This window comes from Chloroflexota bacterium, from assembly GCA_018648225.1.
GTDB lineage: Bacteria > Chloroflexota > Anaerolineae > Anaerolineales > UBA11858 > NIOZ-UU35.
The window spans coordinates 4,443-62,113 of the sequence record JABGRQ010000081.1 but is presented as its reverse complement, the minus strand read 5'-3'; the positions used below and the strand labels follow the sequence as shown (position 1 = coordinate 62,113).

Genomic DNA, 57,671 nt, shown 5'->3' with positions numbered 1-57,671 from the left:
GCCGCCGAAAATTTGGAAGATGGCTGAAGCGACCATCAGAATTGTGAAGCTGGAAGCGGCTTGTTGCTCGGTGAGGCCCTTGGCTGTGAAGATGGGCAACAAATTGAAGGTGATCGCCGTGGCAATGGCCGCCCAGGCGAACCATGCCAGAGTCAGAATCCAATAGGCGCGTGTGCGCATGGCTTCGTTGAGCGTAAGTTCGTTTTCAGGGAGCACAGCCGTGATGGTGCGCTTCGAAGTTGCCGGCTTGTCAATTTCTGTATCTCCATCGATCTGCTGGCCGATCTCTTCAGGGCGATTAATATAAAAAAAGTAGACCGTCGGCATCAGAATGGCGAATACAGTTACTCCGGCCAAGATATAAGTTGTGCGCCAGCCTACTTGACCGATGAGCGCCAACACCCCCACGGGTACAAGCGCGCTCATCAGGTTAACCGCCACACTCTTGATGCCAGAAACCGTACCCAATGTTTTGCGGAACCACATCGGCAGCATATTCACAGAGAGCAGTTCTAACGATCCTTGCCCCAGCAACCTCAGGAAGAAAAAGCTTACAAACAGCATCGGCAGGCTGCTTGCCTGGGAAATAAAAACACACGCCAGGCTGAAAAGGGTGACGATCACGAACAGCACTTTGCGAATGCCAATTCGATCAGCCCACTGACCAATATACGATTGCGGCAGTGAAGCCAATACCGTACCGAGCATATACGCGCCGGTAAGCTGGCTCAGGCTAAGATTGAACGTTTCACGCAGGGATGGATTGAAGACCGATACCATATAAGTCTGGCCGGGGCTGGTAAAGAATGCCCCCAGAATAGAAATCGGCAGGATGATCCAACCGTAGTAGAAGTTGGTGCGTTTGGCGAGCCAGTGTGTGTGGGGTAAATTCATGAACTATGAAACTCTCCGGTGATGATGGATACAAAAAACTTCCGGGATTTGACCAAAATTTTGCTGATATTGGCACATACTTAAAAATCTCGGAAGTCTGGTTTTGTTAGTGCGTACATTATCTTCGCCGCACGCGTAAGACGACAATTTTCGTAGCGTGGTTGAAGGGTGCCGGATCGACGGGCGGCGCGCCAACGATGGTTTCTGGAAAGCCGGTAATATCGCTCGGAACGGGAAGGATGGTTTCGATGCTGAGGTACCCATCAATGCACAGGGCTTTAAGCGAGTGCATATAGTCTGCTCCGGGAAGAAAGAGGGCGTTGTTGATCGTGACCAGACAGCCGCCATCCTTGATTAAGGGGCGCACTTTATTAATCAGGCGGGTACTCTCGTTGACGAGATCAATCGTGCCTTTTGCGGTACTGGAGAAGAAAGGTGGGTCAATGATGACGCAGTCGAAACGCGCCTTACGCTGCTTCAATCTGGCGATCACGCTGAAAAAATCACCAGCTTGTAATTTTTGTTTCCCCAAATCGAGTCGATTGAGTCGGGCGGAATGATGTGCCAGATCTAAAAATTTACGATTGCGGTCAGTTTGGATAACCCGCGCTGCGCCCCCGGCCAGCGCCGCCACCCCCAGACTGCCGGTGTAGGCGAAGGTGTTGAGCATATCCCACCCGGCGGCGTTCTCCCGGAGCCACAGGCGCAGCGCCCGCGTATCGAGGTAGAAACTGGCATCTTGTTGTAGTTGTAAATCGAGGGCGTACGTCACGCCGTACTCGCGGATGTTCTCGGCAGGCGCATCCCCAAAGGCGAGTATCCCCCTCCGTTGAGCTGCATCACGCGCCGAGCGCGTCTTGTGGATCACGCAATTAATCCAGGGAAGTCTCTCTCGCAGAAATTCCCCCGCGTTTTTCAGCGCATCCCCGGATTCGCCATAATCGAATAACACCAGCGTGCGGGCGTAAATATCGGCCACCAGATTGGGGTAGCCCTCATAGAAACCGCTGAACAGACGCAGCCCCGCGGCGTGATCGGCATCAATCAGGCCTGACCGGGCTGCCAGGGCGCGTGCCAGTAAATTGTTTAGTGCGAATTGCGTTTTGTTGGACATGTCGGTGATTATAGCATCCAATCGGCGCGGTATAATCGCGGCCATGCTCGCAAAAACGGAGTTAACCCGCGCCATAAAGGCTGAAGCACAGCGGCAGGGATTCCATCTGGTGGGTGTGACCACGCCAGAACCACCGGCGCATCTGGATGTGTACGCGCGTTGGCTGGATGCCGGGTATCATGCCGGGATGGACTGGATGGCAAGCGAGCGCGCCCGCCAGCGCCGCGCCGACCCGCGGTTGATTCTGCCCGAATGCGAATCGATTTTGATGTTGGGGTTTGTCTACGAAGCGCCTTCACCCCCAACCCCTCTCCCAGTGGGAGAGGGGCGAAGGGGTGAGGGCAAGATTGCCGCCTATGCTCAGGAGCAAGATTATCACGATGTGTTGCCGCCGCGTTTGCGCGCAATTGTGGAATTCATCGAAGCCCAAGTGGGGTATTCGGTTCCCAATCGCTGGTATACCGATACCGGCCCGGTGTTAGAGCGAGAATTGGCACAGCGCGCCGGGTTGGGCTGGGTCGGCAAGAACAGCAATTTGATTCATCCCAAAGCAGGGTCGTATTTTTTGCTGGCCGAAATATTGCTCGGTGTGGAGTTAACGCCCGACGCGCCTTTTTTGCAGGATCACTGCGGAACGTGCACGCGTTGCCTGGATGCCTGTCCCACCGCGTGTATTTTGCCTGATCGCACAATCGATGCTAATCGCTGCATTTCATACCTGACGATTGAACATAAAGGCGCGTTTCCCCAAGATTTGCGCCCCAAAGTGGGGAACTGGATTTTTGGCTGTGATATTTGCCAGCAAGTCTGCCCGTGGAATAAGGCCCTCACCCCACCCCCCAGCCCCCTCCCTTCTCCCAATGCTGGGAGAAGGGAGGGGGAGAAAAATTTCCCCACTGATCTTGGGGAGGACGGAAGATGGGGCTTATTGACGGAAGAACTCGCTCTCACTCCGCAGGCATTCAATCGCAAATTCAAGGGCACACCGATCAAGCGTACGAAACGGCGCGGCTATTTGCGCAATATTGCGGTTGCATTGGGCAATATTGGGGGCGCGGATGCAGCGCCTGCACTGGCGCAGGCCCTGCGTGATACTGAACCGTTGGTGCGCGGGCATGCGGCCTGGGCTTTGGGGAAGATTGGTGGTGAAGCGGCGCACGCTGCGCTAAAATCTGCCGCCGAGAGCGAAAGCGACCCCGATGTGCTGGCCGAGATTCAAGCGGCCCTGGCTTTAATGAAACAGACCCGTTGTTGAGAACCAACGGGTCTGTTTATAGATCGTCTTGCGTATTCAATTTTCACCTGCACTTACGGAGAGTCCACCAGCACCAGCCTGTAAATTAGCTTACTGAGCTTTCCTGCGATAGCATCAACCCTATCTGCGGGCGGGGTTTATCGGTAAAGGTGCCAGTGGTTGGAAAGGATGAGTATTTTCTATGGGAAACCTCCTTTCGTTTTATGCATCCATTATCGCGGATATTTGATCGTAAATCAAGTGCCAATAATTTATCAGAAAAAAACAGGAGATTATAAACGTCGCGTCGCGCGCCGCATTACGGCTGCCCGTATCCCCCACACCAGCCCAAAGATTGCCGTGCAGGTCAGCACAATCGCTGAACCGGAGGCAATACTCAGATAATACGAAATATACAGCCCGATTACCCCGGAAATGGACGCAATCGCCGCGGCCAATGCCATCATTACCGGCAGGCGGCGGGTGAGCAAATAAGCGGTCGCCGCGGGGGTCACAAGCATGGCAACCATAAGCGCGACCCCCACGGTTTGCAGCGAGACCACAATGGTGATGGCAATCAATACCAGCAGCAGAAAATCGAGCAGGCGCACCGGCAGGCGCAGCGTAGCCGCCAGAATGGGGTCAAACGAGAGTACCATAAATTCTTTGTAGAACGCCAGAATCGCCAGCAAAACAAAACCACCGAAAGCCGCGATCAGCCATAGATCGGTATTTCGCACCCCCAGTACATCCCCAAAGAGAAAGTGCGCCAGATCGACGGTGTAGCTGCGCACCGTAGAGATGAGCGCTACTCCTAGCGCAAACATCCCGGCAAAAACGATCCCGATGGCGGTGTCTTCTTTAATCTGTGTGTTGCGGCTGATCGCCCCAATACCCAGCGAACTGAGGATTGCTGTTACCAACGCCCACCAGAAAAGCGGCTCGCGCGCGCCGCCCCCAACGAGGTAGCCAACCGCGATCCCCGGCAGGATGGCGTGCGCCAGAGCATCGCCGAAAAAGGCCATGCCGCGTAAAACTACATAGGTCCCTACCACCGCGCTGACCATCCCGACCAGCACGGCGGCGATCAGGCCACGCACCATGAAAGCGTATTGCAGGGGCTCAAGAATGAACTCAAGCATGGTCGTGTTCCCCTTCGCAGCAGGTATCGTCGAGGGCCAGCAGGCCATCTTCGGTGGGCACCAGGTGCAGGCGGCCTCCATAGGCCGCCAGGAGATTCTTCGGGGCCAGTACCAACGCCGGGTCGCCGATTGCGAGCATCTGCTTGTTGAGCAGTAAAACTTCATCGAAACGCTGCGCTGCCATTTTCAGGTCATGCAGCGAAATTAACACGGTCACATTTTGCCTTTTGAGTTGATCGAGAATATTGAATATTTGCTCTTGTGAGTTGACATCCAGCCCGGTGAGCGGCTCGTCCATCAACATTAATTCGGCTTCTTGCGCCAGGGCGCGGGCGATAAACATGCGCTGTTGCTGCCCGCCCGAAAGCTGGCTGATCTGGCGTTTGGCGAGGTGTGTCAGACTCACGACTTCCAGCGCCTGATTGACCAGGCGCCAATCGTGTTTGGTGGGATTGCGAAATAGCCCCAACTGACCGACGCGCCCCATCATAATCACGTCGCTCACCGTGACCGGGAAACTCCAATCGACCTGGCTGCGCTGCGGCACGTAGGCAATGCAAATATGCCCGCCTGGCGCGTTGCCAAAAATATGTACCTGTCCGCTGGTGGGGGCCAATACCCCGGCAATAACCTGAAGCAAAGTGCTTTTTCCGGCACCGTTGGGGCCAACAATTGCCAGCCTCTGCCCGGCGTTTAATGAAAATGTGACTTCGTCCAGCGCCGCGCCGCTTTCGTAACGCACGCTTAAATCATCCGCCTGTAAAATCTGTTTGTCATCCAGATGAGGGTGGCGGTGCTTGGAAAGATGTTGGCTGGTTTTGAGCAGTTCGTCGAGAAAGGACATGGGTTTTGGGTGTCAGGTTGAAGGTTGAAGGTTACAGATCTCTCTACCTTCAACCTTCAACTTTCAACCTTTAACTTGGAACATTATTTTAACGCTTCAACAATTGCATTCGTATTGTATCGCATATAGTCCAGATAGGTTTCGGCTTCACCCCCCGCTTCGCTCAGCGAACCGGTGTAGAAAAAGACCAGTTGTACGCCGGTATCGCTGGCGACGCGTTCAGCCAGCGCGGGGTTGACGGAATTGCCCACAAAAATGGCCGGTACGCCCAGCGCAACAATCGCATCTTCAATTTGCGCCAACTCTTGCGCCGAAGGCTCTGCCATACTGCTGTAGCCCGGTATAATCGCACCGACTTGGTCGAAACCGTATTCATCGACAAAGTAGCCCAACAGGGTGTGATCGGTAATAATCTGGCGGTTTTCGGCAGGAATTTGCGCTACCTGTTCGCGAATCCAGGCATCCAGTTGCATTAGCTCCGCGGCGTAGGCGTCGGCGTTGGATGAATAGGTGAGCGCATTGGCGGGATCAAACTCATTGAGTTTGCGCGTGATCGTATGCACCCACACCAGCACATTATTCGGGTCTGTCCACAGGTGCGGATCGCCGCCGCCGTGCCCAACTTCGTCTTCGTGATCGCCGCCGTCGTGCCCAACTTCGTCTTCGTCGGCTTGGGCGAGCAATTCAATGCCCTCGTCGAGATACACTACCCGCTCGGCGGCTCCGGCGCTCTCGATAAGGTTGTCAAGGAAGGCTTCCAATCCGGCACCGTTGGCGAAAATAATATCTGCATCGGCGACTTTGGCGACATCTTGCGGGGTGGGATCAAAACTGTGCGGATCGGCGCCGGCGGGCAGCAAAATCGCCAAATGGATATGTTCCCCGCCGACCTGCGAGACCACATCCCCGACGATGGTTGTCGTGGCAACTACGGTGAGGCCTGCTGTTCCCGCTGCCGATTCTGCCTCCGGGGCGGGTGCGGCGCAGCCTGCCAGCAGGATAACGGTCAATAATGTCAGCCAATATTTCATGCTATGTTTACTCCTAATTGAAAAACATTTTCATTTGCGGGCGAATTTTACTGCCCTCAGTAGCCCCCGTCAAGAAGAATGCAGACCTCCGAGATTTTCATAAATCTCGGAGTTTTTTTACGGCATTTCTAACCCATGCGCTTCGAGCAAATTGGCATCGGCCAGTAACTTTTCCGTGGAGCCATCGGCGACAACGCGGCCCTCGTCCATGATGACCATGCGCGGGAAGAGTTCCTGCACCATGTGTAGATCGTGCGTTGAGACCAGCATGGTCTGCGGCAGCTCGCGCAGCAAGTTGATTAGCGCGCGGCGGGAGCGCGGATCTAGGCCCGCGGAGGGTTCATCGAGGACGAGAATTTGTGGCTGCATGGAGAGCACGGTGGCAATCGCGATGCGTTTTTTCTGCCCCATGCTGAGATGATGTGAAAGCCGCTCACCAAAATCTTCCATTTGAACCGCGGCCAGGGCTGCTTCTACGCGGGCGTAGATTTCATCTTCGGGCAGGCCCATGTGCAGCGGGCCAAAGGCTACATCGTCAAACACTGTGGGGGAGAAAAGCTGGTCGTCGGGGTTCTGGAAAACCACCCCCACCAGGGCGCGAATCATCGGGAGATGCTCATCGCTGATGGGCAAACCCCCAACCGTCAGACCACCTTCCCCACGTAGAATCCCGTTGAGGTGCAGCATCAGAGTTGATTTGCCAGCCCCGTTTGGCCCTACCAGGGCCACTTTATCCCCCGAACATAGATTCAGATGGACATCTCGCAGGGCAATATGTCCATCCGGGTAGGCAAAATTAAGCTTCTCGATTTGGAGAATATCGCCCTCGCAATCGGGCAGAATAAATTGTTGTGTGCTTGGGTGTTTTACAGGCATTAGCGGTACCAGCCGATGAGTTGAATTAGAAGCAGCATGGGGATCGAAGAAAACAGCGTCAGCCAGTCGCGGTGCTGCATGGTGTGCGGGTTGAGTGTGCGGATGTGCCCGGTATAGCCGCGGGCGAGCATGGCGTTGTAGATGCGGTCAGAGCGTTCGTAGCTGCGCAGAAATAACTGACCGGCCATCTCGCCGGTAATTTTGGCGCGCCAGAACAGGCTGCCGCCGCGCTTGTATCCTGGCAACCCGGCGCTGCGGGCTTCGCGGGCGCGCAGCAACCGGTAGGCTTCGTCGGTGAGCACGAAAAGGTAGCGATACAAAAAGGCGATGATCGTGGTGAGGGTGCGCGGGGCTTTGAGATGCTCGAAGGCGTGAATCAGGTCGGGGAATTGGGTGGTGGTGACGAGTAGAATCGCCATCTGCACTGAGAGCCAGGAGCGCGCCAGAATGCTGAAGAAACGCAAGACGCCGAAATCGGTGGGGATGAGGGTAACGAAGCCGAGATTCCACTCGGCGAGGGGAGTGCCCGACGGGGAAAAAATTGCGCTGACCGCGGCGACTGCGAAGGGCAAGGCCACAAACGAACGCTTGAAGGTGTAGCCCAGCCCCAAATGGGCGCGTTCATTACCCCATAGCAGTAGCAGCCAGGCCGCGGCAAAAGCCAGCCAACTGCCATCGGGCAGCAGCGCATTCGAGAGGATATATCCTACGGTGAGCAGCACTTTAACGCGCGGGTCAAGGCGGTGAAGGGCGCTCTCGTGGGCGCGAAATTGATCAAAGGCGTGGATGTGCATGGCGGGTGATGTAGAGCAGCAGGGAGTAGGGAGTAAAAATACTGCCTACTCCCTGCTGCCTGCTCTCCGCAAACTGCGCCCCAGCAAAACCAGTAGCCCCATCAAAATCAGCGCGCCGATGACTCCGGCGAAAATGGTGGAGAGGGCGGTTTCGCCGAGGAAGGGGATCGTGTAATCGGGCAAAATTTGATAGGATGCGGCTTTTCCATCGGCGAGAAAACCAAGATTTTCGGCTACACGCTCCAGCCCGTCCGGAGAGCCGGATGCCAGGGGAGAAATCATTACTGCCAAAAAAGTGACAAGTATTCCGGCCATAATCCAGCCGCGCCCGCCGCTGGCCGCGGTTTTCTCCGCGTTGAGCAAGTCGGGGCGCGTGCGCTCAATGAAGGCCAATGCGGCAACCGTAATCAGGGCTTCGCCAACGCCGATCAGAATATGCACGCCCAGCATGGCCGGTAGAACAATCTCCAGGCGCGAAGTGCCGCTCAGCCAGAGTTGCAGCGCGGTCAGCAGGGCGGCGGCCATGGTTGCCAGCCAGGCGGCGGCTCCGGCTATAGTCAGGCGCAGCCCTTTTTTCGCACCGCCGACCATGCGATAAAGTCCAAAGCCGATTACCGCGGTGAGAATGCCCATATTGAAAATATTTGCACCCATGACCAACAGGCCGCCATCCTGAAAGAGCAAACCCTGAACAGCAATTACAGCGGTCATAACTAAAATGCCCGCCCAGGGGCCGAGCACAATCGCCGCCAGCGCGCCGCCCAAAAAGTGACCGGATGTGCCCCCTGCTACGGGGAAGTTGAGCATTTGCGCGGCGAAGATGAAGGCCGCCATCACGCCCATCAGCGGAATTTGTTTCTCGCCGAGGGTTTTATTGGTCTTTGAGATTGCCAGACCAACCATGATGATAGTGGCCGCCCAGAAAATCAGTGAGATGACCAGGTTAAGAAATCCATCGGGGATGTGTAGGGGTGTGGGAGAGAGTAACATTTTGAGTCTCCAAAAGCTTAACGCAAAGCCGCAAAGGAATTAATATAAAAATCTTTGTTTCTTTGCGTCCTTGTGTTAATTTATTCTACGGGCAATTTTCACAGACGCCAAAAATCGACAGATGCTGCAGGTCGGCGGTGAAGTTGTATTGGTTTAGCAAATTGGTTTCGAGGGGATTGAGTAAAGCATAATCGGCCTCAATCACGTGGTTGCAGTGGCGGCATACCAAATGAATATGCGGGCCATGCTTGCGAACCGAGAAGACTATTTTGCCTTCGCCGAGATCGTTGCGGCAGGCCATACCTTCTTCCCAGAGCGTTTCTAGTGTTCGATAGACAGTTGCCAGATTGATGGCCTGAGTGTGCTGGCGCAGCTTGGTGAGTACATCTTCGGCAGTCATGTGTTGCTCACTGTGGGCGATGACCTGAATAATCATCTCCCGCTGTGGGGTGATGCGGTAGTTGCGCTGGCGCAGGGTATCGATCAGGGTGTTGCAATGCGACATAATAATCTTCTCTGTTGCGAATATTTGCAATAAATAATATTATATAATATTATTGTGAATTGTCAACGGGGAAGCTTTCCCCTGAACGCGAAACCTGAATTTTAGTGTAGTACTAAAGGGCTAATGGTTATCTGCCAGTTAAATCGGGTTGGTTTGATATAATCTGCACAATCTTTTGGAGGTTTTGGTATGTTTCAATCGTTTGATTCTCGCCGTGAAGATGAAGCGCGTATAAGCAGCGAAGGACGTTTACCGCCGGGCCAAGCGTTGACGCAAAAATTCCCTGTGCTGCATTACGGGCCGGTGCCTGCTTTTGAGCCTGCGGCTTGGGATTTTCGCGTTTGGGGCGAAGTCGAGAATACGGTTGTTTGGAGTTGGGATCAATTTTTGAAACTGCCGCGCACCACGCTCAAAATGGACATCCATTGTGTGACGCGTTGGAGCAAGTTCGATACCATGTGGGAAGGGGTCTCATTGCGCACGCTGATTGATGAGGGTTTCATTCAACCCACAGCGGAGGCCGCGTATATAATTCAACACGCCGAACATGGATATACCACCAATCTGCCGCTGGAAATTATGCTGCAAGATAATTTCTTGTTAGCCACCCACTTCGATGGCGAAGCTCTCACCCCCGAGCATGGCTATCCACTGCGGGGCGTGGTTGGGCATATCCCCCAGCGGGAAGACATCCAAACTCCCTATCTTTGGAAAGGCGCAAAATGGCTGCGCGGTCTTGAATTTGCCAAAAATGATCGCCCCGGATTTTGGGAGCGCGCCGGGTATCACAATGATGCCGATGTTTGGGATGAAGAGCGTTTTGCGTAAATAAGAATAAACTCGATGAATGGTAAACGCGTTCTGATTATTGAAGACGATCTTGATAATACTACCCTGTTGCGCATCGTGCTTGAGCGTGAGCAATATGAAGTGATTTGCGCGCAAGATGGGCAGGATGGCGTACTGGCTGCGCGTGCGTCTCGCCCTGATTTAATTGTTCTGGACCTGGATATGCCCCGACTGAATGGTTGGGATGTTTTGAAGCAAATCAAAAATGATCAGAAAATGAAGCCAATTCCGATTGTGGTGGTCACGGCGCACCTAATGAAAGATGAGCGCAATAAAGTGTATGCTGCCGGGGGCGCAGGTTATGTGCAAAAACCCTTCGGCATTCAAGAATTGGTAGAGGAAATTCAACGCCTGCTCTAACGCAGACCAGGTTCTTATTTTTGCACTATTCTGGGGGGATTATGGTGAAAACTTCGTAATTAATATCTAAGTGATCGCGTTGTAGAGTCGGGCAATTTTTGGCGGCATGGTCATAAGGCAACACAACGTGTGTAACTCCCTCTTCATACAGTTCTTCGAGAGTTGCACAGCCGTAGGTCGCGATTGTTGCTTGATACAGGCGACCCGCCATGCGCACGCGACGGTACCATTCCAGCACTTCCTCATCTTTATAGGGGATGGATTTGAACTCCACAAAGACAGCGGCTCCTGTTTCCAGACGAAAATTCTGCAAATTGAGTGGAATCACGTAAACTTGCCCGGGGGCGAATGTTTCGACAACGTGGGCGATCATTTTTTTATCGGGGCTGGTTGCACGATCCTGGGCGTTGACTATAAAAATGCCTGCTCCGGCCAGCGCCAGCAAAATCGCCGCGGTAAGGCTGATATTCAACAGCGCGCGCTCATGGCGTTGGATGAATGCAGCAAAACGGTGGCAAAACCATTGCAGTGCGGCGCCCACCAGCACCGCCAGTGATAACGGCATCAGCACCGTGGAGATGCGCCAGGGGAATAACAACGCCAGAACATGATTTCCAGTGAAAATTTGAGCTGCGGTTAACAGAGAGGCAACCAGGAAAGGAACCAGCAAAATATAGAATAAACGCGTCTTATGCGTTACATAGATGGCGATCAGCATCAGGCCGATTTTCACGGCTGCGGTTAGGTCCCACCATTCGGCGGGCAGCGCATGATGCGGGATGCGAAATTCAACCAACAAGCGCTGCGCTTCGGCAATCAGCGTTGGCCCGGTAGGAGAGAAGACGATCAGTGCATGATACAAGATCGGCAACACGCCCAACAACGCCAGCAGCCCCAACCAAAGCGGTTGGCGTATGTTGCGCTGTTCCCACAACAGAATGCCCATGAAGACCGCGGTCAGTACGCCTGCGCTGAGTAGATAGGTCGGGTGGAAGGTGGCGGCCAGCACCAGCGGCAGCACGCTCCACAGGGTTTTGCCGCGCAAGAAGAGATTAATCGCCAGCAGCAAAAGCACGCCAAACGTACTCGGCTGTAAGACCTCGCCCAGCAGACGCTGACCCGCCAGGCCGCCGTCAAAAAGATAGGCCCAGTTTGCGCCCAGGCTGCGCACCAGCACAAAGCGCAGGGCCGCGGCATTAAAACCGATGAACAGGGTTAAAAACAGCCCGCGTGAGAGCCGCGTTTGCCCGGTGTTGAAAATCTGTTGAATAATGCCCAATAAGCTGAAGAGATAAATTCCCGCCAGAACCCCAAAATACAGGTAAAAAACCGGCGGCCAGGCCAGCAAGCGATAGGTGATAAAAACTAATCCGCTGAAAACTGGTGTGGGGTCGAGTGTATTTGCTAACCAATCGACGCTGAGATCGCCCCAGCCTGCTTTTGCGAGGCCGTGTAGAAAGTACTGATTCTGGTTGGATGTGAACAGTGGGGCCTGAGAGTAGGCCAGTGTGAAGAGAATGCTCCACAAGAGGAGAAAAGGAATCTGTTTTTTGGTGAGTATATTCACGAGATGAGGGGGGCGTGTCAAGGCGTCAGTTTTCTTCGCGGTGATGAAAATTTTTCGATACCGGTTCAATGCGCTTACACTCTCCCCGGCGAATTTCGTAACTATCGAAGTCGCGCGCCACGCGCACGTTATTAAAATTGGCACGGGCTTCTGATAATACATCGCGTTCGCGATAACGCCGCGAGAGATGTGTCAGAATCAGGTGTTTAGTTTCGGCATCGGTGGCAAAATTGGCTGCTTGCTGTGCGGTAAGATGTCCAAATTGGCGTGCCATATCCACCTCTGATTCGAGATACGTTGATTCGATAATCAGCGCATCCAAACCACGCAGATGTTCGAGCAAGTTGTCGGTGCGGCCGGTATCGCCGACAAGCGCCATGCGCACGCCCTCGCGCACCGGGCCGAGTACCTCATCGGGGTGAATCTCGCGCCCATCGGGCAGAGTCACCACCTCGCCTCGCACGAGTTGTCCACGCCACGGGCCGGGGGGAATATTCAGCGCATCGGCCTTGTCTGTTAAAAAGGGGCGACGCGAGGTCTCCTCAAACAAATATCCCAATGAGGCTGCCCCGCGGTGAGTAACATCAAACGCCGATACGCTGAAATCTTTATTCGTGAAAATAACCCCCGGCGAAATGGCTTCCAGACGCACATCAATGGGCGGACGCACGCCCCGAAAAACAACTTGGAAGAGCAAATCGTCAATGCGCTCAAGCGTGCGCGCCGAGCCCATAATCACCATCTCATCCATCGTTTCCCAGCGCGCCAGGGTTGATACCAGCCCCCCCAGCCCCAGAATATGGTCGAGATGGCTATGGGTGATCAGGATGCGGTTTAGCCCCTTAAAGCCCAACCCTGAACGTAAAATTTGCCGTTGGGTGCCTTCGCCGCAGTCGATCAAAAAGCGGTGTTCATTATGTTGAATCACCTGCGATGACAGCCCGCGATGAAACGAGGGTGCCGAAGCAGAAGTGCCGAGAAAAGTAATCTGAAACAAAATTTGTTTTCCTTTCGAGAAGTAGCCTATTCTACCGCAAGGCGATTGATCGCCCAAGCCTTTTCCTTGAGCCGAGAGTATCAGCCCATTTGTGCTATAATCCTCAGCATGGCCCGCAAAAAAACGTCCTCATCGCGTAAAAAAACCAGCCCCAAAAAACGCAAAACAGTTGCCCCCAAACGCCCGGGGTTATCCCTGGATCGCAAACTCGATATCGCCGGGGTGGTCATGGCTGCGATTGGCTTGCTGACTCTCTTTGGGATGCTCGCGCCCAACAACAGCGCTATCATGGGCGGCTGGCTGGGGATCGTGTTGCAACTTTTTGGCTGGGGTGGCTATATTTTGCCGTTGGGCCTGATTGTGGTTGGTTTGTGGCTGATTTTTCGCAATTTCGAGCGCTTGCCGCAGCTCTCGTTGGAACGCGCTGTCGGTATTTTTCTGCTATATGTGTTTTTGCTGGCGCTCTTTTCTTTTTTCGCACATCTCATTGAACTCAGCGCCCTGATTACACTAAACCCTGAAACCAGTGGCGGGGGTGTTCTGGGCGGGTGGTTTTTCAATTTACTGAACTCATTACTAGGCATTGGCGGAGCGCTGGTGATTTTGTTCGCCTGGCTGGTGCTGGCGCTGGTTATCACCCTGGATATGACCGTTTGGGAGATGTTCCGTTGGCTGGCTCCTTTGGGGATGAGTTTTCGCTCGGCGCGGCAACGTGTTTTCGATGGGATGAGGACGATCCTGAAGAAGATTTTCCCCCCACCCCAACAGGCTATGCCGACGCGGCCCGCGGCGGGGGTGGCCGTTCCTCAGGGGGCAGCACCCTCACAGGGCTTGTCCACCGAACAGCCCAATGCCGAACCCGTGCCCCCCCCCCACGAGTGGGTGCTTCCTGGGGTGGATGAAATCCTGGAAGCCGGTGACGAAGTCCCGATTGATGATGAATTTGATCGCCAACGCGCCAGAACCATCGAAGAGACGTTGGCATCCTTTGGCGCGCCGGGGCGTGTCGTCGAGATCAACCGCGGCCCCACGATAACACAATTTGGCATCGAGCCCGATTTTATTGAATCGCGCGGTACGCGGCGGCGCGTGCGCGTGAATAAAATTGCTAACCTGGCCGACGATATGGCCCTGGCGTTGGCCGCCACGCGTGTGCGCGTTGAGGCGCCCGTTCCGGGCAAGGGCTACGTGGGGATTGAAGTGCCCAATGAAAATTCTGCACTGGTATCGTTGCACGATGGCATTACCAATGCAGCTTTCAGCCGACTCGATAGCCGTCCGTTGAGTTTTGCCCTGGGGCAAGATGTGGCCGGTAACGCCGTGGCGGCTGATCTGGCAGCCATGCCGCACCTGCTCATCGCCGGGACAACCGGTTCTGGTAAGTCGGTGTGTGTCAACGCGATTATTGCCTGTCTGTTGGTACATAATACCCCCGATGAACTGCGCCTGATTATGGTGGACCCCAAACGTGTGGAGCTAACCGGTTATGACGGCATTCCGCATTTGCTGGCTCCGGTGGTTGTCGAGCTAGACCGTGTGGTGGGCGCGCTGCAATGGGTGACGCGCGAGATGGATCAGCGTTACGAGAAATTTGCCGATATTGGGGCGCGTAATCTGATCGATTACAACGCCCAGGCCGATTCGCACGGGCTGCGCAAGCTGCCCTATTTGGTAGTCATCATAGACGAATTGGCCGACCTGATGATGCTGGCCCCCGATGAGACCGAACGCTCGATTACGCGCATGGCGCAATTGGCGCGCGCCACCGGCATTCATATGGTGATTGCCACGCAGCGCCCCTCGGTAGATGTGGTCACCGGGCTGATTAAGGCCAACTTCCCCGCCCGGATTGCTTTCGCCACAGCATCGGGGACGGACAGCCGCGTGATCCTTGACCAGCCCGGCGCCGAGCGGTTGCTGGGCCGCGGCGATATGCTCTTTATGGCGCCCGATGCCCCCGCAGCGGTGCGCTTGCAGGGTGTCTTTGTCTCTGATCTGGAAATCTTGCGGCTGGTGCAATACTGGCGCAGGCAGCATGGCTATGTTGCCCCCACTTCGGTGGCTACTGCCGCCGGAGGCTACCCCGATGGCGTGCCGCGCCATATCCCCCTCAAGCAATTGGAATTCTGGGACGAAGAGAAGATGAAGCCAGACAAGGACCGCGATGTACTCTACGATGAAGCCGTAGACCTGATCCGGCGTAAGGGGCGCGCCTCGGTTTCGATGTTGCAGCGTGCCCTGCGGATTGGTTATACCCGCGCTGCGCGTCTGATTGACACCCTGGAGCAAGATGGCATCATCGGCGGTTCTACGGGCAGCGCGGCGCCGCGCGATGTGCTCGATTATGGGCCAGCCGCGCCGCCCGCGGATCAAGATTAGTTATGGAAGACCTCACAAAACTCCCCAATATCGGGCCAGTATTGGCCGAAAAACTGAAAGAAATTGGTGTCAATACCTATGACGATCTGGCCGAGATGGGCAGCGTCGAAGCATTGATCCGCATTGGGCAGACAGATATAACCGCGTTTGCCAATATGCTCTATGCTCTGGAGGGGGCCATTCTGGGTGTACGCTGGCATGACATTCCCAAGGATTATCGGGAAAAAGTTAAAAACGAGTTTTATCGGGCGATTGACGTGCAGCCCAAACGATAACGCTTTCTTCCTAATTTCGTTACTGCATATGTCGTCGTCGGAAGAGCCACACCCCAATAGCAAAATACGCCAGCGATAGCAGCGTCAGGGCGAAAAATTCATAGGCCAATTCGCTAAAATTTACCCCTAATGTGAAAATCTTATTCAGCGCTGAAACAGCGTGCGTGGGCGGCAAAAAATCGCCCAAGCCGATCTCAATTTCGCCTACGCGAAACAGTACTGGCATCGGGACGGGGAAGGCTGCACCGCTCAGGAACATGAAAAACCCCAGGGGGAAATTAGCAATCACAAAGGCTTGCGAGACTGTGCGTGAGAAGGCGGCCACAATCATCCCTGTGCCGATAATTGAAAAACCGGTCATAATGCCAATTATGATTGCCATCCAAATGGCGCCCTGACTGCGAAAACCCAGCGCCACAGCTACGCCAAAGGTTAACAGCACTTCGGCAATTGCAATCACTAATAACCAGGCGGTGGTCCCCCCAATTAATTCAAACGCTGTCAGGCGAGTCATTTGCAAGCGACGGAGAGTGCCGCTCTCGACTTCGCGCGTCAGCAGCATGGCTGCCTGGAAAATCATCAAGATGACTGCCAGTACCAGCAGTCCGGGGACATAAATCTCGAATTCGGTGCGCGCCGCCGAAGCCCCCAAAGCTGTCTCCACAAGTTCAACGGGGCGCGGCACCCCTGTCGTGTCAGCTATATACTGATCTATGGCGCTCATCGCCATGACCGCTGCAATGGTGTAATAGGGATTGGAAAGATCGCCGACAAACTCAAGCGCCGTGGATTGTCCATCTTCGCCCAAAAGCACTGTTGGAAAATCAGAAGGAATAATAATGAGCAACGCCGCGCCGCGGTTGCGCAGTTTCTTTTCTGCCTGAGAACGATCTTCAGTTTCATGCACTCGCAGCATATTACTGCCATCTTTATAGGTGAGATTTTGCATCTCCAGGATGGCCTGCTCTCCGGCGTTGGGGCTGCTTGTATCCTGATTGATGACTAATACTGCATACGAGGTGGAGGCATTGCCCCCGGTGAACATCCAGTACAACAGCACAAAGAGCGGCGCGAAGGCCAAACTCAGACCCAGCACCCATAGATCGCGCTTTTGCTCCTGGGCGCATTTGCGGAACACGCTCCAAAATCTCATTGGCGCAACCCCCGCCCGGTGAGAGCGATAAAGACATCTTCAAGGGTGTTGGCGCGCAAATGTACTTCGCCGATCTTGGTTCCGGCCTGGCGCAATTTTCCGATAATCGCAGGAATTTTCTCAACCATGTTATGCCCGCGCAAGACGATCTTCCCGTTGGTCAGTGTGGCTTCGGCAGCCAGTGACTGCATTACGGCCAGCACTTTCTCCTCCGATGAGATATTCTGCACAGCGATCTCCAGAACGTCGCCAGCCCCAATGGAATGCTTGAGGGCCTCGGGCGAGTCGAGTTTCAGCAGCCTGCCGTGGTCTATAATGGCTACGCGGTCGGCCATGCGCTCGGCTTCATCCATATTGTGCGTGGTCAGGATGATGGTTTTTTCGCGCGCCAGCGAACAGATGTATTCGCGCACCAGCACGCGGCTTTGCGGGTCGAGGCCAGCTTCGGGTTCATCGAGGATGAGAATCTCCGGGTTGTGGATCAACGCCAGGGCCAGGTTGAGTCTGCGCTTCATCCCCCCGGAGAGTGTGGCAGCCAACTCGTTGCGCTTGTCACTCAACCCCAGGGTGTCGAGTAGTTCATCCCCGCGCTGGCGGGCTGCCCGGCGCGGCATGGCGTACATCTCGCCGATAAATTCCAACTGTTCAATGCAGGTTAATTTTTCCCACAAAATGGTCTCTTGCGGGCACACCCCCACGCGTGTACGCGCATAAAGACTGCCGCCATGCACCGACTCGCCATGAATAAAAACCTGCCCGGCATCGGGTGGCAACAATCCACAAAGCATGTTGATTGCAGTGGTTTTGCCCGCTCCGTTTGGCCCCAGCAAACCCAATATCTCCCCCTGGAAAATCTCCAGGCTGAGGTTGTCTACGGCGGTAAGCTTGCCATAGCGTTTGACGAGCTTGTCGGCACGCAAAATAATCGCTGGCATGGGCTTTCGGTTTTACTCCGCTAACAAATAGGCCATAATCCATTGCGTGGTGGCTACCAGCGCATCGGTATGCGTGCGCTCGTAGTTGTGCGAAGCATCCACGCCGGGGCCGATGAGCGAGACGGTTACATCGCCCCCGGCTCGCCAGTAGGCCTCGCCATCGGAGCCATAATAAGGATAAATATCTACTTTGTAGGGAATTTCGTATTCATCGGCCAGGGCGCGCAGTTTTTCGTTCATGCCATAGTGATACGGGCCGCCCGAATCTTTGACGCATAATGTGGCGTGAAACTCATCCGAAGTTTGGCCGTCGCCGATGGCTGCCATATCTACGGTGAGCAGTTCAGCCATGTCGGGGGGGAAGCCCACTGCCGCGCCGTGCCCGACTTCTTCGTAGTTGCTGATATGCAGAATGGTGGTTTGGGCCGGTTTCAGCCCGGTGTCGCTAAATGCTTTAACTGCCGCCACAATATTGGCAACGCAGGCTTTGTCGTCGAGATGGCGCGAACGCACAAAGCCGTTGGTGATTTCGACGCGCGGGTCAAAGGCCACAAAATCGCCAACTTCAATGCCCAGGGCACGCGTCTCTTCGGCGGATGTGGCGCGCACATCCAGGCGGATTTCGACGCTATCGTCGTCGCGTTTGGTTTCGCCGACATCGCTCCCGTACACATGCACGCTGGATTTGGTCAGTAGCAGCGAACCGCGGATTTGATCGCCCGCGCGGGTGAAAACTGTGCAGCCCTCGCCTTCTACCGTATTCCAGGGGAAGCCGCCGATGCGGGTCAGTTTCAGGCGGCCATTGGACTTGATTTCCTTGACCATCGCCCCGAGGGTATCCACATGGGCGGTGACGCCGCGCGGGGCCGTTGAATCCTCGCCGGGCCAGATGGCGACCAGCGCCCCCTTGCGGGTGTGGGACAGACTCAAAAACGGGAACCCGCGCAGGGCTTGTTCCGTGTAGTCAATCGCCTTTTCGGTGAATCCCGTTGGGCTGGGGATATTCAACAATTCGGTCAGAAAATCCAGCATATAGGTCTGATCAATTTTGGGGAGTGATTTCATGGGTCTTTTTTCCTCGGTCTGCGGTCAAAGTTGCTCAAAGTCCCGAATAATTTTGCGCCACGCATCGGGCACAGGGATGGTTTCACCCGCATGGTAATCATACGCTACCAGCACCGAAGCGCCTTCAGCAAATATCTGCTGGCTTTGGGCGTTTTCAATGCTGTAAATACTTTCCATGCTTTTATTGCCCAGGCGAGTAATGCACATGCCCACACGCAGCGATTGTCCCCACAGAATGGGCGCTTTGAAAGTAAGGTGAGCGTCGGCCATAATCATGCCAAAATCGAAAAACGAACCGCCATCCCAAAGCCCAAGCTGGCGGGCATAGCCCACGCGGGCCTGTTCCAGGTAGGTTAGGTAGCGAGCATTATTGACATGCCCCTGAGGGTCAAGATCGCCATAACGCACGGTGATGGGTTGATAAAAACGGTATTTGGACATGCTTAGATTATACCAATATGCGACTTTAAAAAATCCGGGCGTTATTATTACTGCGCTTTACGGATTGTCTGTTCCGAATTAGAATTGGACGCATGAGCGAAGAAAATTTGCACGAAACCCAACCTACGAATATCACGCCTCCCTCTGTGGAGGATACTTCCCCAACTCGGGTAACGCCTGTCCCTGAAGAAACGCCACCGAAGAAAAAGAAACGCCGTGCCTGGATGAAAACTGCCGGGATGGTTTTGCTGGGCCTGATGTTGATTCTGCTTGTCAGCGGATTTTTTGGCTATCGCAATGGCATCAACCGACGCATGAATCTTGAATTAGAACAAAGAGCATTGCTAACCGCCGAACAGTTCACCCTGGGGGTGCTGGATATGGAAGCCGGGAATTTCGCCAGAGCCAGACAGCGCTTTGAATATGTGATTGGTCTGGACCCATCCTACCCGGAAGTGACGACCAAGCTGGCTGAGGTGCTCATGGTTCTCAATGTGACGGCTACGCCCACGGCCGCGCCAACCCCTACTGAGGCTCCCATTACCCCCACGCCCGATACGCGTGCCATCGAAGAGTTATTTGCAAAAACCAACGGCCATGTTGCCAATCAAGAATGGACAGAAGCCATCGAAACCGCGGAAGAAGTTCGCAAACGCGACGCCGAGTTTTATCCCCTGAAAATTGATGGTATTTTGTACTTATCCCTGCGGATGCGCGGCATTCAGAAGATCGGCCGCGGCAGCCTGGAAGGCGGCATTTACGATCTGACATTAGCCGAGAGTTTCGGCGTACTGGATACCGAAGCCGATGGCTGGCGCAACTGGGCGCGGCTCTACCTCACCGGAGCCAGTTTCTGGGATGTAGACTGGCCGCAAGCGATCAATTATTTTCAGGAACTCGCCTCAATCACTCCCAACCTGCACGATGGCTCCGGCTGGTCGGCTTCACAGCGTTATGTAGATGCGCTGGTTGGGTATGCCAAATTCCTCGAGTCGCAGAGCTACTGGTGTGATGTCGATGAACTTTATGACCAGGCTTTCCAGTATACGGGCAACGCCATCTATCAGGAGATGATGTTGGCGGCGCAAGCCAATTGCCAGTGATGCAAACCCCAACCTGGGCGCTCACGCTTGCATATTGGGTCCATATGCAAGCCACCGTCGTTTGGATCGGTGGCCTGGCTATCTTGTCGATTGTTGTCATCCCCGCGGCGCGCAAAGCCCTCGACGATAATCCGTATGCAGCGTTGCTGGATGCGCTCCAGCGCAAACTGGATCCACTGGCCTGGTTCAGCGCAGCTTTGTTGCTGGGCAGCGGAATGCTGCAAATGAGCGCCAGCCCGCATTATGATGGATTTTTAGCAATCAACAGTTCGTGGGCGGGGGCCATGCTCATTAAGCATCTGGTCTTTGGGTTGATGGTAGCCTTTAGCGCCGCGTTCACCTGGGGGATATTACCGGCTTTGCGGCGGGCGGCGATCAAACAGGCGCGCGGCCGATCCACGCCAGAGATGGGACAACTTCGGCGGCGCGAACGATTATTATTGCAAGTCAATTTAGTTCTGGGGGTGATTGTATTGGCGCTTACAGCCTTCGCGCGTGCAGTTTAAACGTTGGTAGTGCTATGATGATGTCACCGCGTAGCGTGAGGCCGTAGGCCGAAGCATCTAGCGGAGCGAAAAACCAGATAAATGCCATTATTTACGCTGTGCTAGACCCTTCGACTTCGTCTCAGGGTGACAACAAATTTCCTTCATCACTTACATATCATGCACTACCGGAAATAAATCTATTGCGTCTCTGCGCCCTCGCGGTTTTGCGTTATATCTTTTCTACCACCCAAAAATGAGATAATCCGAATACCCGCACCGGCGTGCGTTCCAGAAGTTGCAGTGCGGCTCGCAACGCGCGCCCTAAAGGTCCAAAGCGGGCAATGATATTATCATACGCGCCAAATACGATTGTGTGCTCAATCGTACAAATTTGCAAATTTACAAACAGCTTTTGCATATCTTTGCGGGAATAGACTTTTACATGCGGAGCAAGTTTGTCACGCCACTGGCGCGGCAGCCAGTTGACCAGGGGCTTGTTGCCGAAATGATACTCCCCGCGCCAGTAAACGCCATGCGTCTCAAAGGGATAGCCGCGGTTGGGGCAAAAAATCACCGCACGACCACCCGGTTTGAGTACGCGCACCATCTCGGCCACCGCGGCGCGGTCATCCTGTACATGCTCGATAACTTCGTGGCTCAAAATCAGGTCGTAGCTCTCCGCGGGGAAGGGTAAATATTCACCGGCAGCATTGATAATATACGGCGAGTTAACGTGGGCTTCCGCCCCGCGCTCAAAATCGAATTCCAGCCCAACGACTTCGCCCCCAAAAGTGCTCAATTTCTCCACATACATGCCCACGCCGCAGCCATTCTCCAGCACGCGGCCGCGCACACGTTTCCCGGCGACAGCCAGAATCATCTGCAAGCGGCGATCCTGCCCCGCCCGCCAGACGTAGGAGGGTTCACCGCGTAAAGCGGCTTTGTTGAAATCTCTGTTGGTCATATCAAATGGGTAAATGGCGCACACGAATGTGGCGCTCGCTAACACTGGCTACAATCCCCTGATCCAATACATCCGAATGCTTTCTTATAATCTCTGCCAGGTAAATTTGAACCGTGACTGGTCGCATATCCTGTAAGCGAAAAATGATCACGCTCGGATCATCGCGTTGGCTGAGTGCCATCAAGTCGCCAAAATCTAAATCATGTGTGAGGACAACTCGCTGTTCGCGGCGCGCTTTTTCAAGTATTTTTTCATCCGATAATCGCTCGAGGTCTTCATCGTGCAGATGAACGGCATCATGACCAGTTTCGCGTAGCCAATCTACAATTTTGGGCGAGATGCCCATGTCGGCCAAGAATTTCATACGGAGGCGAATTCAAACTCACGGATTGACTCATCGGCAAGCAAAGCTGCATAGCGCAAGGCCTGTTGAATATCTTCCGGCTCCAGGTAAGGGTATTCTTTGATGATCTCATTGGACATCAGGCCATTGGATACTAAATTAACAATCATGGCTACAGAGACTCGCATTCCACGAATGCAGGCGCGCCCCCCTAAAATATTTGATTCGAAAGTTATTCGATCAAAACCAGTCATATGTGTGTTCCTTTCCAGATAGCTGATTTCATTATACCCCAGGCCCCATTTCGCCGAATTGCCATTTTAGGTAGCTGTCATTTTCAATGCCGATACGCGCCAGGGCACGCCCGACAATGTGATTCACCATCTCATCAAGCGTAGCGGGGCGCGCATAAAAAGCAGGCACAGGTGGAAAGATAATCGCCCCGGCTTGGGCAGCCAAATCCATCAGGCGCAGGTGGCCGCGATGCAGCGGGGCTTCGCGCACTACCAGCAGCAGGGGACGGCCTTCTTTGAGAGTCACATCGGCGGCACGGGAAAGCAAATTATCGGAGTAGGAATTGGCGATTGCAGAGAGCGACTTGATTGAGCAGGGGATGACGATCATGCCGAATGTGTCAAAAGAACCCGATGCGATCGATGCGCCAATATCATTGTGTTTGTGGACGACATCGGCGAGGGCGAGGACATCATTTACTTTCCAGTCGGTTTCCTGCTGAATGGTGAGCCGCGCTGCCGGAGAGACGATTAGATGCGTTTCGACCTCGGGGTGGGTGCGCAGGGTTTTCAGGGTGCGTATCCCGAGGATTGCCCCTGACGCGCCGCTGATTCCTATAATGATGCGTTGACTCACTTCACTCCCCAATGGATTGCCACCACGCCAAACATGCGCCGCTGAAAAGCGACTTCACCAAAGCCTGCGCCACGCATTTTCTCGGCTAAATCTTCGGCCAGCAGGAAATTTTCGGATGTGTCGGGCAAATAGGTGTAGGCTTCGGCTTCGCCGGTGAGCAGCTTGCCCAACGCGGGGATGATCGTGTGCATGTGGAATGCGATCAGCGGGGCCAGCGGGCCGGGGCGCGGCTTGGTAGTATCGAGTGAGATCATGCGTCCGCCGGGCTTCAGCACGCGATATTGTTCCGCCAAGGCTTGAGGCAGATCAATTACATTGCGCAACAAAAATCCGGAGATGACTGCGTCAAATGTGTTATCGGGGAAAGGGATATTCAACGCATCGACCGCAGACCAAAGTGCGAACCGGCCAGTCGGGCGTTCCCGGCCAATCTTCATCATTTCAAGGGTGAAGTCGGCAGCGATGGCGCGGGAATCTGGATTCTGTTTGAGGGTCTCAAAACTCAGGTCGCCGGTGCCCGCCCCGAGGTCCAGCACGAGGCTCTTGTAGGGGGGCAGGGACGCCCTCCGGATGACCTCCCGCCGCCAGCGCGCGTCTTGTCCCATGGTCATTAAGCGGTTCATCACATCGTAGCGGGCTGCGATGCGGGTAAACATAGCTTGAACGTATGAAGCCCGTTCATGGCCTGTGAGGTGAGTCATGCAGTTTGTGCCCCTCTCCCGCAAGAGAGGGGCAGGGGGTGAGGGGCGGTTACTTTGCGCCAGCCGCCGCCTTGACATCGGCGATGGCTTTTTCGACGTTGACGAAGGGCAGAATGATAAGCCCCATCACGAAGAAGAAGATCAGCGAGAGCAGCGCCGGGCGCAGACTACCGAAGGCCTGGTTCATGATACCGAAGATCAACGGTCCAATCCAGGAGGTGCCGCGCTCAGAGATTTCGTAAAAAGAATAGTACTCTGCTTCTTGCCCATCAGGGATCATCTGTGCGAAAAGGCTGCGGCTGATGGCCTGACTACCGCCCATCACCAGCGCGATGAAAGCGCCTAAAATCCAGAATTGCAGCACGCGCGTTTCACCCTGCAAGCCAGCATAGGCAAAGATAACCACGCCCGACCAGACTACCAGGCTGATGATAATGGAGCGTTTGGCCCCCACCCATCCGGCCAGTTTGCCCCAGAAGAGCGCGCCGCCGAAAGCCACAAACTGAATCATCAGGATGACCATTGTCAGCGTGCTCTGATCGAGTTCAAGTCCGCCGCGCACCAGTGGCGCTGCAGCAAATGTGGCTGCGACCGCGATCACAGTTTGGATGCCATCGTTGTAAAGGAAATAGGCCAACAGGTATTTAAGTGTTTCAGGGAAATTCCTGATCTCTTTGAGGGTTTTGCGCAACTGACCAAAACCCATCTTGAGGTAGGTTGTGCCCGCGGGCAATTGGCGCGAAGCCTTGCGCGAACGCAAGCGTGCCCAGGTGATGAACGAGAACCCCAGCCACCACACACCGGCAGAAGCCAGATTGATGCGCACAGCCAAATTGCTGGGAACCCCCAGGTCTTCACTGAACATGTAGAAGGCCAGGTTGAAAACCAAGAGCAACCCGCCGCCGAGATAACCCAGCGCCCAACCGTAAGATGAAACCCGGTCGCGCTGATCTTCGGTGGCAATGTCGGGCAGGTAGGCATTATAAAAAACAATCGCGGCGCCAAATGAGAGATTGGCTAGCAAGAAAAGCACGCCGCCCAGCCACCATACAGGTTGAGTGATAAAGAACATGGCGATCGTAGCAACCGCGCCGATGGTGGCGAAAACCTGCATCATTTGCTTACGCAGATGCGAATAGTCGGCGATAGCGCCCAAAATGGGTAGAAACAAAACCTGCAAAAAGACAGACAGAGAAACAGCATATGGTAGAAATGAATCGGGGGCAATCGGTATGCCGAGAAAACGCGCCATGCCATCGGGATGGGCTTGTGCCGCGGTGGCTGCCAGCGAGGCCAGATACGGGCCGAGGAAAACCGTCCCTACCGTAGTGCTGAAGGCCGAGTTGGCCCAGTCGTACATGCCCCAGCCAAAAATTTCGCGCTTGTCATTGGGTTTGAGTTTAGACATAATAGCTCCTTAATGTGTGAGGAAAGGAAAAACACCCAATCAAGTTAAAGGTTACAGGTTAATAGTTGAAGGTGGTATGCTACTTTCAACCGTTTATAAATCGTTTCCATACGCCCTTCCCCAATGCTGCTGTGACACGCCCGGCGAGTAACTCAAATTCAAAAATCGTGCGCTGTTCGGCAGCCGCGATCGCGTAGGGGAACAGCTCGCCGCGTTCGGGATAATCCAGATTCATTTTGGCGTGTGAATCTTCGGGCAAGCGCGGATATACCCAGGGTGTAAAAAAGGGCAGCAGATAGATCAGCGCTTCGCCGAAGTAGATTCTTCCAGAGTGCAGCTCCGGATGTGTAAGCAAAACTTCATCCAGGGCAGGTACCCCCGAGGGCGTGGGCAGTGCTTCGGCTCCGTTGAACTGATCGCGCCATAAATAAACATAATTGCTGTGGGCATAAAAATCCTGTGCAGCGTGCGTCAAACGTCCAAAAGCCTGCCATGCTGCGGTTATATCGGCGCCATTCTGCAATACACGCTGCACAATCTGGCGCTGAGCTTCCATATAGGCATACCCGGCTTCAAAGGCATTGCTATCGAAATGATATTCATCGTGTCCAATCAGGGCCAACAGGCGATCCTGATTCAGATTGGCGGCAATCATCGTTTCCAACGCCGCCGGGCTGATACGCGTACTCAGGGTTTTGGTGAGCATTCCAGAGTGGTAGATGGCTTCCATAGCTTTTCACCACGGAGACACAGGGAACACAGAGAATTTTTTGGCTATTAAAAATTTCTCCGTGCCCTGCGTGCCTTTGTGGTTGATCTATCTCACGGCCCGGCCACGGCTACAGCCAGCCGGTCGGGGTGCAGGTATTTCTGTGCCGCAGTCAGAGCCGTTTCGGGCGTGACCGCGCTCACAAAGTCAGCATAACGTAAATAATAATCCAGACCCAGATCGTAGCGCGCCAGGCTAATCAGCGCGCCGGCCACGCCGCCATTCGATTCCAGCGCCAGCGGCAGCCGCCCAATATAGCTGGCTTTGCTATCCGCAAGTTCGGCCTCCGTTACGGGTTCGGTCACAAAACGCCCAATTTCGGTGCGGATCAATTCGACCGCCCGTTCCACATTGGCCGGGTTCACCCCCGCGCTTACCGACCACGGGCCAGGCCCAACGCCGCCGCTCAGACGGCTGAACGCATAATAGGCCAGCCCGGCCTGCTCGCGCACCACCTCGCCAATCCGCCCCATCATGCCAAATTGCCCCAGCACGCTATTGCCCAGCGAAGCGGCGAAAAATTCATCAGCTTTTCGGGGAGGCCCCGCCGCGCCGATGATAATATTGGATTGAATTTTGCCAGGAATTTCAACCCGCTGCTCGATCAGTTCCCCAAGGGGAGTCAACGCGGGAAGTTGGGGTGATGCGGGTTGGTGAGGGTTAACCCAATCGCCAAGCGCATCCTGCACCCAGGCGACCGCCTGTTGAGCGTCTACTGCACCGACTATGGCAATCACCATGCCGCGCGGACCGTAGTGTTGGGCATGAAAATCTACCAGATCATCACGCGTAATTGCCGAGATGGTTTCCGGCCAGCCATCTTCCGGACGGCCATAGGGATGATCTTTGTAGACAATCTGATCGAAGGCCATACCGGCCATATCGCCGGTATCTTGGGCGCGCAGCGTCAGACCGGTGAGCAGTTGCGCCCGCAGACGTTCAACTTGCTCGGCAGGGAACGCGGGCTGGCGCAAAGTCTCGCTGAGTAATTCCAGTAGCAGGGGCAAATCTTCGACCAATGCACGCCCGCCAAAACCAGTAGTATGCGTCGCGCTGTTATAACTCATGCTGGCGCCAACACTCTCCAGGGCGTTATAAATCCCCTGGAAATCGCGCTGCTGTGTGCCGCGCATCAACGCCGCGGCGGTGAAATCCGCCAGGCCCAGTTTTTCATCGCTATCGAAGAGCGCGCCCACATCTAAATAACCGTTAATCGTCACCGAAGGGCTGTTGAAATTTGAGCGCGCCAGCACGGTGATGCCGTTGGGCAATTCCGCGCGGGTGATGTCATCAGGGCCGGGGAGGGATGAATTTTGAATGCTCATGCTGTCACCCCATTTGTTGGTACATAGGTGCCCAACACGCGGTTGCGCGGGACAAGATAGGTTTGCGCAATGCGTTGCACATCGGTAGGCGTCACCACCGAGAGACGGTCTAAATAGGCGTTGAACCACTCATAGGAGGCAAACATCTCCGCAAAGCCCATCCAAAAACCCTGGTTGGTAATGCTCTCACTGCCATAGGCAAATAAAGCACGTGCCTGTTTGACCGCCCGTTCCACAGCCTCAGCGCTGGGAGGGGCTTGCTGCAAACGCTCAATCGCTTCATCTAGCGCCAGAATTACTTCATCGGGCTTGCGCGCCGGATGTACCGTAATGGTAATCTCGTAGCCAAAAGGATCAATCGTAGCCGGTAAACCGCCACCCACGCCGACGGCCAGATCACCTTCGACCAGTTTTTTATACAGGCTGGAAGTTTTATTCGAGATGCCGCCGCCGAACATATTCAAACCGCTTGGTCCGGTCAGCAAGCTATCCAATACCATAAAGGGGAAAAAATCATCATCCACTGCTCGGGGGGCGTGATAAATCGCCTGAATAAATGCTGTATCGTCCGTACCCTCAACCACCAGGCGATGCTCTCCTCGCAGGGGTGGTTCGGGGCGCGCTTTGCGCGGCGGTTCAACGCCCGCAGGGAGGGCTTCAAATAACCCGCGGATGCGTTCCAGCATTACTGCGCTGTCGAAATCGCCTGCCACGGCCATCGTGGCATTATTGGGCACATAATAGGCGCGGTAGTGTTGGTAAAGATCGTCGCGCGTCATTGTTTCCAGGTCGGCCATATCGCCGATAATTTCATGGTGATACGTGTGTACGCGAAAAGCCGCTGCTCGAACCGCTTCGCCCAACTGAAAAAGCGGCTCATTTTCGTGCCCCTGGCGTTCAGAGATAATCACCGTGCGTTCGGAGTCCACTTCCTCGGGGTCGAAAATGCTGTTGGTCATGCGATCCGCTTCCAGGCTCAGGGCCAGATCAATTTTATCGGCGGGCATCGTCTCAAAATAAGTCGTCCAATCGAGATAGGTGAACGCGTTCCACAATCCCCCTTCGCGCGAAATGGCTTTATCCAACACATTCGATGGAAACTGCGGCGTACCTTTAAATTGCATATGCTCAACCCAGTGTGAAATTCCGGTCTGACCGGGAACTTCATCGCGCGAGCCAACGCGATACCACACCCAGCTACTAATAATGGGTGCGGTGTGTATCTCTTTGAGCATGATTTTCATGCCGTTATCGAGTTGATGGGTGGAAAAAGACTTACTCATAAATACCTCATTTTTTCAATAAAGAATATAAATCACACAGAAAGCCCCAATCTCCCTGACACAAATCCCATTCATCCAACGGAGCGCTTTCTTGCATCAAAAGCTGGTTATAGGGTTCAACCACCTGCTGCAACCCAACAAACGGGTCATGCAAGCCAGTATCTTTGAGCGGAATACTCACATCTACAACCAGATGCACGGGCACGGTTTCATTCACCGGAACCGTAATATCCAGCGCAATCGGCAAACTGGTGCCCGCCGGGAGTATAATATCTGCCGGGGCATTAATGCTAAGGATGCCAGACGTAATGGCTACCTGAGCGCCGCGAATAGATGTCGGCTGCGTAAGGATTACATTGGTCGTTGTTGAAACTGGTAAATCAAATTGAACTGGAATTGTATCATCAACTATAATGGAGGTTTCAATCACGGCTTTATCCATCGCGGCAAAATTATCACTCAAACCCGTCAATAGTTGAGTTGAAACCAGGTCTTTTAGCGTACTCACCTGCTGACTCAACGCCACAAGCAAAACGATCAAAATAATATTGACAACAAAAGATGAGATACTCATCACTGTCCAAAATGCGGGCAGCAATTTCCCCTGCCAAAAGAAACGTCTGAAAATTGTTCTGGCTAAAACACGCGCAGCAGCGTGTGCGCTTACGGGGTCGCGGCTAAAGTATGTCATCGTCTTTTCTCCTGGACACGCCTAACAATATAGCACATTGGCAGGCTTTCGGCTACCTGAACAGACGAGAATTTCCGCTTGAAAGCGCCAAGCTCTTCAGAATTGTGAAATTTCGCACAATTTAAGTAATTAATTTATAACAAAATCAGTCGAAATTAATATGTATAATAAGTTTACGCACCACAACAAGATATATAAATGATCTACACGATAAACAAAGCAAAACAGGAGGCTTCACGATGCACTCACCGCAATATGCTGTGGCCGTAGTTGGCGCTGGACCCGCGGGGTTATATGCTGCTCAAAAATTAGCTTCGGCAGGTGCACAAGTAGTTATTTTTAATCGAGATATCAAACCCGGCGGACTGGCTGAATACGGTATTTATTACAACAAATATCGCATGAAACGTGGCCTGCGAAAACAATTTGCCAACATCCTGCAAAATGAGCAAATCAGTTATTTTGGCAATATCCGCGTCGGCGAAGATGGCGATCTCAGCCTCGATGATCTGCGTGCGCTCGGATTTCAGGCCATATTGGTCACAGTGGGCGCACAAGGCACAAAATGGCTCGGGCTGCCCGGCGAAGATTTGCAAGGGGTCTACCATGCCAAAGACCTGGTGTACCATTACAACAAACTACCACCCTACAGTATGCAAGAGTTCAAGATTGGCAAACGCGTTGCGCTGATCGGGGTGGGTAATGTGATGATGGATATCGCCCACTGGGTGGTTCGCGACAAGCATGTTGATGAGGTGATCGCCGTAGCGCGGCGCGGGCCTGCAGAGGTAAAATTCACCAAAAAAGAGATGCAGAATATCGGCCATAATCTGGACCTTGCCGCGCTGGACGATGAGTTGGCGCGTGTAAACGAACGGATGCTTGCCGTCGGGCAGAATCCCGCTGAAGCGCAAGCGTTCATCCTCTCAGGGCTGAAAAAAGCCCTCGAGCCGGTCTCCGAAACGCGTTTCCGTTTTGAGTTCCTCTCATCCCCGGCGCAGATTATTGGCGATGAGTACGGCCAGGTAACCGGGCTAGAAATTGACGATACCGCGCTGGCGCTCCGCGATGGCAAGACCAAAGCGCAAATCGTGGGCACCTGCCGCGTGCTCGATGTAGATACCGTAGTATTCTGCATTGGCGACAAAGTAGATGAAAGCTTTGGGTTGCCTATCCAATGGAATTCTTTTGTCAAAAACAACCATCCGCGTTTCCCCGTAGATGAGCTCTCTTTTGAGGTGTATGATCCCGAAAATGAGCAGCCTATCGAAGGGGTGTTTGTGGCTGGATGGTCGCGCGAGGCCAGCAGCGGGTTGGTGGGATACGCCCGCAAAGATGGCGAAATGGGGGCTGAGGCCGTTTGGCAGTATTTGCAAACCCTCGCGCCTGGCGGGGATGTGTTGGGCAGCGTTGAACAAAAACTCGCCATGCTACCTCACGCAGTAGTAAATAAAGCCCAAATCGAGCAACTGACCGCCATCGAACAAGCCCGTATCGAAACCGAAAATCTGGAAGATTTTAAATTTGACAATAACGCTGAAATGCTGGCTATACTGGCGGCTGAAGCTCTCGCCGCCTGAACTGGAAAGAAATAACTGCGAAAGCACGGGGTATAGGGCTTGCTCCGCAAGCCCTATACCCCCGAATACGGGCAACTACCAAGGTGATTCCCGGTTCTTCGCATTAACCCCGTACAAATTTCCCATTTTAACGTCTCGCGCTTGTGGCTGTTTACCAGCAAAACCTTGATATAATCAGCCACTATGAATAAACAGCGACTTTTCATTGCCCTGGTTGTGATCCCGGGGTTTATTGTTTTGGCGGCTTTATTGTATAACTATCCGCCGATTAATGAGCGTTTGGCCTGGCGCATCGATTCATGGAAGGCACAGGTCAAATATGCCCTCAATCCGCCCGAGGAGGCTTTGTTTATCCCGGAGGGAGGCGGGGATACAGGATTACCCCCCTCGGCAACGCCCAGCCCCACTTTGGTTCCGGCCAGCCCGACCCCCAGCCCGGTTGGCCCCACCGAGACGCCTTTGCCCTCGCTCACGCCAACGACCACATCTACCCCGATCCCCGAATCCGTTGTTCTGGATGGCATTATCCACCAGGTTCAAAGCTGGAATAACTGCGGCCCGGCCAATCTCTCGATGGCGCTTTCGTATTGGAAGTGGAACGGCGACCAGCGCGATACAGCGGCCTATCTGAAGCCGAATTCGCGCGACAAAAATGTCAGCCCCTACGAGATGGTTGCCTATGTCAACGAAGAAACCGAGTTCAATGCCCTGTGGCGCGTGGGCGGCGATGTAGAAATGCTGACACGCCTGATTGCGGCGGGTTTTCCCGTGTTGATCGAGAAAGGCTTCGAAGGCACCGGTTTTGAGGGCTGGATGGGGCATTACGAAGTTATCAACGGGTACAACGATACCGAGCAGTATTTTGTTTTGCAAGATTCGTTTATCAGTAAGAACCTGCGTTTTTCGTATGAAGATGTGCTGCGACGTTGGCAGCATTTCAATTATGTCTATCTTGTTATATATTATCCGGCGCGTGAAGCCGAGGTGATGGAATTACTCGGCCAACATGCGGATACAACCTACAATTATCAGGCTGCGGCCGCCAAAGCCTCCGATGAGATTTTTACGCTGGAAGGCCGCGCCAGGGCGTTTGCCTGGTATAACTACGGCACCAATCTGGTCTATCTCGATGATTATACCGGGGCAGCTCAAGCCTATGATGAGTATTTTGCGCTCACCAAAACGCTCAATCCGGAAGAAGTTAACGTACCCTGGCGCAATCTGTGGTATCAAACCGGGCCGTATTGGGCATATTTTTATACGCAGCGCTATTATGATGTGCTCACCCTGGCAACCACAACGATAGACACGGCCAGCGAACCGGCCATTGAAGAAAGCTGGTATTGGCGCGCCTTGGCGCGCGAAGCCCTGGGCGATATTGATGGCGCCATCGCCGATTTGCAGGAAGCCGTCAAGCTCAACGAGAATTTTGGTGTGGGCTGGTATCAGTTGGAACGCATTCAGGGCGGGGGATAGATGAAACTGCTCCATTTTGCCGACGCGCATATTGATATGGCGACCTACGGGCGCCGCGACCCTGAAAGCGGGCTGCCTCTGCGAGTGATGGATTTTCTACGCTCGTTGGATGAGATCGTGGACGCGGCGATTGCCGAAAACGTTGATCTGGTGATTTTCGCCGGAGATGCCTATAAAGACCGCGCTCCGGCTCCTACGTATCAGCGCGAGTGGGGCAAACGCATTGTGCGCCTTTCGCAGGCCAAAATCCCAACCCTGTTACTGGTTGGCAACCACGATCTTTCACCCGCTCTGGGGCGCGCCCACGCCCTGAGCGAGTTTGCTACCCTGAAAGTGCCGCATGTGCATGTGCTCGACAAACCCTGTTTTCTTACCCCGGACGATTTGGAAGGTCTGCCTGTGCAGGTTTTAGCTTTGCCCTGGATTTCGCGCTCGGGCATGATGGCTCATTTGGATATGCGCGGCCAGACTCCAGCAGAAATCTACGCAGCGTTGGAGGAGCGTCTCGGCGATCAAGTGAAATACTGGCTCGATGAGCAGGTTGACCCTCAATTGCCTACTATTTTGACGGCGCACGCCTCGGTGCAGGGGGCTAAATATGGCGGCGAACGCACGGTGATGCTGGGCAGCGATCTGGTGCTGCCAGGCTCGTTGGTGCGCGACCCGCGCCTGGACTACGTGGCGCTGGGGCATATCCACAAACCGCAGAATATCAACGAAGGCCAGCATCCTCCGGTGATTTATCCCGGTTCGATTGAGCGCGTCGATTTTGGTGAGGCTGGCGATGATAAATTCTATATTATCGCCAATGTAGAGAAAAACACCACCGAGGTTGAATGGCGGCAACTGAAAAGCATTCGTCCCTTTGTGGATTGCGCCATCAGCCTGGAAACCCCCGAGAATATCAACGAGCAGCTACGCGCCGCGCTGCCGCCCGCTGAGCAGCTCGATGGGGCGATTGTGCGCCTGGTGATGACCTACCCCCGTGAGTGGGAGGCCATGATCGACGAAGCTACATTACGCGAATACACTGCTGGAGCCTTTGAGTTTCATCTGATCAAGCGCCCACAGCAAGAAAATCGTGTGCGCCTGCCCGACGACCAAAATTTTGGCGCATTGACTGCGCTGGAATTGCTCGAAATCTACTGGCAAGCGCGTCATACCGAGGATAGCGATACCCAGGAACTTCAAACCCTGGCCGCAGAAATACTGCAAGGGGATGAATTAGCCAAAACAGAATGAGCCGCAGAAAGTTATCGGCAGATCATTCTGTTTTAGGCCATTAGGGCAAAAGTGGTACAGGTCATTCCGAGCGCAGCGAGGAATCCCTACGGCGCGGTGTTCTGGTGTACCTGCATAGGTGATTTCAAATGTTTGCATCAGGGATTCCTCACATTCGTTCGGAATGACATTATGCGATGTGTGACTTTTGCCCTAACGCGTTTTTAGGATAAGGGATGGGGGTACTACTGCGCCATATACACCGTGCGCACCGGGAAGGGAATTTCAATACCCTTGGCGGCGAAAGCAGCGTTGATATTCACAATCCCCGCGTCGATGGTTTTTAAATAATCGGCATGTTTCAAATCAATCCAGAAATACGCTGTGAGATCAATCGAAGAATCGCCGAAATTATTGAAAATCACCATCGGGGCCGGATCGGGCAGCACGCCCTGGATGTTAGCAATTGCCTCGAGGGTTGCACCCCTCACCCGGTCGAGATCGCTGCCGTAGGCCACGCCCACGCTAATATCCACCCGACGTTTGGGGAAGCGCGAGTAATTCTTAATCGGGCTGGTAAATACATCCCCATTTGGGATGAGTACATTTTGCCCGTCAAAGGTGTAAATCTCCGTGGCGCGTAAATCCACATCGGCTACTGAGCCAATAAAATCGCCCACTTGAATAATATCGCCAATATTAAAAGGCTGCTGGATCAACAATAAGATGCCCGAAATAAAATTCTTGCTGACATCCTGCAAAGCAAATCCGATCGTAAAGCCAAGAATGCCCAAACCTGCCAAAAAGGCCGAAAGATCAAAGCCAATCTGTTCCAGCGCAATCACAGTGCCGATAATGATCACCGCCCAGCGCGCGATCTTCACAATCAGCAAGCTCAATTCGCGTTCGGTATTGCGGCGTTCAAATGCGCGCGCAATAATTTTTGTGAGCAAGCCCGCCAGATATAAACTGACGATAAAAATAACCAATGCGGCCACTAAATTGGGCAGCATTTCCAAAAAATTGACCAACATATTTTGAAGCGTCAACGAAATTGAGTCCATACACACCTCCAGAGTAAACGCTCGCAATCATACCGCACTCGCCAAAAATTGCAAGCGGGGGGCTTTCACGTTACAATCGCGCCATGCCTGCTGTCTCTGTGATCTTGCCCTGCTATAACGCTGAAAAAACGCTCGAAGAAACGCTGGATTCCCTGTCCCGGCAGACATTAGCCGATTTTGAAGTTATCGCCGTGGATGATGGCTCGGAGGATGCAACCGGGCGGATGCTCAAGACCCGGGCCGGGGTGGATCGGCGTTTTCGAGTGTGGACTCAGCCCCACGCGGGGGTGATCGCTGCGGCCAACGCGGCAATAGCAGCCTGCCGCGCGCCCTATATTGCCCGCATCGACGCCGACGACCTCGCACACCCTCAACGGCTCGAAAAACAGGCCGCGTATCTCGAACAGCATCCCGACGTTGCCGTAGTCAGCAGCCTGGTGCGTGGCTTTCCGACCGAAGATGTACGCGAAGGTTTTCGCATTTATATCGAGTGGCTTAACGCCCTGGTCAGCGATGCCGACATTCGGCGGGAAATATTCGTCGAAAGCCCACTGCCTAATCCCAGTGTGATGTTGCGCGCCGACTGGCTGCGGCAGATGGGCGGTTATCACGAGCGCGGCTGGCCTGAAGATTACGACCTGTATCTGCGCCTGTATCTGGCCGGGGCGCGTTTTGCTAAAATCCCTGAGATATTATTGGATTGGCGCGAGCACCCCCAGCGCATTACCCGCACCGACAGCCGTTACTCGCTTGAAAATTTTCTGCGCGCCAAAGCTCATTACCTGATGCGCGGGCCGCTGATAGGGCGCGACGCGGTCATCATCTGGGGGGCAGGCATGATGGGCCGCCGCCTGAGCAAGCATCTGATGCGCACTGAAGGCGCTCCTGTTGAAGTCTTTGTGGATATTGACCCCAGAAAAATTGGCAATACGCGCCGCGGCAAACCGATTGTTGCGGCAGATGATTTGTTGGCCTGGTGGAGGCGCTATCAGAACCCGGTGGTTTTAGCCGCGGTCGGCGCTCGCCATGCCCGCAGCATCGTGCGAGAACGCCTGACCAATTTTGGCCTGCGCGAGGCTGTCGATTGGTGGGCGGTAGCCTGATAGAAAGGTATTCAGATGAGTATGTATATTGCAAAAATTAACACAGCCCCTCGCTATCAGCGCGATGGCATTACATCATATCTATTGGTTTCAAAGCTAACCGGTGAGGCCGAGCAGTTGGCGGTCACGTTGGTGGAAATGAAGCCAGGCGGTGTGCAGCGTATGCACTCGCATGAGCCGGAGCAAATCTATCATATTGTTGAGGGCAGCGGCTTGATGACGGTGGATGGCGAGCAGCGTCAGGTATATGCAGGCGATACGATCTTCTTTTCGTCATTTGCCGAGCACGGCCTTGAGAATACCGGAGCTATACCACTCCGATATCTGAGCGCTGCGTCACCATCGTTTACGAAAGAGCAGTGCAAAGAGTGGTGGCCGCTGCCGAGTTTGGATGCAGGCAGTCCCGCGCCGCAAATGGCGCAAGTGCATCCGGGGCTTACGCGTGTAGAAACTTTCGGTGTCGAAGAGCAGCATACGGCCTATCATATTGGCAGCGGCGACGAACGCGTTCTGGGCACCCCCTGGATGATTTCATTTATGGAGCGCGTTTCCAACCGGCTGATAGCCGAGCATCTCCCCGCGGGCTGGATGAGTGTCGGCACGCATGTCGATGTGAAGCATCTGGCCCCCACGCCGATTGGCGCTCAGATCCGTGTGGAAGTTGAGATTCTCGAAGTTGTTAAAACACGGGTGCAACTGGCTGTATCTGCCTGGGATGCGGAAGAGCAGATCGGGGCAGGTTTCCATACACGGGCGGTTGTCGAACGCGGCGGCTTTGTGCAACGCGCTCAATTAAAAAGTAGGCAATAAAATAAAACCGCGAGTAGAAACCCGCCGTTTTATTTTATTCATCTGGTTCGGGGAATTCAATCACTTCGAGCGTTGGCACACCTTCGGGCCAGGGAGCTTCGGCAGGAGCGGGTAAATCGGGCGGGGCTTCTTCATAGCCTTCAATAGGGGGTGTGGGGAAAGGGTTTTCGATGGTTGGGGTTGCCAGCGCTGCAATCGGCGGCGCGGAATGGATCAAGATTTCTGGCACAGTGCGCTGGTGGCGGATGATGAGATAACCCTCTGCAAATACCGCGATGAATAATACAATGATCAGGCTGCGTAGTACCCAGGGCGAGCGTTTGGTTTTTATTTCTTTGGCACCCCAACGTTTGCCGACTACCGAGGGGGCATCTTCGGCTTCTTCCAGCGCATTAGCGCGCATTTGTTCAATCAGTTCTTGGGTGTCTTGGATGTTCTTTTCTTCAGTCATGTTTATACTCTCACCGATTTATGCGCAGCGTGATCGCCGTTGTAGGCGGTACACTGATATAACCAGACCATTCGTAGCGGAAATGGTAGTTGTAGTTGCGGTAATTGTAGTTGTAGCCCAAAATACGATAAGTATCAGGGTTTAGTTTAAGTACAACATTACCGTTGCCATCTGTGATGCCGTATTGGCCGGAATAGTAATAATAGGTTGTGTTTCCGCTTTTTACAATCCGATAGGCATATACATAAACGCCGGGGAAGGGGTCTTTACGTTGATCGACTACCTTAACCGTGAGCTGTCCTGCCCCTACGGTGATCGTCGCAGTGGTTGTTTGGGGTACGTTGATGGTATCCGACCAGTAGGTTGTATGCTGGTAGTCCACACGGAATTTATAGCTGCCATCGTTTAGCTCGAGGGTGGCGCGGCCTTCCTTGTTGGTTGAAGCGCGTTTGCCCGCGTAGCTATCATCGGCGTAATAAGTGTATACCTTCAAGTTGGCGAGTCCCGTTCCGTTGCTGGTGACCACTTTCACAGTGACCTGCGTCCCGCCCACCTGTATGGTGGTTGAATCCACATCGGGGCTGGTCACTGCGTCTGACCAGTATTCCTGCCCATCGTAATCCGCCCGGAATTTATAACTTCCATCGGGTAAATCCACAATCGCTATTCCGTTCTTATCGGTGCGACCAGAAATCCCTGAATAGTCTCCTGTCGTATTGAAGGCGTATACTGGCACCTTACTGACGGCCTGCCCCTGGCGGTTGGTGACGCGTACTGTGAAGGGCGCTTCGGGGATGCGGATATTTACCGAAGTGGTGCTGGTAGTGATGATCGTTTCTGACCAATAGGGCTGGCCTTTATAATCGGCGCGGAATTTGTAGCTGCCATCGGGCAGCGTGAAGGTTGCCATGCCGTTTTGATTAGTCGTCTGGCTGTCTCCGGCATAGGCTTCGGCGTCGGTATAGGCGTGAACGGGGATGTCGGCAAGGGTGAGGCCGCGTGCGTTCATGACATGCACATTGATTTCTCGGACAGTAATTGTAATCGTCGTGCTGGTTTGGGCTGGATACGAAATTGTCACCGACCAGAATTCTTGACCGTTATACTCGGCGCGGAATTTGTAGCGTCCGGGATTCAGACCGGAGAATGTGGCGACGCCGTCAAGATTGGATTCTGCCGAGGCCACCTGGGCGCTCTCGCTGTTGAAGGCGGATACCTTCACGCCGGAAATTGTGCTGCCCGAACTGGTGACCACGTTTACGAGCATGTCTTCGGGGATGGGTGTTGGGGTGGGAGTTGCCTCCAGCGGGGTTTCTCCCCCGCTGAGTTCTTCGCCGCGCAGTGAATCAACAACATTTTGGTAAACATTGCCCACGCTGGTTCCGGTAAGCGCCAGCCCGCCCATGACGGCCATGGAGATCAACACCAGAATGATGGCGTACTCCACCAACCCCTGCCCGCGGGAGCGGTTTGCGCAAAAATTACGGCTTATATTAGATGGATATTCTCTCGACATAGCTAGTTCCCAGGAATGATGTGCGTGAATGATAACGATTGTATCGGAATTGTTAATGAATTGAAAAGTCTTGTTATTCAAGTATAAGGGTTCAAGTAGTGAAGTCAACTAACAAATTTGTTGAGAGCGTTCTGCCGCGTTGTATAATAGGCGAGCAAAGTAAGAAAGTGATGGATAGCGTATTTATCAATAGAAGCTTAAACACGTAAACGCAAAGTCGCAGAGTTTAGATTTTATTCTCTGCGCTTTGGCTTCTTTGCGACCTTGCGTTAGTTTTTATTGATGTTAATGCTATGGTTGTTGAGTATAAAAGTAATGAATAGAGGCTCTATATGCGTATTTTTCTAACTGGCGGGGCGGGCTATATTGGCTCGGCGACTGCCGAAACTTTGCTTGCGAATGGACATTCTGTAACGGTTTATGATTCGTTGGTAACTGGTCATCGCGCTGCAATTCCGGCAGCGGCGCACTTCATTCAGGCCGATCTGGGCGATGCGGCTGCGCTGAAAACTGCCCTGAGCGCCCAGCCTTATGATGCTGTGATGCACTTTGCGGCTTTCATTGAGGCTGGCGAGAGCATGAAAAACCCCGGCAAATATTTCAAGAATAATTTAACCTACTCATTGGAGTTGATTGAAGCCGCGGTACAGGCAGGTGTGAGGCGCTTTGTACTTTCGTCTACAGCAGCGGTATATCAGTCCAGTGATGAGCCGCTTAGCGAAAATTCACCTTTGGGGCCGAACAATCTCTATGGGCATACGAAATTGATGATCGAACAAGCCCTGGAATGGTACCGGCAAATCCACGGGCTGCATTACGCGGCCTTGCGTTATTTCAATGCCGCCGGAGGCTTTGCCCACCGCGGGGAAGCGCACCAGCCCGAATCGCACCTCATCCCGCTGACGTTGCAAGTCCCCCTCGGGCAACGCGCGAAAATCTATATCTATGGCACAGATTATCCGACCCCCGATGGCACCTGCATCCGCGACTATATTCATATCCGCGATCTGGTTTCTGCGCACCTGTTGGCATTAGACGCATTGGGCGAACGCGAGCAGATGGTCTATAACCTGGGCAATGGCGCGGGATATTCTGTGCGGGAAGTGATCGAAACCGCCCGCGAAGTCACCGGGCATCCAATCCCGGTGGAAGAAACCCCGCGGCGGGCGGGCGACGCCCCGCGGCTGGTAGCCGCCTCCGAGCGGATACAGCGCGAACTGGGCTGGCAGCCTCAAACCCCCGCCCTAAAGGATATTATCGCCAGCGCCTGGGAATGGCACCAGACGCATCCGCATGGGTATATAGCATAAAAAAAAGAGCGCAATGCTGTTTTCCAGCATTGCGCTCTTTTTTATGCGTACTTTTATCGCCGCATGAAAATAGCATACACGCCCAGGATGATTCCCAGCAAAATTACAGCCGCGCCAATAATTCCTAACGTGGGGGATGGCCCTTCGCCGATTGGAGCTGGCTCTTCGGCAACCTTGACCGAGTTCTTTTGCGCGCCAAAATCAAGATAGCTTTCATCTCCGGGGTTGAGGGTGATAGCCGCGCTGAATTCAGTGGTGGGGTTATAGCCATCGGGGACACCGACAGTAATCGTATATTCGCCTTCTTCTATTTCGGTTGTGCAGAAATGATCCAAACCGCTGAGCGTATCTTCGGTGATCGAAACTGTACCGGTGGCGTTGCCGATGCTGATAGCTCCGCCTGGGATGGATATTTCCTCTTCCTGGCGGATCGCGTCCCCGTTGATATCGTCATACAAGATCACGCATAGAATACCAAAACCAATTTCGACCGTAGGCGTTGGCCCGGCGGGCATGGGTGTGGGCGTGGCTTGTGCGGCAGGGACCGCCGTGGCAGGGCCGCCAAGCCCCAGGAAAATCTCATCCCCGGGGGCGATGACGGCATCATCTGCCAGACCATTGAGCGCGCGTAGCTCATCAAGCGGAATATTGAAATTGGCTGAAATACTCCACACGGAATCGCCTGCTTGTACAGTATAAATAATCCGCCCGTCTGGGCCGGGCGTTGGCGACAAAATGGGGGTTGTTTGTCGTGGAGCCGCCGCCATTGCCGGGAGTGTTACCCCAACCAGAAGCATAATCAAAGATAAACTGAATAGAATGCGAGTTTTCATCCCCCGAATTATACAAGACTAGCGGATTGGGGATAAGGGGGAATAAGTACCGGTTTAGGGCTTTCTAAAACCGCCAACGACAGAAATATGTCATTCCGACCGTAGGGAGGAATCCCTGTGACGAAACGTGAATAGTTGTCAGCGTTTGCTCAATTTTGAGTGAAATCTCAGGGATTTTTCGCCATTGGCTCGAAATGACTCTAGGAAATGTCAACAAATTTATCTATCAAAACGAATCAATCCCGACTTTATTTAAAAACAACCCACTTGTTCAGGAAGAAATTCCAGCCGAAGGCGGCCGCAGTTGCCAGAATCAGAGCGACAATTTCCGGAACGTGCAACAAGTTCAGGCTGAGGGCCATCACCCCGGCGTTGATGCCCAGTGCGACGATATGTGTTAGTGTGAAGAGGAAAGCCGCTCGCCAGATTGGGACACGATATATTGTATCCTTAGCACGAAATGTCCAGGTACGGTTCCAGTAAAAGCTGTTAGTCATGCCAATGGCGTAGGCCAAACCTTTTGCCAGCACCGGCAGTGTCGCCAACCCAAGCGCGCGCGTCAGGGTGTAGTAGGTTGCTGCATCAATCAGCGTGTTCGAAACGCCGACGAGTGCGTATCGGAAGGCTTGGGTAAGCGTTTTTTGAATTTTGCCCTCGCCCCCGGCCCCTCTCCCGAAATCGGGAGAGGGGAGTCTAGAGCGTAGCGGTAGACGGGGTGAGGGCAAGATCATTTTAGTTTCCGCAGTCATACAACACCTCGCTCTGAGCATCCTGTCGACCAGCGGGAGCTCCAGGCCCAGTCGCTTGGGCAGGCTGACCCTGCGAAGCATCGATGCCCGGAAGTTCCACCACTGAGCAATTCTTCACCATCCACTGAGAAATTTCTTGCTTGCCCTGCGGCGTGCCCAGAATGAAGCGCAATTCACCGTTTTCGAGCATGGCTTGCAGTCCACCCAAATCCACCACGTTATCCCCGCCGCTGAAGCCGCCAAAGGTCAACACCGGGCGGCCGGTTTCCAAAATGAACGGTGCCGCGCCGCGGGCGTTGTTGGTCGCCAGCAGGTAACTATCGGGATCGGTGTTTGCCAGCGTGTAGGCCAACACTGCCTGCCCGTATTCGTTGAGCAGTTCTTCGTTGGGTGTCATCTGCGAAGCCCGCGTATGATCGGCATTGGCCACGCCCGCTGTGGGCAGGGCTACATTGGGGCTCGTATTCCACACCGTCAACGCCGACCATGTTAGCGGAGCGACAAGCAACGCCGCCAAGACCAGGCCCAAACCCACTTTGCGGATTCTCGCCAGCGGTTTCAAAATGAGCATACCCATCCCGGCCAGCCAGAGCAGGATGGTGGCGATGGCGACGCCCGCGGCATATTCTGGATACGTCCGCATGGTGAAAATCTCGAAAAGGATCGTCATCCCGGTGAGCAGGGCGGTCACGATCCAGGCCGGGGCGTGATTCTGTTCCCAATATTTTGCCAAACCCCAGAAGGTGATCCCCACCAGCGCGGCCAGCGGCGGCCCCAGCATGATCAGATAATAGCGATGGAACAGTCCCGTAGTGAAACCAAAATAGGCCATCGCCGGGAGTAGCCAGCCCGCCCACAGCACAATGCTGAAATGTTTGCCGCTCAGCGGCCACGCCCAGCCCAAAATGACCAATACCACCGGCAGGCCGAGCATCACCAGCGCCAGCAGCCAGCTTGCCTCGGTGACGAGCGGCTCCAGGAACAGGCGCAGCACGCCCGCCGCGCCGGTTTCGCTGCTGTTCATGCCGCCACCGGGTTGACGGTTGGGGGTTGAAGGCTGGGCGTTGGGAGCGTTAGGATTTTGGTTGGCGGGCGGCTGGGTGCGGCCTTCGGGCCCGCAGACCAGATCGCCCTGCGGGAATGCGGAACAGGCGCCGTCGATAGTATTGCCGTTGCGTAACTCGACAGTGCAGGCATCGCTAACGCTGAGTCCCGCACAGGCTGCCAGGGCTTCGGGAGGCGGCTGGCGGTCGTTCGCTGGATTCGCGCCGGGGGCTGGATTACCATCGGAGGGCACGCCCCCACCTGGAGCCGGGTTCGCTTGCCCTGCCCCGGGAGCAGGACCATCGGCCACACGCGGGCCATCTCCACCGCGGCCGCGGTTATTCAATCCCAAACGGCTGAGACCATTATGACCGATAATCAATTCCAGCACGGTGTTGTTGTCGCTGGAGCCGATGAAGGGACGGTTTTCAGGGTTTGTTAAATCTACGGCGGCGACCCAGGCAAAAGAGACCACCAGCAGGAGCATTGTGGCCGCGCCAAGCTGCAAGATACGTCCCCACCAGGGCTTGCGGGCACTGAAGAAGTAGAGCGCGTAGAAGGCGGGCAGCACCATATAGGCTTGCAGCATTTTGATGTTAAAGCCCAAACCGATCAGCAGCGCGCCGAAAAGCAGATAGCGTGTTTTGCCATTTTCTGCGGCCTTGAGAAATACCCAGGCTGCCAGCAGCAACACAAAGACCAGCAGACCGTCGATGGTGTTGTTGCGCTCAGTGGCAATCGTGATGGGTGTGACCGCCAAAACCAGCGCCGCGATCAGCCCGGCCCACACGCCGAAGTATTTACGCACCAGATGGTAAAGCACGCCGATGGAGAACACACCAGCCAATGCCTGTGGCAGCGCCAGGGCGAAGCCATTTACGCCAAAGAAATAGGCCGAAACCGCCTGCACCCAGAAGCCCAGCGGGGGTTTGTCCACCGTCACCGATCCGCCCGGTTCGAAAGCCGCGTAGAAGAAATTGTGCCACGATGTGAGCATCGATTTGACCGTGGCGGCGTAATACGTATTGCCAATGCTGTACGCACCCAATTGGTAGAAGCGCAAAAACGCGCCCAAAACAATGATGGCGCTAAGCCCGAGAACGGCCAGCGGGGTTTTGAGCTGGCGAATGCGAGTATTGGATTGGGGGGTTGTTGTCATGGCAATCTCCAGATAGTAGGTGAAAAAATGCCTGTCACTTGTGTAAGTAACAATAGCTTATCAAAGAGATGTTTAGAACTTGTTTAGATGGTTTTGTGATTTGGTTTAGAAACAAAACAGCCCCCAATTTTAGGTTGGGGGCTGTTTGCAGTCATCTTCTGCGAAATCTTTTTTATTCCGCTACGTACTCATCTACAAGTTCAATTGTCTCATCGATGGAACCATCGGAGCCGTAGTCGATGTCGATGAACATACTGGTGCCGGGGCCTTCCCATTCCAGGAATTTGAGAAAGGCGGTGTCGCCCGGTTCCATATAAATATCATTATTATTGAACCAGGCTTCTCCATCATCGTCGATACGGTACATCACAATTTCGTAAGTGCCGTATTCCGTGGTGTTGTCGGTATTGATGCTCAACGTGCCGTTTTCAATATCCAGTTCGACGATGAACTCAGCGCCCGATTCGATATCCAGAGCCGCCACGATGAATTCGTAATCGGCGGCGGGGGTTTCGATGCCGAAGATCATATCTGGGGCGTCGTTATATTCGGTGCTGTACGCCAGGCGTTTGCCATCCGGGGAGATTGTAATCACATCTTTCGCTCCGGGGTCCAGATAAAGGTCGGCCACAACCAGGTTATAGCCGGGGCCGATCATGGTCACATCGGAGGTGATGCCCTCTGCGGCGCGGCTGGCATCCACCGTGATGGTGAACTCAATCCCCAGCGGGATGAAGTAAACCGGCTCGTTGTTGATGTCCCAAATATCCACGCCGAATTTCATATTGTCGCCGCGGGCGCCTTCGATCTCGTTGACGAACTCACCATCCACGAAGCCAATGCGTTTGCCTTCGGCGGTGGTGATCAGCAGGTCGGCCTGGCCGTTGAGCCAAATCTGATTGAACTCTTGTGCCGGAGCAGCCAGCCCGCGCCCGCGCCCCAAACTGGCGTTTCCGTCGCCAGCGCAAAATTCACAATATTGCTGCTCAAGGCGACTGGTAATGCCCACAATTTCCAGCGTGCCCGTGCTGGCATCGCCTTCATAGAGCGATTCCGGTTCGTTGGGGTTAGTGGATGCCTGATACGACCAGGAATTGCCGTTTTTATCAATCACCAGCACACGTCCCATATCGGGCCAGTTGTTGTCGTAAACCAAAACATGGAAAATGCCGCCGCCCTGATCTTCTACGGCGTAAGGTGTAATCGCGTGCCCGCCGCTGAAATCGGCCATATAAATGCCCATGACCCATTTTTCAGCCGCGTTTGCGCCTTCGTTAAAAGTCTGAATCAGCACGTCCAGAATAGCACTGGGCGATTCGTCCAGCTTGATCGAGGATGCGGGCAATGTGGCCTGTGTTGTCCACCAATAGGCAATTTCGCGCTGCAAAGCTTCGTCGGCCAGTGAAAGATCGTGAGCGGTATCGCCGCCGAATTGTGCGGCCTCAATAATTTGGTCGTACATCAACATACTTAGCACAGCCATGCCTTCACAGTGCCCGCCGTCCATATAATTATTGATCTCGGTCATCCAGCGTTGCGCAGGCGGCGTGAGTATGCACTCTCCTCCGGATAAACTGGCGCAGACCATATCGCCAAACATGCGCTGCAGTTCAGCCGCGGTGAGATTGGCGGAGACGGAATCGTTGCCATAGTTTTCGAAGCTGAAGCCGTTATCTTCGGGACGGAAGCCGCTATCGGCGGCATCTCCGCTGGGGGTGGTGGACTCGCTCGAGGTTGATCCTCCACTACTGGCAGAATCCTGCGCCACGACTTCACCGTCATACTCTACGCTGTCGCCCACATACCATATTACGCCAACCTGACCTAATTCCACGTTCTCGGCCACTTCCACGATGGTGTAGTCCTCACAATCGGCAGCCACCAGCGTGAACGTGCCCACGAGATCATAATAATCCCAAAAATCATCACCCGGTTCGAGTTCCACCTCGGCGAAGATGTGTTCCGCAGCGACTTCACTCTCGCCCGCGGGAACGGCGCCAAAGGCGCATAGCGTTGTATCGGTTTCGTTAATAATTTCGACATAGGGATCATCGTCTTGAGCCAATGCCGGGCGTACGCTGATCGATGCCGAAACGACCAACGCCAGCAAAAACAGCAATGCAACCGCGATGATGCGCTGCCACTTATTTGGATTGAGTGTTTGCATAAAAAAGGTCTCCTGAAGGGAATGTGGATAAAGTTAGTCCATTATAAACGATGTTTAGAAAAAAGTGAATTCATCAAAAGAAGAGTGCAGGTACAAGTGTCTAGCGAAGCGCCCTACGCTGCGCTGGATGCCTCGGCTATACGCCTCGGCATGACATTTGTGCCACCTGTGCCCTTGATGATATTTGTACTATTCGGGATCGAAATTTACTCAGACTACTGCAATCGTGACACTAGCAGGCCGATCAATGCAACCAATCCCCCACAAGCCATCAGCGCCAATAATACATTGCAACCCACCCCCGCCCCCAGAATGGCAAGCGATTTACGATCAGTGGGTTCGGCGGTGCCATACTTCAGTGGAGTCATTACCATGGTGATCTCTTGCGGCCTGGGTGCGGTTTTGATGGCTTCAAGCAGCACACGCAGATCATTCACCCAAGCTTCCATATGTTTATGGTTAATCGCTTCGAGTTGAATGCGGCGCAGCATAAATTTGATACCCTCAGGTTGCACCAAAATCTGGCGTAGTTCATAAGCTCCAGTCACCCGCATTAATTGACGAATGGCTGTGCGCGGAGCACGCTCGTGAAGAATATTGCGCATCCAATTTGCATCCAGCGCGTAGAGACTTAAATTGCGAAAAATGGGGTCATTAAGGTCTACTTCTTCATACCCCGATAGATTAGCGCCAAATTTGCCGATTTCGCTCTTGAAAAGTATTGCAGCGCGCGTATTCAACGGCACAGCGATATTGATCTCCAATGTTGGGCCGCGGTGGAAATAAATATCGGCCTGTCGACCGAGTAATTTGCCCTGGTAGCGCCGTCCGTTCTGTAAATAAGGCTGGCCTTCCAGCCCCCACGCGGCAAAGACCTCATCGAGATACGCGGCGCGTTGACGAATGCTGCGCAAGCCCCAGATGATAACCCCGACGATGCCTGCCAGCATTAGCCCGATCAAAATTACGATGAAAAAAGTGAAGTTGGTATCTCGGTCGCCGCCCCACAACGCTGCAATCAGCGCCGGGATGATGAACAGGCCAAATACCAGCACCACGCTGAAAATTTGGAAAGCGATATTACGGGCGCACCCGCTGCCGTAAGTTTTGAGGAGTTGTTTTTCCATGATTTTATACTATGCCCTCACCCTGATTCTCGCTGCGCTTCGAATACGTCCCTCTCCCAATTTTGGGAGAGGGACAAACCTGAGTAAAACGAAGGTCAGGGTGAGGGCTTTCACTACGGATACTGAAAATACGATGTCATCAACGCGCTGATATCCACATTGCTGTGACGTGCCAGGGTGGTGAAAAAATCTTGGCGTGTGACAATCTGATTGCGATAGGTTTCCACATAATCTTTTACAAAGGCGAAGAAAGCCTCATCGCCGATCAAAAAGCGTAAATCTTCCAAAAATTTTGCGCCTTGTAAATAAATCGCATCGCGGTAGGTGCGATAGCCGCCGTTGTAAGTCAGATCGCTATCGATCCAGCCCGAGGGTACATAATAATTCACCCGCGCGTACCACCACCAATCTTGCGAGTTGGGATACAATTTTTCGTAAAAGAGACGCTCGCTGTAGGTGCAAAAAGCCTCATCCAGCCACGGCTCTAAAAACGGATCGTTGCCGACCAGCCCGTAAAACCACTGGTGCGCGGTTTCATGTGCCGTAATCGTCACCAGATAGGTTTCAGCGGTACCATCGAAGGTGTTGAAAAATGCGTGGCTGATAAAAATCAGGCTCTGGTATTCCATATCGTGCAAAAAATCGGCTTCGACCAGCGTCATGCTAGAGTGGGGATATTCGCCATAAAGTTCAGTATACAATTCCAGCGCGTTAATCACGGTTTCAAAAGCGGCTTTCCCGCCCACCTGATGCTGCGGAAAGATATATGCCTGAACCAGCACATCATCAACCTGTTCTTCGAGCAGCATATACGAAGCACTCACCGAAGCCACAAAATTGCGCGCATCTTCGAGATGGTAAATATGCACATCGTCATTCCCCGTATCGGGTGCGCTGGCGGCGATCATTGTCACCGAGGGGGCATTTACTACTTTCAGGGCTACATCGAAATTTGCCACCGGGTAAACCAGGTGTTCGCCATAATACCAGGTAGGGTGTACGATCCAGCCCTCCCCGGCTTTATACGCCGGAACGAAGGGATACCAATCGACCAGGTTGACCTGGCGCAGCGTATATCCAAAGGGGATCGGCCCATAATCTTCCGACTGGATAATCTGGGGCAAGAAAAGTTCAAAATCCATCGTCAGGCGGCGCGTATCATTGGGAGCCAGCGGTTCCGCCAGTGGAATAATCAGGCTGATTTCGTCGAAATAATAACCCTCAATCGGCGTTCCATCGTCCCAGGTCAGGCTGGTTAATTCGAAGGCGTTTTCATACCAGCGCGGTTGTACGACCAGCGTCAGATTCGTGATGGGTTCGTCTGACAGGTTGGGGATAGTGATGGTTTCCGATGCCTTTAGCCAACGGGCGCTAAAATCCAACTCGGCGGAGATGGCGTACTGGATTTCGGGTGGGGGCGCGGGCGTAGGGCTGGGTTCTGGCGTGGGGGTGGGTTCCGGCGTCGGGGTCTGGGTTGGCTCGAGCGTAGGACTCGCCGCGAGCGAAGCGAGTGTAGGAACCGCTGTTTCAGTTGGAACCACCTCGGGCGCGGCCCCGCAAGCCGTCAGCATCAGGGAGAGAATCATCAAGATGAGTGCGCGTTTCATGGGCAAAATCTTATCATGGAATTTGAATTTTGCCGCTTCTTAGCGCGATGGTATAATCGGAGCCAAAGTACTCTGTCGACATCTGTTTTGGAGCATCTATGAAAATTACCTGGCACGGCCATTCCTGTTTCCGATTATCAGCCCGCGGGCTGGCAACCGTTGTTACCGATCCGTATGACCATCAAGTTGTTGGCTACCAGCCGTTGAATTTGCGCGGCAATATTGTCACCGTTTCCCAGGATACGCCTGAATATAATTACGAAAATGCGGTGAAATCGAAAGAGCACGTACTCAAAGGGCCGGGAGAATACGAAATTGGCGATGTATTTATCACAGCTTTACGCACCAATGGTAAAAAGCGCCAACCCGATGAGTTGCGCAATACGTTATTTGTATTTGATTTTGAAGGGATCACGGTAGCGCATTTAGGCGCGCTGACGCGTGTCCCCAGCCAATCGCAGGTGGAGGCTTTGGGAAATGTGAAAGTGGTTTTGGTTCCGGTGGGCGGTGGGAACGCGCTCAACGCGGCAAAAGCCGCCGAAGTGATCAGTTTGCTTGAACCGGGCATTGTCATTCCCATGCAGTATCTCACGCCGGAAAGCAAACTTGAACTCGACCCGTTAGACAAATTCTTGAAAGAAATGGGCCTGGGTGATCAAATCCCCGAAGACGAACTCACGGTAACATCCTCCTCGGTTCCCGACGAAACGCAGGTTGTGGTGTTATCGTATCAAGCCTAATTGACTTACCACAAAGACATGAAAAACACCAAGGAACGCTTTGAGGTAAGAAATTTTTTGAATATTTGGTGGAGCAAACAATGGCGGTAAAGCTATTGATGACCTGGAATATCCAGACAGGTCGCGAGCAAGAATATTTTGAGTTCGTTGTGCGCGAATTTATCCCCCAAATGCAGTTGCTTGGGTTGGAAGCCTCTGATGCCTGGGTGACAGTTTTTGGGAGCCATCCTCAAATTTTGGTTACAATGAAAACCAATACGATGGATTCCATGCGTCAGGCGGTGCGTTCAAATGAGTGGGATCAACTCACCGACCGTTTGCTGGACTACGTAGAAGATTTTCAGTATAAAACCGTTGCCGCGCGCCCCGGTTTCCAAATGTAATTGACCCAACCCAACGGGGGTGTGTGGATGTAAAGCGTCCATGCACCCCCGTTGGGTTGCAGCGTTCGTTATGTCAATTCCCTTCGTCCAAAACTTACTCCACTGGTATCATCGCAATGCCCGCCAGCTACCCTGGCGCGGTAATCCCGATCCCTACGCGGTTTGGGTTTCGGAAATTATGTTGCAACAAACCCGCGTGGATACCGTCATTCCCTATTTTGAGCGCTGGCTGGAGCGCTTTCCCACGCTGCACAGTCTGGCTGCCGCCGAGCAGCAAGCTGTGCTTCAGCAGTGGGAGGGGTTGGGATATTACAGCCGCGCCCGCAACCTGCACCGCGCCGCAAAGATTGTGGTTGAGCAGCACGCCGGCAAACTTCCTGCCGATGAAAAAGCGCTGCAAAAACTCCCCGGCATTGGCCGTTATACGGCTGGAGCGATTGCTTCGATTTGTTTTGGATTGGATACTCCTGCGTTGGATGGCAATATCCGCCGCGTCATGGCGCGCCTTTTCAATGTCACCGAGTTGGCGCGTTCGACCGAGGGTGAGCATAAGCTCTGGGCTTTGCTCAGCGAATACCTGCCCCCCGGGGAGGCTGCTGATTATAACCAGGCGCTGATGGAATTAGGCGCCCTCATTTGCGCGCCGCGCGCGCCCAAGTGTGACCAATGCCCCGTAGCCGATTCTTGCCTGGCCTATGAGTTGGGCGTTCAGGAACAACGCCCGGTGAAGAAGCGCAAGCCGCCTGTGCCGCATCATACCGTCACCGCGGCGGTCATTCGGCGCAACGGACATATTCTCATCGCGCAACGTGAACACAAAGGTTTGCTGGGTGGTATGTGGGAATTTCCCGGTGGCAAGCAAGAATCCGGCGAGAGTCTTCCCGAATGTTTGCGGCGTGAAATCTGTGAAGAATTGGGTGTGGATGTTGAAGTTGGCGCTCCGCTTGGGGTGTACGATCACGCCTATTCGCATTTCAAAATCACCCTGCATGCCTTTGACTGTACCCTACTCAAAGGTGAACCCCAGCCCATTGACCACGCCAGCCTCCAATGGGTTGTCCCGTCGGCGTTTAGCGACTATCCGATGGGCAAAATTGACCGTCAAATCGCTGCCCATATTCAACATTCAACCGGTAACTGATATGCTCATTGTAGATGCCCACCAAGACCTGGCCTGGAATATGCTCACCTTCGGGCGCGATTACACCCGTTCGGCGTTAGAAACTCGCCGCCTTGAAATGCACAGCGCTGCACCGCGTCACAACGGCGATACCCTGCTCGGCTGGCACGAATATCAACAGGGGCGCGTCGCCGTGATTTTCGCCACACTATTTGCGTCTCCGGCGCGGCGCACGCTGGGTGAGTGGGATGTGCAGAGTTACCGGGACACCGCCGAAGCCCGACTGCGCTATTCGGCGCAACTGGATGCCTACCATCGCCTGGTCGATCAGCACCCTGATAAATTCCGCCTGATTCGAACGCAAACTGACTTGCGGGCGCATCTGGCCGAGTGGCAGCCCGAAACGGCCTCCCCTCCGGTTGGGCTGGTGATCTTGATGGAGGCTGCCGAGGCAGTCGGACACCCATCGGAGTTGGAAGAATGGTGGCAGCGTGGTGTGCGCCTGATTGGTCCGGCCTGGGCGGGGACGCGCTTTTGCGGTGGCACCGGCGAACCAGGCCCGCTGACAAGCGATGGATATGCCCTGCTCGAAGCAATGGCCGATTTTGGCTTCAGCCTCGATTTCAGCCACATGGACGAAAAAGCGGTGTTGCAGGCTCTGGATATTTTCCCCGGCACAATGCTTGCATCTCATGCCAATGCGTCTGCCTTGCTCGACGGCCTGGATAGTAATCGCTTCCTTTCTGACCGTGTCATCCACGGGCTGATCGAGCGTGATGCTATCATTGGTGTTGTGCCTTATAATCCCTTTTTGCTCCCCGGCTGGCAAGCCAGCGATGGACGCCATCGGGTAACATTGGGTTTTGTGGCCGCGCAAATTGATTATATTTGTCAACTGGCCGGGGATGCCGCGCATGTGGGCATTGGCAGCGATTTCGATGGCGGTTTTGGCTTACAGAGCGTACCCGAAGGCATCGATACGATTGCCGATCTTGGAAAACTGGCTGGGCTATTGGCCGAAAAAGGGTATACTGAAAGTGATATTCAGTCTGTTATGGGCCAAAACTGGCTTAATTTATTAGCGCGCAGCCTGCCCTGATAAGCTAATTTTATGTAGAGGACGATTACTTTGGATCGAAAACCCGTAAATGGCACACGCAGAACTCGCTGGGGATTGGGGCTGGTGATGATCGGTTTCTTGCTCTTTTTGCTAGGAATTGAGCCGAATATTGTCGGCGCAGATCGTAGCCCGGTAGTTGGGTTCGTGCAAATTGCTGTTTTTGAAATTGGAATTGCGATTATTTGCCTGGGGGGATTTCTTTGCCTATCTATTAATTGGGATAGACGTGAGCGCACAATTGCCGAGGATATTGGTTTGCGCCTGGTGAGTACTGGCTATGTGATTGCGATTACTTCGGGCATGGCCGATGTGTTCGGGTTTGGCTCTCAACCCTGGCCGGTGATTCCCTATTTTGGTGAAATGCAGGCCGTTGGCGTGATTTTGGGTGAAGCTGTAATTGCAATTGGCTTTTTGTTAATGGTGGTTATTCCTCAAAAAATATCAGTATCCCCTCCCCTTGAAAAACCGAAAATTCAAATCGAAATAGAATAATAGGACTTGGCAAGACGATAAAAAAATATACCGAAAATAGGGATGTGCGGGGTGCGTAAGCCCTGAATAAAAATCTGTCTGGAAATACAAATTTATGAATGCAAAAAGAGCTTGCCGGAAATTTCCGGCACGCTCTTTTAATTGCAATATGCTTGTCTATCGATTTTGTCCCCGGCGCTGACCCTGTTGCAGCATATCGAAGGTACCATCGCAAGTGCCGTCGGTGAGGCAGGTGCCGTCGCCGTAGCTGGCAGCGGGGTTATTGGTGCCGGTCGAAGCCAGCCAGTCGGCTTGTTCTTGCGTGATCGTGCCATCAAGTACGGCCTGTGTGAGTGCGTCGGCGCGTGCCTGCGCGAGCATCTCGCTAATAGCAGTATAATCGAAGCCCAGACTCAGAGCCACATCGGCAAAAGTTTCGCCAGCATCCATGTGGGCAGCCAGTTCTGTGGGATCAATCCCCAGTGCCGTCGCCATGTTGGTGTGTAAAAGCTCATCCAGCGCACCATCAAGGTTGATATTCTGCTCCAAAGGGATTCCTGTGCTGGTACCGGCGCTGCCTTGCTGTCCGTTGCCGCCACCGCCATTACCGCCTGCACCGCCACCGCTGCCACCGGGGCCGCCTTTATCCAGCTCGGCTGCGAATACTGGGGCTGCGCCCATAAAAAGCGCTGCGGCTAAGGCCAAAACTGTTACGAGAATCAAGGTCTTTTTCATGTCTACCTCCAGGTAGGGTTGTTTTTGTATAATTTTTGGGCAAATTTGCTTGTGTTTGCCCAAATGTTTGAACTTGGCTATAGTATAGAACCAACATATGATGAAATAATGAACGAGTTGTGAAGAATTTGTGAAAATAAGCGTTGGTATAATCGTAGTATGAAAATCGATACCGTACTTCCCCCGCATTTTCTTACTTCTGTGCCAAAACTGGCCGCGGCGGTCGAAGCGATGGGCTTCGATGGCCTGTGGGCAACCGAAACCCAACACGATCCCTTTCTGCCCGGCCCGCTGATTGCCGAACACACCCAAAATTTGCAATTTGGCACCGCCGTGGCGATTGGTTTTGCGCGCAATCCGGCTACGCTGGCCTACACTGCCTGGGATCTGGCGCAAGCCTCGAATGGGCGCTTTATTCTCGGCCTGGGCACGCAGGTTAAGGGGCATGTCGAGCGTCGCTTTGGGATGCCCTGGCCTGATTCGGTCGTGGGCAAGCTGCGCGAGCAAATTCTCGCCATCCGCGCTTTTTGGGATACCTGGCAGAACGGCGAACGGCTCAACTTCCGTGGCGAATACTACAAGCTGACCCTGATGTCGCCTTTTTTCAACCCTGGCCCCAATTCACACCCCGATATTCCCATCTATATCGCCGGGGTCAACACCGGTCTGGCAAAACTCGCCGGAGAAGTGGCCGACGGTTTCCATGTGCATCCGCTGCACTCGCCGCGCTATCTCTCCGAGGTTGTACTCCCCGCCATTGAAACAGGAGCCACTTCGAGTGGGCGCGTCCGCTCCGATATCGCTGTGGCCGTATCCGCTTTCATAGTCACCAACCCCCATGAGCAGGCTTTTGTCCGCCAGCAGATTTCGTTCTATGCATCCACGCCTTCGTACCGGCGTGTATTTGCACTGCATGGATGGGAAGATGTGGCCGAAGAATTGTCTGGATTAGTGGCGCGCGGCAAATGGGGGGAGATGCCTGCTTTAATCAGCGACGAGATGCTGGCTACTTTTGCGGTGGTAGCCAAATCCGAAGATGTGCCCCACGCCCTGAAGGAACGCTATACTGGCCTGGCTGATCGAATTTCGCTCTACAGTCCTTTTACCCCCGGCGAGCGCGACGATTTTTGGCGGCACTTAATCAAGGAAATGCGCTGAAATTCTTAACGCAAGGACGCAAAGAAGCAGAGGCGCAAGGAAAAACAAAAAAGAAACTTTGCAACTTTGCATCTCAGCGCCGCCTGTACCCTTCAGGGTATTGCGTTAAAACTATTCCTAATGCACAACGAAGATGACTATGCCCAACAGCGTGCCGCGATGGTGCGCGATCAGATTGAACGGCGAGGGATTACAGACACGCGCCTGCTAGAAGTGCTGCGCACACTGCCGCGGCATCTCTTCGTGCCAGCGGCGCAGCAGCAATGGGCTTATTCGGATGGCGCGCTGCGTATTGAAGCGGGGCAGACCATCTCGCAGCCCTATATCGTCGCGTTGATGACTGAAGCACTGGGTTTACAGGGACACGAACGCGTACTCGAAGTCGGCACCGGCTCGGGGTATCAGGCGGCAGTGCTGGCGCAGTTGTGCGCGCAAGTTTACAGCATTGAGCGGCACGCGGCCTTGTCGGCTGCTGCTGGGGCAATTTTTGCCGATCTGGAAATCGAGAATATTCACCTGCACGTTGGCGATGGCACACTGGGACTCCCCGACCAGGCCCCCTTTGACGCGATTATGGTCACAGCTGCGGCGCCCGAAACCCCGCCTGCCTTGCTCGATCAACTCGCCGACGGTGGGCGTATGGTGATCCCGGCGGGGAGTCGTTACCAGCAGGTATTGGAATTATGGCAGCGTAGAGGGGATAAACGAAAAAGCCACCGCATTTCTGCCGTGGCTTTTGTTCCGTTGATTGGTGAACAGGGCTGGGAAAAGTAGTTAGACCCAGCTCAGCGTAACCAGCACCATTGGGCGGCTCTTGGTTTCGTTGTAGAGGAAAGAGCGCACGGTTTGCACTACCTGATCGTGGATATTGCCGGGGCTGCTCTTCACGGTTTCGACGATGCGTTCGCTGACAGCATCCAGTAATTCGTCGGCTTCGTGTTTGTAAACAAAGCCGCGCGTTATAATTTCGGGGAGTTCGCGCAACCGTCCGCCGTGATCGAGCACCAGGCTGATCAACACCACGCCTTCACGCGCCAGGGCTTCGCGCTCGCGCACTACGCTGGGGCCAACTTCGCCCACACGGGCGCCATCGACAAAGATATAGCCGCCGGGGATGCGGTCGCCCAGATTCAATTCGCCATCTTCAAATTCGACAATCTGTCCGTTTTCCACAACTGCAATATTCTCCGGCGAGATGCCGGAATCTTGTGCCAGCACGGCATGTTGACGCAGGTGACGCAGTTCACCGTGGATGGGGATGAGATATTTGGGCTTGACCAGGTGTAGCATGAGGGTCATTTCGTCTTGTTTGGCATGGCCGGAGACATGCACAGCCGTCAGGGGTTCGTAAAGTACGTTGGCGCCGCGGCGGAAGAGCCGGTTGATGGTGCGGTAGATGACTTCTTCGTTGCCGGGGATGGGGTGCGAGGAAAGCACAACGGTATCGCCATCCTTGATGGTGAAGCGGCGATTGGTGCCCATCGAGAGCCGCCCGACCATCGAGGAGGGTTCGCCTTGAGAGCCGGTTGCCATCAGTACAACTTCTGAAGCGGGCAATTTTAGCGCTTCTTCCAGGGGGACGACGGTGTCGGAGGGTGCTTCAAGATAGCCTAGTTTAATCGCCATTTTGGAGTTGTTTTCCATGCTGTAGCCAACAAAGGCCACTTTCCGTCCGTGGCGTTCGGCGGCATCCACAACTTGCTGCATCCGCGAAATCAAGGATGCAAAGGTAGCCACAATAATGCGGCCTTCGGCTTCGGCAAATACTTTGTCGAATGCCGGATCAATTACCCGCTCGGAGGGTGTCCATCCGGGTTTGTCGGCGTTGGTGGAGTCGGCCATCAAAGCCAGGACGCCGCGGCTGGAGAATTCGGCCAGTTTGGCGAAATCGGTGGGCCAACCATCGACGGGGGTGGGGTCAAATTTATAGTCGCCGGTGTGGACGACCAACCCAGCCGGGGTGGTGATGCCCAGACCAACCGCATCGGGGATGGAGTGGCTGACATGGAAGAATTCGACCGTGAAGGGGCCGATCTCGAGGCTGTCGCCCGCATTTACAGGAATCAGATCTGCTTTCTGCAGCAACCCACCCCGAGCGAGTTTGACTTCCACCAATCCCAGGGTCAGGCGCGTGGCATAAATCGGGGCGTTAATTTCTTCCAACACATGCGTGATGGCGCCGGTATGGTCTTCATGCCCGTGTGTGATCACGATGCCGCATACTTTGTCGCGGTGTTCGACTAAATACTCAAAATCGGGGATGATGTAATCGATGCCCAGCATGTCGTTGGTGGGGAACATGATGCCGGTATCTACCACCAAAATCTGGTCGTCGTATTCGTAGACCATCATATTTTTGCCGACTTCCCCCAGGCCCCCCAGAGGAATGATACGTAATTTGTTATTCATTTTTTATCCTTTTGTTTCTCCCCTTGCCCCGCGTTTTTGCGCGCAGATTTTTTCTTTGGAAATATCAATCTCAAATATCGTTGGCCGACACGCTGTGGCGTCAATGCGCAACTGCACTCAAAAATGCCATTTACCAGTTCATGAATCCAAAACGCGATTACCCCTGTCATCCAGGCTTGAAAAGGATGAGGGGCGGCGCGAGGTCAAGGGGTTTGATTCGGTTTTCGTTTTATAACCCTCCAAAAATGGAGGGGAGGTTTCAATTTGATCGCGGCGAGTGTAATTCACACAAGTGATATTTACAAAAACGCCCGGTCGGGATGTTCCGGCCGGGGCAAGCGCTTACATCTCAAAATTATTACCGCAATATCATCAAGCGCACGGATTGTAGCACGGAGAGTTGGATTTGTCAAAGCTGCTGAATTTTTGAGAATGGGCTATAATAATGGGCACGTTGCGCTACGCATATTGTATGATTTTGAACAGGTGATAGTTATATGACCGATCAATATTTTTATCCGAATATTTGGGGACGCGGTATTCTCACCTCGGCGGAGGATATTCTGGGCGAAAAAGGACTCAATGCCTTGCTGAATCTGGTTGGGTTGGCCGAATATATTGGTAATCATCCGACTGATAATATTCAAAAGGCATTCCCTTTTGAGCACGTTGCCAAACTCCAGCAGGGGCTTTTTGATATGTATGGCGCCAAAGGCGCGCGGGTATTCGCGATTCGCGGCGGGGAAGAAACTTTTCAGTACAGTCTGGCGAAATATGATAAAGTCCAAAGGGCCGGACGCGCGGCGATGGGGTTGGGTTCCTTTGAACTGCGCACCAAGCTGGGATTGCAGTTTTTTGCCAAATTTTTTAATTCGGTCAGCGATCAGATTGTACGCATTGATGATGATGACAACTATTATTACTGGAT

57 protein-coding genes (1 of these 57 only partly in view) are annotated in these 57,671 nt (G+C 53.8%); 21 read left to right on the top strand and 36 right to left on the bottom strand.

Annotated features, from left to right (window positions below):
* Nucleotides 1–894, bottom strand: the 5' portion of a protein-coding gene (locus HN413_07220) for an MFS transporter (GenBank protein MBT3390187.1). 393 nt of this gene lie to the left of the window's left edge; 894 of the gene's 1,287 nt are visible here — the first part of the coding sequence; its start codon is at nt 892–894; its stop codon lies beyond the left edge, outside the window.
* Nucleotides 895–1,012: 118 nt separating this feature from the next.
* Nucleotides 1,013–2,008, bottom strand: a complete 996-nt coding sequence (locus HN413_07215) for an SAM-dependent methyltransferase (protein MBT3390186.1) — start codon at nt 2,006–2,008, stop codon at nt 1,013–1,015.
* A 43-nt stretch (nt 2,009–2,051) separates the two neighbouring features.
* Here HN413_07215 and queG point away from each other — a divergent pair, with 43 nt between their 5' ends.
* Nucleotides 2,052–3,263: a tRNA epoxyqueuosine(34) reductase QueG gene (gene queG, locus HN413_07210; protein MBT3390185.1), complete on the top strand. Its 1,212-nt coding sequence runs from the start codon at nt 2,052–2,054 to the stop codon at nt 3,261–3,263.
* A 272-nt stretch (nt 3,264–3,535) separates the two neighbouring features.
* On the opposite strand, the gene HN413_07205 is transcribed toward queG, so the two are convergent.
* The 7 genes from HN413_07205 to HN413_07175 form a co-directional block, all read right to left on the bottom strand.
* The gene (locus HN413_07205; protein ID MBT3390184.1) at nt 3,536–4,384 is read right to left on the bottom strand and encodes a metal ABC transporter permease; all 849 of its coding nucleotides are present in this window, start codon (nt 4,382–4,384) and stop codon (nt 3,536–3,538) included.
* Nucleotides 4,377–5,228 carry a metal ABC transporter ATP-binding protein gene (locus HN413_07200; protein ID MBT3390183.1) on the bottom strand — a complete coding sequence of 284 codons (852 nt, stop codon included), beginning with the start codon at nt 5,226–5,228 and terminating at the stop codon, nt 4,377–4,379. Before HN413_07200 ends, HN413_07205 begins: the two co-directional genes overlap by 8 nt.
* A gap of 83 nt (nt 5,229–5,311) precedes the next feature.
* The gene (locus tag HN413_07195; protein ID MBT3390182.1) at nt 5,312–6,259 is read right to left on the bottom strand and encodes a zinc ABC transporter substrate-binding protein; all 948 of its coding nucleotides are present in this window, start codon (nt 6,257–6,259) and stop codon (nt 5,312–5,314) included.
* 117 nt (nt 6,260–6,376) lie between these two features.
* On the bottom strand, nt 6,377–7,135 hold the full coding sequence (locus HN413_07190; protein MBT3390181.1) for an ATP-binding cassette domain-containing protein: 759 nt from the start codon (nt 7,133–7,135) through the stop codon (nt 6,377–6,379).
* Nucleotides 7,135–7,929, bottom strand: coding sequence for a cobalt ECF transporter T component CbiQ (gene cbiQ, locus HN413_07185; protein MBT3390180.1), 795 nt, complete (start codon nt 7,927–7,929; stop codon nt 7,135–7,137). The genes HN413_07190 and cbiQ overlap by 1 nt, the downstream gene beginning before the upstream one ends.
* A gap of 45 nt (nt 7,930–7,974) precedes the next feature.
* Nucleotides 7,975–8,919: a cobalamin biosynthesis protein CbiM gene (locus HN413_07180; GenBank protein MBT3390179.1), complete on the bottom strand. Its 945-nt coding sequence runs from the start codon at nt 8,917–8,919 to the stop codon at nt 7,975–7,977.
* 85 nt (nt 8,920–9,004) lie between these two features.
* Nucleotides 9,005–9,424: a transcriptional repressor gene (locus HN413_07175; GenBank protein ID MBT3390178.1), complete on the bottom strand. Its 420-nt coding sequence runs from the start codon at nt 9,422–9,424 to the stop codon at nt 9,005–9,007.
* A gap of 189 nt (nt 9,425–9,613) precedes the next feature.
* Here HN413_07175 and HN413_07170 point away from each other — a divergent pair, with 189 nt between their 5' ends.
* Nucleotides 9,614–10,252, top strand: a complete 639-nt coding sequence (locus tag HN413_07170) for a sulfite oxidase-like oxidoreductase (GenBank protein ID MBT3390177.1) — start codon at nt 9,614–9,616, stop codon at nt 10,250–10,252.
* A 15-nt stretch (nt 10,253–10,267) separates the two neighbouring features.
* Complete coding sequence (locus HN413_07165; protein ID MBT3390176.1) at nt 10,268–10,633, top strand: response regulator; 366 nt, start codon at nt 10,268–10,270, stop codon at nt 10,631–10,633.
* Nucleotides 10,634–10,658: 25 nt separating this feature from the next.
* On the opposite strand, the gene HN413_07160 is transcribed toward HN413_07165, so the two are convergent.
* Nucleotides 10,659–12,221 carry a hypothetical protein gene (locus tag HN413_07160; protein ID MBT3390175.1) on the bottom strand — a complete coding sequence of 521 codons (1,563 nt, stop codon included), beginning with the start codon at nt 12,219–12,221 and terminating at the stop codon, nt 10,659–10,661.
* A gap of 4 nt (nt 12,222–12,225) precedes the next feature.
* The gene (locus tag HN413_07155) at nt 12,226–13,197 is read right to left on the bottom strand and encodes a ribonuclease Z (protein MBT3390174.1); all 972 of its coding nucleotides are present in this window, start codon (nt 13,195–13,197) and stop codon (nt 12,226–12,228) included.
* Nucleotides 13,198–13,305: 108 nt separating this feature from the next.
* Between HN413_07155 and HN413_07150 the strand changes: the two genes are divergently transcribed.
* Together HN413_07150 and HN413_07145 are read left to right on the top strand one after the other, a co-directional pair.
* Entirely contained in the window at nt 13,306–15,576 is a 2,271-nt protein-coding gene (locus HN413_07150; GenBank protein ID MBT3390173.1) for a DNA translocase FtsK, read from the top strand.
* Nucleotides 15,577–15,578: 2 nt separating this feature from the next.
* Nucleotides 15,579–15,851, top strand: coding sequence for a TfoX/Sxy family protein (locus HN413_07145; GenBank protein MBT3390172.1), 273 nt, complete (start codon nt 15,579–15,581; stop codon nt 15,849–15,851).
* 19 nt (nt 15,852–15,870) lie between these two features.
* Here the strand turns inward: HN413_07145 and HN413_07140 are convergent, their stop codons facing one another.
* Genes HN413_07140 through HN413_07125 form a run of 4 tightly spaced genes read right to left on the bottom strand, consistent with a single transcriptional unit; the run spans nt 15,871 to nt 19,445 of the window.
* Entirely contained in the window at nt 15,871–16,989 is a 1,119-nt protein-coding gene (locus HN413_07140) for an ABC transporter permease (GenBank protein MBT3390171.1), read from the bottom strand.
* A gap of 11 nt (nt 16,990–17,000) precedes the next feature.
* The gene (locus HN413_07135) at nt 17,001–17,939 is read right to left on the bottom strand and encodes an ABC transporter ATP-binding protein (GenBank protein ID MBT3390170.1); all 939 of its coding nucleotides are present in this window, start codon (nt 17,937–17,939) and stop codon (nt 17,001–17,003) included.
* A 12-nt stretch (nt 17,940–17,951) separates the two neighbouring features.
* Nucleotides 17,952–19,004 (bottom strand): M42 family metallopeptidase, encoded by a 1,053-nt coding sequence (locus HN413_07130; GenBank protein ID MBT3390169.1) that lies wholly within the window; start codon nt 19,002–19,004, stop codon nt 17,952–17,954.
* Between the two features lie 24 nt (nt 19,005–19,028).
* Nucleotides 19,029–19,445 carry an acyl-CoA thioesterase gene (locus HN413_07125; protein ID MBT3390168.1) on the bottom strand — a complete coding sequence of 139 codons (417 nt, stop codon included), beginning with the start codon at nt 19,443–19,445 and terminating at the stop codon, nt 19,029–19,031.
* A 92-nt stretch (nt 19,446–19,537) separates the two neighbouring features.
* Here HN413_07125 and HN413_07120 point away from each other — a divergent pair, with 92 nt between their 5' ends.
* Both HN413_07120 and HN413_07115 read left to right on the top strand, forming a co-directional pair.
* Complete coding sequence (locus HN413_07120) at nt 19,538–20,548, top strand: tetratricopeptide repeat protein (GenBank protein MBT3390167.1); 1,011 nt, start codon at nt 19,538–19,540, stop codon at nt 20,546–20,548.
* On the top strand, nt 20,548–21,054 hold the full coding sequence (locus HN413_07115; GenBank protein MBT3390166.1) for a hypothetical protein: 507 nt from the start codon (nt 20,548–20,550) through the stop codon (nt 21,052–21,054). Before HN413_07120 ends, HN413_07115 begins: the two co-directional genes overlap by 1 nt.
* Nucleotides 21,055–21,265: 211 nt before the next feature.
* Here HN413_07115 and HN413_07110 read toward each other — a convergent pair whose 3' ends face one another.
* The 10 genes from HN413_07110 to HN413_07065 form a co-directional block, all read right to left on the bottom strand.
* The gene (locus tag HN413_07110) at nt 21,266–22,000 is read right to left on the bottom strand and encodes a class I SAM-dependent methyltransferase (GenBank protein ID MBT3390165.1); all 735 of its coding nucleotides are present in this window, start codon (nt 21,998–22,000) and stop codon (nt 21,266–21,268) included.
* Between the two features lies 1 nt (nt 22,001).
* On the bottom strand, nt 22,002–22,364 hold the full coding sequence (locus tag HN413_07105; protein ID MBT3390164.1) for a DUF5615 family PIN-like protein: 363 nt from the start codon (nt 22,362–22,364) through the stop codon (nt 22,002–22,004).
* Entirely contained in the window at nt 22,361–22,597 is a 237-nt protein-coding gene (locus HN413_07100; protein ID MBT3390163.1) for a DUF433 domain-containing protein, read from the bottom strand. Before HN413_07100 ends, HN413_07105 begins: the two co-directional genes overlap by 4 nt.
* Nucleotides 22,598–22,628: 31 nt before the next feature.
* Entirely contained in the window at nt 22,629–23,213 is a 585-nt protein-coding gene (locus tag HN413_07095) for a UbiX family flavin prenyltransferase (protein ID MBT3390162.1), read from the bottom strand.
* Nucleotides 23,210–23,914: a ubiquinone/menaquinone biosynthesis methyltransferase gene (locus HN413_07090; protein ID MBT3390161.1), complete on the bottom strand. Its 705-nt coding sequence runs from the start codon at nt 23,912–23,914 to the stop codon at nt 23,210–23,212. Before HN413_07090 ends, HN413_07095 begins: the two co-directional genes overlap by 4 nt.
* Before the next feature lie 49 nt (nt 23,915–23,963).
* Complete coding sequence (locus tag HN413_07085; GenBank protein ID MBT3390160.1) at nt 23,964–25,322, bottom strand: MFS transporter; 1,359 nt, start codon at nt 25,320–25,322, stop codon at nt 23,964–23,966.
* A gap of 85 nt (nt 25,323–25,407) precedes the next feature.
* Nucleotides 25,408–26,052: a hypothetical protein gene (locus tag HN413_07080; protein MBT3390159.1), complete on the bottom strand. Its 645-nt coding sequence runs from the start codon at nt 26,050–26,052 to the stop codon at nt 25,408–25,410.
* Nucleotides 26,053–26,144: 92 nt separating this feature from the next.
* Nucleotides 26,145–27,416, bottom strand: a complete 1,272-nt coding sequence (locus HN413_07075) for an insulinase family protein (protein ID MBT3390158.1) — start codon at nt 27,414–27,416, stop codon at nt 26,145–26,147.
* Complete coding sequence (locus HN413_07070; protein ID MBT3390157.1) at nt 27,413–28,699, bottom strand: insulinase family protein; 1,287 nt, start codon at nt 28,697–28,699, stop codon at nt 27,413–27,415. Before HN413_07070 ends, HN413_07075 begins: the two co-directional genes overlap by 4 nt.
* 7 nt (nt 28,700–28,706) lie before the next feature.
* Entirely contained in the window at nt 28,707–29,390 is a 684-nt protein-coding gene (locus tag HN413_07065; GenBank protein MBT3390156.1) for a hypothetical protein, read from the bottom strand.
* A gap of 239 nt (nt 29,391–29,629) precedes the next feature.
* Here HN413_07065 and HN413_07060 point away from each other — a divergent pair, with 239 nt between their 5' ends.
* The 3 genes from HN413_07060 (at nt 29,630) to HN413_07050 (ending at nt 33,688) form a co-directional block, all read left to right on the top strand.
* Complete coding sequence (locus HN413_07060; protein MBT3390155.1) at nt 29,630–30,970, top strand: FAD-dependent oxidoreductase; 1,341 nt, start codon at nt 29,630–29,632, stop codon at nt 30,968–30,970.
* 183 nt (nt 30,971–31,153) lie between these two features.
* Nucleotides 31,154–32,446: a tetratricopeptide repeat protein gene (locus HN413_07055; protein MBT3390154.1), complete on the top strand. Its 1,293-nt coding sequence runs from the start codon at nt 31,154–31,156 to the stop codon at nt 32,444–32,446.
* Complete coding sequence (locus HN413_07050) at nt 32,447–33,688, top strand: exonuclease SbcCD subunit D (GenBank protein ID MBT3390153.1); 1,242 nt, start codon at nt 32,447–32,449, stop codon at nt 33,686–33,688.
* Between the two features lie 224 nt (nt 33,689–33,912).
* Here HN413_07050 and HN413_07045 read toward each other — a convergent pair whose 3' ends face one another.
* On the bottom strand, nt 33,913–34,731 hold the full coding sequence (locus HN413_07045; GenBank protein ID MBT3390152.1) for a mechanosensitive ion channel: 819 nt from the start codon (nt 34,729–34,731) through the stop codon (nt 33,913–33,915).
* An 83-nt stretch (nt 34,732–34,814) separates the two neighbouring features.
* Between HN413_07045 and HN413_07040 the strand changes: the two genes are divergently transcribed.
* Together HN413_07040 and HN413_07035 are read left to right on the top strand one after the other, a co-directional pair.
* On the top strand, nt 34,815–35,834 hold the full coding sequence (locus HN413_07040) for a glycosyltransferase (GenBank protein MBT3390151.1): 1,020 nt from the start codon (nt 34,815–34,817) through the stop codon (nt 35,832–35,834).
* 21 nt (nt 35,835–35,855) lie between these two features.
* Complete coding sequence (locus HN413_07035; GenBank protein ID MBT3390150.1) at nt 35,856–36,644, top strand: cupin domain-containing protein; 789 nt, start codon at nt 35,856–35,858, stop codon at nt 36,642–36,644.
* Between the two features lie 34 nt (nt 36,645–36,678).
* Here HN413_07035 and HN413_07030 read toward each other — a convergent pair whose 3' ends face one another.
* Complete coding sequence (locus tag HN413_07030) at nt 36,679–37,095, bottom strand: hypothetical protein (protein ID MBT3390149.1); 417 nt, start codon at nt 37,093–37,095, stop codon at nt 36,679–36,681.
* A 10-nt stretch (nt 37,096–37,105) separates the two neighbouring features.
* A complete protein-coding gene (locus HN413_07025) occupies nt 37,106–38,611 on the bottom strand; it encodes a hypothetical protein (GenBank protein MBT3390148.1) in 1,506 nt (501 codons plus the stop codon).
* 332 nt (nt 38,612–38,943) lie between these two features.
* Here HN413_07025 and galE point away from each other — a divergent pair, with 332 nt between their 5' ends.
* Nucleotides 38,944–39,921, top strand: a complete 978-nt coding sequence (galE, locus tag HN413_07020) for a UDP-glucose 4-epimerase GalE (protein ID MBT3390147.1) — start codon at nt 38,944–38,946, stop codon at nt 39,919–39,921.
* A gap of 53 nt (nt 39,922–39,974) precedes the next feature.
* Here galE and HN413_07015 read toward each other — a convergent pair whose 3' ends face one another.
* The 6 genes from HN413_07015 to HN413_06990 form a co-directional block, all read right to left on the bottom strand.
* On the bottom strand, nt 39,975–40,754 hold the full coding sequence (locus HN413_07015) for a LysM peptidoglycan-binding domain-containing protein (GenBank protein ID MBT3390146.1): 780 nt from the start codon (nt 40,752–40,754) through the stop codon (nt 39,975–39,977).
* Between the two features lie 248 nt (nt 40,755–41,002).
* The gene (locus HN413_07010) at nt 41,003–41,503 is read right to left on the bottom strand and encodes a GtrA family protein (protein MBT3390145.1); all 501 of its coding nucleotides are present in this window, start codon (nt 41,501–41,503) and stop codon (nt 41,003–41,005) included.
* A complete protein-coding gene (locus HN413_07005; GenBank protein ID MBT3390144.1) occupies nt 41,487–43,706 on the bottom strand; it encodes a hypothetical protein in 2,220 nt (739 codons plus the stop codon). The genes HN413_07010 and HN413_07005 overlap by 17 nt, the downstream gene beginning before the upstream one ends.
* Nucleotides 43,707–43,878: 172 nt before the next feature.
* The gene (locus HN413_07000; protein MBT3390143.1) at nt 43,879–45,873 is read right to left on the bottom strand and encodes a hypothetical protein; all 1,995 of its coding nucleotides are present in this window, start codon (nt 45,871–45,873) and stop codon (nt 43,879–43,881) included.
* Nucleotides 45,874–46,088: 215 nt separating this feature from the next.
* Nucleotides 46,089–47,000: a hypothetical protein gene (locus HN413_06995; GenBank protein ID MBT3390142.1), complete on the bottom strand. Its 912-nt coding sequence runs from the start codon at nt 46,998–47,000 to the stop codon at nt 46,089–46,091.
* Nucleotides 47,001–47,113: 113 nt separating this feature from the next.
* Nucleotides 47,114–48,607, bottom strand: coding sequence for a M1 family metallopeptidase (locus HN413_06990; GenBank protein MBT3390141.1), 1,494 nt, complete (start codon nt 48,605–48,607; stop codon nt 47,114–47,116).
* A 98-nt stretch (nt 48,608–48,705) separates the two neighbouring features.
* Here HN413_06990 and HN413_06985 point away from each other — a divergent pair, with 98 nt between their 5' ends.
* From HN413_06985 to HN413_06965, 5 genes are all read left to right on the top strand, one after another.
* A complete protein-coding gene (locus HN413_06985; protein MBT3390140.1) occupies nt 48,706–49,347 on the top strand; it encodes an MBL fold metallo-hydrolase in 642 nt (213 codons plus the stop codon).
* Between the two features lie 80 nt (nt 49,348–49,427).
* The gene (locus tag HN413_06980; GenBank protein ID MBT3390139.1) at nt 49,428–49,730 is read left to right on the top strand and encodes a hypothetical protein; all 303 of its coding nucleotides are present in this window, start codon (nt 49,428–49,430) and stop codon (nt 49,728–49,730) included.
* 70 nt (nt 49,731–49,800) lie between these two features.
* On the top strand, nt 49,801–50,871 hold the full coding sequence (gene mutY / locus HN413_06975) for an A/G-specific adenine glycosylase (GenBank protein ID MBT3390138.1): 1,071 nt from the start codon (nt 49,801–49,803) through the stop codon (nt 50,869–50,871).
* A 1-nt stretch (nt 50,872) separates the two neighbouring features.
* Nucleotides 50,873–51,949 (top strand): peptidase M19, encoded by a 1,077-nt coding sequence (locus HN413_06970; protein ID MBT3390137.1) that lies wholly within the window; start codon nt 50,873–50,875, stop codon nt 51,947–51,949.
* A 30-nt stretch (nt 51,950–51,979) separates the two neighbouring features.
* Nucleotides 51,980–52,462 carry a hypothetical protein gene (locus tag HN413_06965; protein MBT3390136.1) on the top strand — a complete coding sequence of 161 codons (483 nt, stop codon included), beginning with the start codon at nt 51,980–51,982 and terminating at the stop codon, nt 52,460–52,462.
* 156 nt (nt 52,463–52,618) lie between these two features.
* Here HN413_06965 and HN413_06960 read toward each other — a convergent pair whose 3' ends face one another.
* Nucleotides 52,619–53,176, bottom strand: coding sequence for a hypothetical protein (locus HN413_06960; protein ID MBT3390135.1), 558 nt, complete (start codon nt 53,174–53,176; stop codon nt 52,619–52,621).
* Between the two features lie 159 nt (nt 53,177–53,335).
* On the opposite strand from HN413_06960, the gene HN413_06955 reads away from it, so the two are divergent.
* Nucleotides 53,336–54,334, top strand: a complete 999-nt coding sequence (locus HN413_06955) for a TIGR03617 family F420-dependent LLM class oxidoreductase (GenBank protein ID MBT3390134.1) — start codon at nt 53,336–53,338, stop codon at nt 54,332–54,334.
* Nucleotides 54,335–54,454: 120 nt separating this feature from the next.
* Complete coding sequence (locus HN413_06950) at nt 54,455–55,108, top strand: protein-L-isoaspartate(D-aspartate) O-methyltransferase (GenBank protein ID MBT3390133.1); 654 nt, start codon at nt 54,455–54,457, stop codon at nt 55,106–55,108.
* Here HN413_06950 and HN413_06945 read toward each other — a convergent pair whose 3' ends face one another.
* The gene (locus HN413_06945) at nt 55,109–56,743 is read right to left on the bottom strand and encodes a ribonuclease J (GenBank protein MBT3390132.1); all 1,635 of its coding nucleotides are present in this window, start codon (nt 56,741–56,743) and stop codon (nt 55,109–55,111) included.
* Nucleotides 56,744–57,240: 497 nt separating this feature from the next.
* Here HN413_06945 and HN413_06940 point away from each other — a divergent pair.
* The coding region (locus HN413_06940) for a hypothetical protein (protein ID MBT3390131.1) at nt 57,241–57,671 on the top strand (431 nt) is incomplete at its 3' end.

Bases quoted from the DNA above. Each gene is read 5' to 3' on its own strand.
- HN413_07215 (MBT3390186.1), bottom strand. From the start codon at position 2,008: ATGTCCAACAAAACGCAATTCGCACTAAACAATTTACTGGCACGCGCC.
- queG (MBT3390185.1), top strand. From the start codon at position 2,052: ATGCTCGCAAAAACGGAGTTAACCCGCGCCATAAAGGCTGAAGCACAG.
- HN413_07205 (MBT3390184.1), bottom strand. From the start codon at position 4,384: ATGCTTGAGTTCATTCTTGAGCCCCTGCAATACGCTTTCATGGTGCGT.
- HN413_07200 (MBT3390183.1), bottom strand. From the start codon at position 5,228: ATGTCCTTTCTCGACGAACTGCTCAAAACCAGCCAACATCTTTCCAAG.
- HN413_07195 (MBT3390182.1), bottom strand. From the start codon at position 6,259: ATGAAATATTGGCTGACATTATTGACCGTTATCCTGCTGGCAGGCTGC.
- HN413_07190 (MBT3390181.1), bottom strand. From the start codon at position 7,135: ATGCCTGTAAAACACCCAAGCACACAACAATTTATTCTGCCCGATTGC.
- cbiQ (MBT3390180.1), bottom strand. From the start codon at position 7,929: ATGCACATCCACGCCTTTGATCAATTTCGCGCCCACGAGAGCGCCCTT.
- HN413_07180 (MBT3390179.1), bottom strand. From the start codon at position 8,919: ATGTTACTCTCTCCCACACCCCTACACATCCCCGATGGATTTCTTAAC.
- HN413_07175 (MBT3390178.1), bottom strand. From the start codon at position 9,424: ATGTCGCATTGCAACACCCTGATCGATACCCTGCGCCAGCGCAACTAC.
- HN413_07170 (MBT3390177.1), top strand. From the start codon at position 9,614: ATGTTTCAATCGTTTGATTCTCGCCGTGAAGATGAAGCGCGTATAAGC.
- HN413_07165 (MBT3390176.1), top strand. From the start codon at position 10,268: ATGAATGGTAAACGCGTTCTGATTATTGAAGACGATCTTGATAATACT.
- HN413_07150 (MBT3390173.1), top strand. From the start codon at position 13,306: ATGGCCCGCAAAAAAACGTCCTCATCGCGTAAAAAAACCAGCCCCAAA.
- HN413_07145 (MBT3390172.1), top strand. From the start codon at position 15,579: ATGGAAGACCTCACAAAACTCCCCAATATCGGGCCAGTATTGGCCGAA.
- HN413_07135 (MBT3390170.1), bottom strand. From the start codon at position 17,939: ATGCCAGCGATTATTTTGCGTGCCGACAAGCTCGTCAAACGCTATGGC.
- HN413_07130 (MBT3390169.1), bottom strand. From the start codon at position 19,004: ATGAAATCACTCCCCAAAATTGATCAGACCTATATGCTGGATTTTCTG.
- HN413_07125 (MBT3390168.1), bottom strand. From the start codon at position 19,445: ATGTCCAAATACCGTTTTTATCAACCCATCACCGTGCGTTATGGCGAT.
- HN413_07120 (MBT3390167.1), top strand. From the start codon at position 19,538: ATGAGCGAAGAAAATTTGCACGAAACCCAACCTACGAATATCACGCCT.
- HN413_07115 (MBT3390166.1), top strand. From the start codon at position 20,548: ATGCAAACCCCAACCTGGGCGCTCACGCTTGCATATTGGGTCCATATG.
- HN413_07110 (MBT3390165.1), bottom strand. From the start codon at position 22,000: ATGACCAACAGAGATTTCAACAAAGCCGCTTTACGCGGTGAACCCTCC.
- HN413_07105 (MBT3390164.1), bottom strand. From the start codon at position 22,364: ATGAAATTCTTGGCCGACATGGGCATCTCGCCCAAAATTGTAGATTGG.
- HN413_07100 (MBT3390163.1), bottom strand. From the start codon at position 22,597: ATGACTGGTTTTGATCGAATAACTTTCGAATCAAATATTTTAGGGGGG.
- HN413_07090 (MBT3390161.1), bottom strand. From the start codon at position 23,914: ATGACTCACCTCACAGGCCATGAACGGGCTTCATACGTTCAAGCTATG.
- HN413_07085 (MBT3390160.1), bottom strand. From the start codon at position 25,322: ATGTCTAAACTCAAACCCAATGACAAGCGCGAAATTTTTGGCTGGGGC.
- HN413_07080 (MBT3390159.1), bottom strand. From the start codon at position 26,052: ATGGAAGCCATCTACCACTCTGGAATGCTCACCAAAACCCTGAGTACG.
- HN413_07075 (MBT3390158.1), bottom strand. From the start codon at position 27,416: ATGAGCATTCAAAATTCATCCCTCCCCGGCCCTGATGACATCACCCGC.
- HN413_07070 (MBT3390157.1), bottom strand. From the start codon at position 28,699: ATGAGTAAGTCTTTTTCCACCCATCAACTCGATAACGGCATGAAAATC.
- HN413_07065 (MBT3390156.1), bottom strand. From the start codon at position 29,390: ATGACATACTTTAGCCGCGACCCCGTAAGCGCACACGCTGCTGCGCGT.
- HN413_07060 (MBT3390155.1), top strand. From the start codon at position 29,630: ATGCACTCACCGCAATATGCTGTGGCCGTAGTTGGCGCTGGACCCGCG.
- HN413_07055 (MBT3390154.1), top strand. From the start codon at position 31,154: ATGAATAAACAGCGACTTTTCATTGCCCTGGTTGTGATCCCGGGGTTT.
- HN413_07050 (MBT3390153.1), top strand. From the start codon at position 32,447: ATGAAACTGCTCCATTTTGCCGACGCGCATATTGATATGGCGACCTAC.
- HN413_07045 (MBT3390152.1), bottom strand. From the start codon at position 34,731: ATGGACTCAATTTCGTTGACGCTTCAAAATATGTTGGTCAATTTTTTG.
- HN413_07040 (MBT3390151.1), top strand. From the start codon at position 34,815: ATGCCTGCTGTCTCTGTGATCTTGCCCTGCTATAACGCTGAAAAAACG.
- HN413_07035 (MBT3390150.1), top strand. From the start codon at position 35,856: ATGTATATTGCAAAAATTAACACAGCCCCTCGCTATCAGCGCGATGGC.
- HN413_07030 (MBT3390149.1), bottom strand. From the start codon at position 37,095: ATGACTGAAGAAAAGAACATCCAAGACACCCAAGAACTGATTGAACAA.
- HN413_07025 (MBT3390148.1), bottom strand. From the start codon at position 38,611: ATGTCGAGAGAATATCCATCTAATATAAGCCGTAATTTTTGCGCAAAC.
- galE (MBT3390147.1), top strand. From the start codon at position 38,944: ATGCGTATTTTTCTAACTGGCGGGGCGGGCTATATTGGCTCGGCGACT.
- HN413_07015 (MBT3390146.1), bottom strand. From the start codon at position 40,754: ATGAAAACTCGCATTCTATTCAGTTTATCTTTGATTATGCTTCTGGTT.
- HN413_07010 (MBT3390145.1), bottom strand. From the start codon at position 41,503: ATGACTGCGGAAACTAAAATGATCTTGCCCTCACCCCGTCTACCGCTA.
- HN413_07005 (MBT3390144.1), bottom strand. From the start codon at position 43,706: ATGACAACAACCCCCCAATCCAATACTCGCATTCGCCAGCTCAAAACC.
- HN413_07000 (MBT3390143.1), bottom strand. From the start codon at position 45,873: ATGCAAACACTCAATCCAAATAAGTGGCAGCGCATCATCGCGGTTGCA.
- HN413_06995 (MBT3390142.1), bottom strand. From the start codon at position 47,000: ATGGAAAAACAACTCCTCAAAACTTACGGCAGCGGGTGCGCCCGTAAT.
- HN413_06990 (MBT3390141.1), bottom strand. From the start codon at position 48,607: ATGAAACGCGCACTCATCTTGATGATTCTCTCCCTGATGCTGACGGCT.
- HN413_06985 (MBT3390140.1), top strand. From the start codon at position 48,706: ATGAAAATTACCTGGCACGGCCATTCCTGTTTCCGATTATCAGCCCGC.
- HN413_06980 (MBT3390139.1), top strand. From the start codon at position 49,428: ATGGCGGTAAAGCTATTGATGACCTGGAATATCCAGACAGGTCGCGAG.
- mutY (MBT3390138.1), top strand. From the start codon at position 49,801: ATGTCAATTCCCTTCGTCCAAAACTTACTCCACTGGTATCATCGCAAT.
- HN413_06970 (MBT3390137.1), top strand. From the start codon at position 50,873: ATGCTCATTGTAGATGCCCACCAAGACCTGGCCTGGAATATGCTCACC.
- HN413_06960 (MBT3390135.1), bottom strand. From the start codon at position 53,176: ATGAAAAAGACCTTGATTCTCGTAACAGTTTTGGCCTTAGCCGCAGCG.
- HN413_06955 (MBT3390134.1), top strand. From the start codon at position 53,336: ATGAAAATCGATACCGTACTTCCCCCGCATTTTCTTACTTCTGTGCCA.
- HN413_06950 (MBT3390133.1), top strand. From the start codon at position 54,455: ATGCACAACGAAGATGACTATGCCCAACAGCGTGCCGCGATGGTGCGC.
- HN413_06945 (MBT3390132.1), bottom strand. From the start codon at position 56,743: ATGAATAACAAATTACGTATCATTCCTCTGGGGGGCCTGGGGGAAGTC.